Source organism: Pseudomonas sp. NFACC46-3, assembly GCF_900114515.1.
Taxonomy (GTDB): domain Bacteria; phylum Pseudomonadota; class Gammaproteobacteria; order Pseudomonadales; family Pseudomonadaceae; genus Aquipseudomonas; species Aquipseudomonas fluorescens_Q.
The window spans coordinates 57,672-115,038 of record NZ_FOTH01000005.1; the positions used below are offsets into that span (position 1 = coordinate 57,672).

Sequence of the window (57,367 nt, forward strand, 5' to 3'; positions counted from 1 at the left end):
GGAATGCGGTACTCCCGCCCTCCTGTGACGATGGGTGTGTCAGCGCGATAGAATCCGAAACCACCTTCTTCACCAAACAGTACGGCGGCGGTCTCCGTATCCGAGATGATCGCGTTTTGAGGGATGGCAACAATGACGCCATTATTAACGACAGCCGCAAGGTTCGGATCGAGCCGACTGGCCTGCGGGTTGCCGGAGGCTTCTCTCACCCATGGATAGGACAGATCACGCGGTGTCGGTGCAGCCTTCACATCCAGCTCAACCCGCCCCGACAACTCACTGATGTTCCCCGCCCGGTCTTCGACACGATATCGCGCATACCCCACACGATCGCCAAAGTCGAGAAACGCCTGCCCCTCATACACGCCCTCAAGAACGTTGGGTACCGGGTGCGGAACAGTCAATTCACCGACCTTTAGCTGATCTGGCTCTCCGGTTCCGTTTTTTTCGTTCAAATACAAGGTAATGATATCGCCGACCTTGGGGCCACCCCGCTGCTCATCATAACGGGGGATACCGACCTTCACTTGATTGTTGTTCTGCTCTAGATACTGGGCCGTTACCCCACCTGTCAGGACCGCTTCAGGAAACTGCGCAAGGTCGTCGGTCTGGTTGAGCAGCGGCTTGAGGGTATCGATGGTCAGGGTAAGATCAAAAGAGTCAGCCTCGGCCAGGTTGTACAGGTGTAGAAAATAATAAAGTGAATGTACACCATGGATGAGTAAATGGACGGGAACATAAAATACCCGATCCGCGTCGGGCACCTCGGCGGTCCAGGTCTTTGTTTCCAGATCATCGTCTCCCCAATACAGCGTGACCCACTCCGGCTCATGGGGCTTGGGACAGGAATTCAACCACTTGGGAATAGTGATGGGCAAGGGCGCTACCAGGGCGCTCTTATGCAGCAGATTGGTTTCGCCTCCGTCGATATTAGGCAACGCCACGACCGTAGGCGGATCGTAAATCGGGACTTGGTTTTTGCCGAACGTACTGGAGTTTTTCGAATTTGACATCATGGACCCTCCTATCAACACATGAGTAACCACGCCTCCAAAGCCACTACTGTCCAGAGAAGCCCATTAGATTCCAAAACCAAACCGTTGAGTACTAACAGAACTGCTCAGTTGACAGACTCCAAAAAAGAGTTCATGAAAAATGAAACAAGGACCGTTACGGTCCTTGCTCGTTTGACTAACCCTCATACCGTCTCGTGAAAACAATCCACGGAGCTGACCTTTTAAACAAAGCTGATCAGAACTTGTATTCCACGCCGAAGTTTACTCCCCATGGCTGATCAATCTTTTTGCCTTGGCTGTAATCGACGTCGGCGTGCACTTGCACTTTATCCGCGACTTTCATGGCAACGCCACCTCCCAACTCCAGGCGAGAACCGGAAAGGTCATTGTTGAAGCTTGTGCTATTGACCTTGACCTGATTGTCTTTGGCGAACTCGTTGACCAGCGCTGCCTTGACGTAAGGCTGAAGCATCTGCCCATTACCCAGGTCGATATCCCGACCGGCACTTGCACCCACTTTGCCCAGCAAGGAATAACTCCGGTTGCCATCGGCAGCCATGCCATTATCCAATTGGTAACGTTTGCCCTGAACCGCCAGCGCCGAGACTTGCCCAAAAGGCTCGATGAAATAACCGTCGTCCAACTTGATATGCCGACCAAACTCCAGCGTGGTGCCCAATCCATGTGTGTTGTACCGCCCCTTGGCCTGTGCCCCGTCACTGAGACTGACCTTGGACTCATTTTGGAAGCGGTTGAACTTGAGCACGCCGTCGAAGTAGTAACCGCTCTCGGCGTCCAGCCAAGTGGCGTAAGAACCGACATAAAAGCTGTTGACCGTGCCCGAGGTCCCGTGAATCAGGTCCAGGTCGGACCGGCTATAACCACCCATCAGGCCAAACACCCACTGTCCATCCCCAACTGACGGCACGGGGGTATCCACACCAAAAGCCAATCCCTGCTGGGTCTGCCTATAGGCCATTCCGGAGTCGGCGGAAACGTCGAAGCGGTTGCCATACGCCCGCATCCAGCCGCCAGACTGCCCCTGGTTCATCCGCACTTCGCCCATGCGCGAACGCAACGTGCTCAGTTCGCCATACCAGACCGTACGCGAGGCATCGAACAGCGCCAGAACCGACGCCGTACCAGGACTGATGGTTTTGCTCGCACCATCGAGATACCAGTCATTGGCGCCATCCTTGAGCAAATCATAAGAATAAGTACCCAAGTCTACCCGGCCATTGATCAACGAGAACGCAGCATCGCCGCTGGCTGCGTGGACGACATGGATGCGCTGGTTGGCCAGCGTCGGCTCCACACCGGTACTGGCCACGTCAAGCGTATGAGTACCGGTTGCTGTCCCCGTGATATTCAGAAAATCGGCTTGCCCGTTGGAAAAATCCGCATGCATGATGAAGTTGCCGTTACCGCTGAGATTCTCCACCGACAAGGTATAGAAACTGCCAGGCTGACCAAACTGAACCTCCCCCCCTGCCATCGACAGATTCTTTAGCTGACTGTCTTCGACCATGACCCATTTGCCCGAGCTGTTGACCGCCAGGGTATCGACGTTCTCCAGGCGCCCGGTCAAGGTGGCGAAGTTGCTCAAGGCCACCTTCGCGATACTGCCCGCTTCGGCCACCACATCACCGAGCAGAACGCTGTTATCGACATTCAGCGCCGCCATGCCATCGTTCGTAACTTGCAGCATCACACCATCGCTGCCCTTGAGGGTCGAGCCATTGCTCACGTCGATCACCGCTTCGCGATCAGGGAGTCCGGCAACGCTGCTCACGACGATGGCCGCACCATTCAGGCCTTCGACATGGCTGGCATCCAGCGTTAGCTGGTTTCCCTTTACCGAAGAGATGTCATTACGCAAGACAACACCGTTCTGACCGCCCGTGATTCGGGTGTTGTTGCTGGCCTGGACCGTGCCACCGAAACTGACGATACCCGTGCCCGTGGCACCCGTTGCAGTCACCGTGGCGTTGCTCAGCGTCAGCTCACTTGCAGCACTGAGGGAGGCGCCGCGGGTGCCGCCGATGAGCGAGCTGTCCGTGACCGTGGCTTTGGCCCCCAACACATTGCCCGTCAAGGCCAGCGCTATACCGTTGCTGGTCACGGTGCTGTTGGCGGCAATGTTTGCAGCACTATCGACCAACTGCACGCCGTTACTGGATCCACCTGTGACTGTCGTGCCATTTAGATTGACCGTGCCACCGATAGCCACCTGAATATCCTGGGTGGAGGCACCATTGGCGGTCAGGGTGGAGTTACCAAACAGCTGATAATTGTCGGGACGGCCCCCAGCGCCAATGGTCAGGTCTTCGTCCGTCAATGTACGGGCCTGAGTGAATTGACAGACCATGATAAACGGGGCAACGGAGGCCAGCGCAAGACACCGCGATATAGGGTTTAATGCAAACGTGCGATTGGAAAATATCATGCTTGATTCCCTGGAGAAGGAAAGTTAATTCCAAGTGTCATATCCAGGCTAGCAACTCGCCGGGCAACACTTAATACGGCCGGCGAGTCTATAGATTAGCCCTGTGGGCATATGTAGGACTTTTCTGATTCTCTACCGACAACTCCTTCTTTGATCACGCAAAAGTAAACAGACCTAACTCCAGCGGCAAAGGGGTCGCACCTTCACCGCCGGATACGTGATGATGATCAAGGGAGTGGGCACGAGCCGTTACCTAGGAACATGGTCACCCGCGCCTCGCTCTCCTCAGAAGTAATCGTCTCTCCATCTACAACATAGGAGTAGGTGATTCGCCCTCGCCCCTCACTGCCCCCCGGACCAAATGGGTCATACGTGGGCAGAAGGTGCTTTTCGTAGGGTTTTACCAGCCAGATGAAGCCTGTCACCGGCCAGGTTGTGTCATCCAGGGTGACCGGTTCATCCTTCTCGGCCCCATCGATCGGCGTTTCTCCAGCAGTACCCGCCAGCGCGACCCAGTGCAAGGTCACCACATCCCCGATGCCCAAGTTGTAAGGCGGGCCCGATAGATCAGGCACTTGCACACGAATGGCGTAGTCGGGACCATAGAGCGAATCGCAATTCAAGAACGGGCCACTTTTATCGGGAAAGGTCGGCGCAGCGGGCTTGAAGATGACCGCGTTCACCTCGACCGGCGTGTCGTCCGAACGTTGGCGGTTGGGAGAGTTGGGAGAATTGATCCAGTACCACACCGGCACCTCGTCGCCATTGCCGCCCCTGTGGATGTAGGGCCACGGAATGACTTGCGTTTTTTCATAGCCCTCTTTATCAGTGGGCAAGACCGTATAATCGGCTTCGACGACGTGCTCGCCGTTCCAGTAAATCTTTACGATTTCGTCCGCCTGCACATTCGGGTACAACTTAAATACAAAGTTGGCATTTTTATTATTGTGCGCTCGGGTCAAAACGTTAGGCGTTGTTGAATTCTCGCCAAAGACGTCACCCAATGGGATGTCACCATTGATCGGATCAGGCCAAGGATCGGTGGGCGTGGGCCCCGGTAGCCAAAAATTGGTCACGACCGTAATCCCTGTTTCAATGTCCGAACCATAAGGCTCCGTGCCTCGCAATACGCGATAACTTACTTGAATACTAATCGGCCCGGTCGCAGCGCCGTATTCGCTTCGCAGCACGTCGGGGTCGATGCGGATGCTCTTGGTTGGGGCCAAACCCATGGTTTCCAAAGGAAGCACTGTCGTTCCCCAGGTCACCTCAATGTAATCGGTCCCCTTTCGCCCCGTATAGGTTTTGACGACTGCATCCACGCCATCCAGAGCATCTTGAAAATCGAGGAACCCCTTGAATGTCGCTTGCGGTACTTCGACTCTTTGAAGATCAGGGGGCGGCCAAGTGCCCAAGGCCACGCCCAAGCGGGTTAGGTCAGACAGCGGAGTGCGATTCTGCGCTTTGTCGCGCAGTGCATACACCGCATAGCAGCCACCATCCCCCACCCTCTGAATGACGTCGACAGGTATCCGTAATGTCAGGTCATTCGGTACAAAACCTGTGACCGTAGGCGGGGTACCGGGCAGGTTATCCGGCAACGGGAGTGTTCCGTAATACAGAAAATATTCATCGCTTGCCGCGCGGTCGTCATATTCGTCAAGGATCGCCGGAACCCCAAGAGGATTAGCCGCCAAAACAGCATCGGTGATGGGAGACGTAATGGTTAACGGTTCGGGCTCCTTATGGTTATAGGGGGGCGTGCTATCGAAAATACGAGTGGTGGGTAGTGACTTGTCGTGGGCGAAGTTGTAACTATATAAACGCGCTCTGAATGTATAAACGCCATCGATGGCAAAGTGCTTGCGCTCAAGGGTCAGTTCAAACGGAAAAGCGGTTTGCGGGTCGACCGGATAAGAAAAGCTTCTTTCAGCAACGTCTTCATAGTCTGCTTCAGCAGGCGTCGCACCCGAAGCGAACTGCAAATACATGATCGACTCATCATTCGGAAGTGCCGGCAAGTCAGAGAAACCCAAGAATTTGACTTGCAGATCCCTATCCAGATCTTCGCCATGGAGCGTACCGTCTGTGCTATCAACCACCCTGGCCAGAAGCTCAGGAGGATCCAAAGCCTTGGGCCCTGAATGCTGTTCACGTCGCTGCGCGAGGTAGTCAATACGAGCCTGCGCCGCACTGGTTTTCTTGTCCACGCTTGCCATATCCGATTCTCCTGATATTCAGACCGTCGTGATTGGAGCTACCGCCGTAAAGCTCGGCACACAATGCCCATGGACATCTCGAAGCGTTTCACATCGACCAATAGGGCCTGCGACTGATTGAACGCCCTCTTTCATATCTTGGATACTGTCAGAGTTGACAGGTCGTCCTTTTACAGAGCCCGAGCAGCGACTGCCCGCCAGAAAAGCCGGGGGTTCAAACCAAGGGACTATTCGCCAAGCCCGGGCCGCATCCCGTGCCAGCACATTTAGTTAGCCTGCTTTCTTTTATCCTCACCTCGCGCCATGATGAGGCTCTCTTACCGCCGCCCGCGAACGAGCCCCATGCCCACGTCCTCCTCTGCTCCCAGTTCCCTATCGATCACCCTGCAGATCGTCTCCATCGTTTTCTACACCTTCATCGCCTTTCTCTGCATCGGCCTGCCGATTGCCGTGCTGCCCGGGTATGTGCACGAACAGCTGGGCTTCAGCGCGGTGGTGGCCGGGTTGACCATCGGTTCACAGTACTTGGCGACCCTGCTCAGCCGTCCCATGGCCGGGCGGCTGTCGGACAGCGTCGGCACCAAGCGCGCCATCGTCTACGGGCTGTCGGGGATTGTGCTCAGCGGCGTGCTGACGCTGCTCTCGACCTTGCTGCAAAGCTATCCCCTGCCCAGCCTGTTGATTCTGATTGTTGGGCGCCTGCTGCTTGGCGTGGCCCAAGGGCTGATTGGCGTGGGCACCATCAGTTGGTGCATGGGCCAGGTGGGTGTGGAGCACACGGCCCGCTCGATCTCCTGGAACGGCATCGCCTCGTACGGGGCCATCGCTATTGGCGCGCCGTTGGGGGTGGTGATGGTCAGTGAATTGGGTTTTGCCAGCCTGGGTATTGCATTGTCGCTGCTGGCCGGGGCGGCGCTGTTGATCATTCGCAACAAGCCGTCGGTGCCGGTCATTCGTGGCGAGCGCTTGCCTTTCTGGGCGGTGTTTGGGCGCATTGCGCCGTTCGGGGCGGGCCTGAGCCTCGCGTCGATCGGCTACGGCACGCTCACCACGTTCATCACATTGTTCTATATCAGTCGCGGCTGGACCGGCGCGGCGTGGTGCCTGACGGTATTCGGCGTCTGCTTCATCCTCGCGCGGTTGCTGTTCATTTCCAGCATTGCCCGTTTCGGCGGCTTCAACTCGGCCATTGCCTGCATGAGCATCGAAACCCTCGGGCTGGTATTGCTGTGGCTGGCGCCGTCCACCGCGTTCGCCCTGGTCGGTGCTGGGCTGGCCGGTTTCGGGCTATCGTTGGTATACCCGGCGCTGGGGGTGGAGGCCATCAAGCAAGTGCCGAACACCAGTCGCGGCGCCGGCTTGAGCGCCTATGCGGTGTTCTTTGACCTGGCGCTGGCGATTGCCGGTCCGCTGATGGGGGCGGTGGCGTTGAACCTGGGCTATTCGTCGATCTTCTTCTGCGCCGCCTTGTTGTCCGTCACTGGACTGGGATTGACTCTGCTGCTGCGTCGCCGAGCTATAAACACACCTTATTGATCGGCTGTCCTCATCCCCGCCCGGGTTGGCTTGCCCAAGGCCTCGCCGAAGAAGCGACTGGCCTCGGAAATCATGGTGCGGTGGATGTCCTTGCGGTCGACACCGTCAGCGTCCGTGCAGAGCGCGGGCATCGCGGCGATCTGCTCATCGGTGCAGGGTGCGAGGAAGACAAAATGGCCTGCGCCGGCCAAGGTCTTGAAATCCGGTGCGCTGGGCAGCTTGCGGGCCAGAGCGGCAGCATTCTTGTCGAAAGCCACGATTTTGTCGCCATCGCCGCTGTACAGCAACACCGGCACATGGACATCGGCCAACGTATGACGACCGAATTTGAGGCTCAACGGTGCCATCAGCAGCAGCGCCCGGACCCTGGGGTCGGCCACGGGTTGCAGGTCATCGCGGTCGGCAATCAGTTCGCCCTGAGTGTTGCAGGCGTCACGATCGTCCGGCCGTTCCACGCAGTAGCGGCGCAGGCGATTGAGGTCCGGCGTCGCACCGGACAGGATCAGCGCGGTTTCACCACCGGCCGAATAGCCGATCACCCCGACCTGCCCGGCGCTGACGAACGGCGACAGTATCGGGTCGTTGAGCGTGGCGGTGATGGCTTCGGAAATCTGGATCGGCCGGCCGTACAGGTTGCTCAGGGTGCCAAGCCGGCTGTGATCCTGGGCATTGTCGCCGGGATGAATCACCGCCACCACGACAAACCCCTTGCGTGCCAGGGAGGTGGCCAGGTCATGCAGGGCCAACGGCGTGCCGGTGTTGCCATGGGACAACATCAATAGCGGGAAGCGGCCGATGGCGATCTGGGCGTCCGGCGCGGCATCGATCTGGTAGCCACCCAGCAGGCTGGATTGTTCCCGGTCGGTGGACGGATAGAAGGCGATGGCGTGCATCGGTTGCTGATCCAGCGGATCGAGAAAACTCAGCTCATGGAAACCGGCGCTCCAATGCGGATGTGGGCCCGGTGCGGCCTGCACTGGACCGAGACTGGCAAACAAGCAAAGCAGCAGCGCCGCACCAAAACGTATCATCGAATCATCCACCTTCACCAGCGCACGGGAAGGCCCCGTCGCTCGCACGCTTGGCCGTGCATATCCTGCGCCAGAATCCTCGGCGCCGAATGCAGTAAAACCCTGCATCCCGACCATCCAATGACGACGAGAATACAGGGTTTTACGAAGGTTGCCCGAAGCGCTTGCTGCCTTTACGCAGGTTTTACGCAGCGGCGAACTGTTCGCCGATCTGCGCCTGGGCTTCGTTCATGCCCTTATTGCGCATGTCATCGCCCTTGGCCAGCCCTTCCGCACGGACGAATTCGATGTCGGTGATGCCCAGGAAACCGAACATCACCTTCAGGTATTCCTCGTGCCCCACGCTGCTTGGCTGGCCGGCATGCAAGCCACCCGCGGTGGAAACGATCACCAGCTTCTTGCCACCGCACAGGCCTTCGAAGCCAGCTTCGGTGTAGCGGAACGTCTGGCCGGCCACGGCAATGCGGTCGATCCAAGCCTTGAGTTGGGTCGGAATGCTGAAGTTGTACATTGGCGCGGCGATGACCAGCGCATCCGCCGCCTGGAACTCTGCCATTGTCTCGGTGCTAAGGTCGGCTTCGTACTTGAGCGCAGCGTCACGCAATTCGGCGCTGGTACCGGCGGCAACCAGCGTCTGGGCGGAAAAATGGCTGATGGCGTCGGCGGCCAGGTCACGGTAAGTAACGGTGATGCCTGGCTCGGCAACTTTCCAGGCTTCAACCACTTGACGGCTCAATTGGCGGGAAGCGGAGTTGTCACCGAGGATGCTCGAATCGATGTGCAGTAGTTTCATATCAATGCTCTCCAAATGAGGACCGCAACCGGGCGATCAATTGGCGACCATCCTACATATGAGACCAATTATCGATAAGTCAGCATAAATGCGATAGTTTGTCCCATTGACAGGACAATCGAGTTCAACATGCAAGACCTCAATGACTTGTATTACTTCGCCAAAGTCGTCGAAGCCGGCGGTTTCGCGGCGGCTGGGCGCGCGCTGGGCATTCCCAAGTCGCGGTTGTCGCGGCGTATCGCCGAGCTGGAAGAACGCCTCGGCGCCCGGTTGCTCCAGCGCACCACCCGCCAATTGAAATTGACCGCGGTCGGCGAACGTTATCTGCGCCATTGCCAGGCCATGTTGCTGGAGGCCGAGATGGCCGACGAGGCAGTGGCGAGCATGTCCAGCGAACCCCGCGGCCGACTGCGGGTGTCGAGTCCGGTGGGCTTGGCCCACCAGTTCCTGCCGGCGATAATCGAAACCTTCCTGGTGAAATACCCTTTGGTGCAACTGGATATGACCCTGCTCAACCGGCGGGTGGACTTGATCGGCGAAGGCATCGATGTGGCGTTGCGCGTGCGCGATCTGGGGGACGAGGATCCCTTGCTGATGACCCGGCGCCTGCGCCAGGCGCGACTGATGATGGTTGCCAGCCCGGCCTTTGTCGCAGGACGGCGGATCGAAACCCCGGACGATCTCAAGCAACTGCCGGTGCTGGGGGCATTGGAAGCCGATCGCCAGGTGCACCTGCGCCTGGTCAGCGCCGATGGGCAGCGGGTGGAACTGAGCCTGGAAGCCCGCCTGGGCATCGACGACTTCATTGTGCGCCGGGCCTGCACCCTCGCCGGCCTGGGCTTCACCTTATTGCCGAGCATGTATTGCGAGCAGGAATTGCAGGACGGCACACTGGTGGAACTCTTGCCTGGATGGTCATCGCCCGATGGCTGGCTCCAGGCGGTCTACCCGCATCGGCGTGGCGTGCTGCCAGCGGTGCGTGCATGGATCGATCATTTGGTGGAAGCCTTCGAGGGCTGTGGAGATAGAACGATATGAGGTTGAGCGAAGAGGATGTCGCGCAGTTTTGCCTGGGCCTGCCCGGCGCCAGGGAGGACTACAAATGGGGCGGCGTGCGGGTGTTTTCCATTGCCGGGAACAAGATGTTCGCCCTGCAGGGCCTGCGAGGCGACTCGCTGGCGTTCAAGGTCGACAAGGATCTGTTCCTGGGCCATTGCGACCGACCGGGCATTCACCCCGCGCCTTACCTGGCGCGGGCCCAGTGGGTCATCATGCAAGTGCCCTACCCGCTGGGGGCCGAAGAGTTGCGTGGCCTGCTGCAACGCTCACACCAATTGGTGGTCAGCAAATTGCCCAAGCGCACCCAGGTGGGCTTGTTGCTCTAGTCATTCAGAACAGATAGCTGCCCAGGAACAACTGGTCGATCCAGAACACCTGGTGCAACAGCACGATGAACCAGAACACGACCTGAAACGACACTTTGCGAGTCTTGTGGCGAAACAGCTGCTGGGCCAGCAAGGCTCCGGGCCAACCGCCGGCCAGCTCCACCGCATGCAGCACATTCTCCGGGGTGCGCCAGGTGTCGGCGCGCGCCTTGCGCTTGTCGCTCCAGTACAGCAGGAATGCCACCACGCTGACGCCGCCATAAGCCACCATCGGCACCCACGACACCGCCCGCAGCCCCAACAGGAGCGAACCGAACAACGGCAAGGCACAGAGCAGCGCAAACAGCATCAGTTTGAGCCGCAGGTGCTGCACGGTGCCTTCAGCATTGCGCCCGGCGTGTTTGCGGCTGCGTGATTGGTTCATGGCTTGGCAGCGGTCCAGTCCACCCAGCCGAACTGCCAGGTTGCCAGGATCAACAGGCCGAAGGCGATTCGATACCAGGCGAACACGGCGTAGCTGTGGCTGGCGATGAATCGCAGCAGGCCCTTGACCGCAATCATGGCGAAAATGAACGCGGTGACGAAGCCAATGGCGAACACCGGGAAATCCGCCGGGACGAACAGTTCACGGTATTTGTAGCCCGAGTAGACCGCCGCGCCAACCATGGTCGGCATCGCCAGGAAGAACGAAAACTCGGTAGCGGTTTTACGCGACAGCCCGAACAGCAGGCCACCAATGATGGTCGCGCCGGAACGGGAGGTGCCTGGGATCATCGCAATGCATTGGGCCAGGCCGACCTTCAGGGCATCTTTCCAGGAGATCTCGTCCACCGTTGCGGCGTGCACCTGGTGCTGGCGCTTCTCGGCCCAGAGCATCACCAGGCCGCCCACCACCAACGCGGTGGCCACCGTGACCGGGTTGAACAGGTAGTGGTGGATCCAGTCGGCGAACAGCACGCCCAAGACCACGGCGGGCAGGAAGGCGATCAGCAGGTTGGCGGTAAAGCGGCGGGCGCTGGGCTGCGTCGGCAGGCCCAGCACCACGTCAAAGATCTTGCGGCGAAACTCCCAGACCACCGCCAGGATCGCGCCGAGCTGGATGATAATGTTGAACGCCATCGCACGCTCACCGCCGAACTCGAGCAGGTCAGCGACAATGATCTGGTGTCCCGTGCTGGAAATCGGCAGAAACTCCGTCAAGCCTTCTACTACGCCAAGAATCAGTGCCGAAAAGGCGGTCCACAAATCCATTCATCCCCCAAAAAAGACGCTGTTCATGCAGGTCTTATCAATATTCAAGTGTCATGCAGGTCCCCCGCAGCGGGTGCACGATAACCGCGACCTTTCAAAAAAAACCAATGAAAAATGAGAACCGGCTCAGGTTTTGCGCTGCGGGGCCGAAATCCTATCAGACGAGCCCTGATAACGCTGCCGCGTTGTGACTCAGGTCAATGACCGATAGCGGCCGGGCGCTACAGTGCCGGCCGTCGATATGACAAGAATAAAAAAACCGGAGTGACAGCGTATGAATAGCTTGCGCAGTGTGTCGATCAGCCGACGCTTGTGGCTCATCCTGGTCGTGGCCATCGTGATGTTGTTCACGCTCGGCGCCTTGATGCTTAAACAGATCCACAGCGACCTCTACCAAGCCAAGGTGCAGAAAACCCAGCATGTGGTACAGACCGCCAGCGGCGTGCTGACTTACTACCAAGGCCTGGAAGCTGCCGGGACCCTTACCCGTGACGCCGCGCAAAAGCAGGCCCTCAGCGCCGTACGTGGCCTGCGCTATAACCAGGCTGATTATTTCTGGATCAACGACCTGACGCCGGTCATGATCATGCACCCGACCAACCCGAAGCTTGAAGGCCAGAATCTCTCGGCCATCCGTGACCCGAACGGCTATGCGCTGTTCAACGAGATGGTTGCCATCGCCAAGTCCAAGGGCGCCGGCATGATCAATTACCTCTGGCCGAAACCGGGCGCCGAGGCCCCGGTGGGCAAGACCTCCTACGTCCAACTGTTCGAGCCCTGGGGCTGGATCATCGGCTCAGGCGTGTACGTGGATGACGTCCAGGCCGAGTTTCAATCGCAGGTGATCAAGGCCTCGGTGGTTGGACTGGTCATCACCCTGCTCATGGGCCTGCTGTTGACCCTGATCGTGCGCAGCATCGTCGGCCCGTTGCAGGAAACGGTCAACGCCATGGCCAACATCGCCAGCGGCGAGAGTGACCTGACCCGCACCCTCGACACCCACGGCCAGGACGAAGTCACTCAACTGGCGCGGCATTTCAACGCCTTTACCGCCAAGTTGCGGCAAGTGGTGACCCAACTGCAAGCTTCGGCCAGTGCGCTGGGGCAATCCTCCAGTGAATTGGGCAACGACGCGGCGCAGGCCCAGGAACGCAGCCAGCAGCAGTCGCAACAAATGGAGCTGGTGGCGACCGCGATCAATGAAGTGACCTATGGCGTGCAGGACGTGGCCAAGAACGCCGAGCACGCGGCCAACGAGATGCGCGACGCCGAATCCCAGGCCCAGCAAGGCCAGGTCAACATCGATGGCAGCTTGCAGCAGATCGACCGCCTGTCCCAGACCATCGACCAGGCGGTGGAAGTGATCCGCACCCTGGCGAGTGAAAGCACCCAGATTGGCAGCGTGCTGGAGGTAATTCGCTCCATTGCCGAGCAGACCAACCTGCTGGCCCTCAACGCCGCAATCGAAGCCGCCCGCGCCGGCGAACAGGGCCGGGGCTTCGCGGTGGTCGCCGATGAAGTGCGGTTGCTGGCCCAGCGTACTCAGAAGTCCACTGCAGAGATCCAGGCGATGATCGAGCGCCTGCAAACCCATTCCGAAGCCGCCGTGAAAGTCATCGGCGACAGCAGCCGTGCTTCGCAACTGACCATCGAACAGGCCGGCCTGGCCGGTGCCAGCCTCAACGCCATCGGCCAGGCCCTGCGCAATCTCAACAACCTGAACGCCTCCATCGCCAGCGCCACGTTGCAACAAGCCCATGTGGTGGAAGACATCAACCAGAACGTCACCCAGGCCGCCGGCCTGTCCCACAGCACCGCCATGGCCGCCGAACAATCCAGCCAGGCAAGCACCCGCCTCAAGGCATTGAGTGAACAGTTGAACGGGTTGCTCACGCAGTTCCGGGTCTAAAGATCGGTAGCCCCCCTGTGGGAGCGGGCTTTGGATTAGATCGTTCCCACGCTCCGCGTGGGAATGCATCCCGTGACGCTCTGCGTCACCTCCAGAAGCGGAACGTGGAGCGTCCCTGGCGGCATTTCCACGCAGGAGCGTGGGAACGAACGTAATCCCTTGCTCGCGATAGCGACGGCACATTCAACATTGGTATTGGAGCTGCCCACGCCATAGCGTTTACAATCGCCGCCCTCTTCTATTCCCCAAGGAACCGCCATGTCCGGGCTTGAACTGTTTGCCGCAGCCCTCGGCGTGATCGCTGTCTGGTTGACCGTCAAGCAGAACCCCTGGTGCTGGCCGATAGGCCTGGTCATGGTGTTGCTGTACAGCTGGATTTTTTTCGAGGTGAAGTTGTACTCGGACATGCTGCTGCAGGTTGTCTACGCAGTGCTGCAACTCTACGGTTGGTGGCAATGGACCCGTGCCGGGCACAATCATGATGGACGCCAGGTCAGCAGTCTCGGTGGGGCGTCAGTGCTGTCCGGCCTGGCTATCGGTGCGGCAGGCAGCCTGCTGTTGGGCGCCGCCATGGCCCACTGGACCGATGCCGCCCAGCCCTGGCTCGATGCCGCGCTCACCGGTTTCAGCCTCGTGGCCCAGTGGTGGATGGCGCAGAAACGCGTGCAATGCTGGCCGCTGTGGATTGCCCTGGACGTGATCTTCGTCGGCCTGTTCATCTACAAAGGCTTGCACCTGACTGCCGCGCTCTATGCCCTGTTCACCCTGTTGGCCGTGCAAGGCTGGCGGGAATGGCGCGCCGACCCGGCCCTGCGCGCATGAAGGTGGTGGTGCTGACCGGCCCGGAATCCAGCGGCAAGAGTTGGCTGGCGGCGCAATTGCAGGAACATTTTGGTGGCGTGCGGGTGGATGAGTACGTACGCCATTTCATGGAGCAGACCCAACGCGACACCTGCCTGGCGGACATCACCGACATCGCCTCCAGCCAATTGGCCTGGGAAGATGAGGCGCGTGCCCGCCGGCCGGCGCTGTTGATCCTCGACACGCACCTGCTGAGCAACATCCTCTGGAGCCAGACCCTGTTCGGCGACTGCCCGGACTGGCTCGAGCCGGCCCTGCTGGCCCGCCATTATGACCTGCACTTGTTGCTGAGCCCCGAGCAAGTCGAATGGACCGGCGACGGTTTGCGCTGCCAACCCGAACTGGCAGAACGCATGGATTTCTTCGAGGCGATCGAGCGTTGGCTGGTTCGGCATCAACGGCATTTCCAAGTGATTGAAGGCGATTGGACGCAACGTCGGGACCAGGTGTTCGCCGCCGTGACCCGACTGCTCGAAATCTGACGTATCGCGAGGGATGTGTTGCGTTCTTGAAACACCTGCCCCCCCTCAAACCCTGCCCCAGCGCCCTTTCACACAATTGTCATCCTCACTGTTAGTTTCTTGAAACACTCCCCTCCCACAGCCTGGATCCATAGCCAAACGATAGCGCACGGCCATTAACCGCCACAGGGTTGTCTCACGGATGAAACAGATTCGACCGGCGGGTCATACAAAAAAACTCTAACCCTTTGAACTACAAGTCATTTCAAAACACGGCACAACACATGCTCTCCCACTTCGCAACGCTGACAAGGGCCAGCCCACCGAAGAAGGAATCGATGCCGTGGGGACTTTCAAGAAAAGTTTGACGTGCCTGCTGTTAACCGGCTGCGCCGCCAGCGCAACGCTCAGTCTGCCGGCGCAGGCCGAGGGCAACGGCGTCATTGTGCTCAACCGCGACGTGCAGCCCATCGCAATTGGTCGCAACGGTGGCAAAGACCCCTATCCAACCACCGTCAATGCCAACCCCTCCGAACGAATCCACCAGGCGACCGCCAGCACCGAACTGAGTGACGGCGAATTTGCCAGCGTGGCCAGCGGCTCGTCGATCCGCAACACCGTCAACCCGAATACTGGCGTGCAAGGTCTGAACGTCGTGACCAATCCCAACGGCATGCCGGGCATGAATGCCGGTCACGGTGGCGGTAGCGGCGGCGCGATCTCCGGCACCATCAACCGCTCGCTGAGTTCCGGCCTGGCCCCGCTGGGTCGGCTGGCGGGAGGTCAGTGATATGAAGCCCGTGCTGTTTCTGCTCGCCCTGTTCATGCTTTCCCTGCTCAGTTCTTTCACCGTATTTGCCGATCCAGGTGTTGCGGTGGTCAGTAACGCCAACCTGCAGGATTCCGGCAGCCATTACACCGGCAACTTCAACGTCAACCAAGCCGCCGGCGACCAGATCCAGCAAACCAACACCCGGGCCATCGCCATTGGCAGCCACGCCCAGGCCAGCACCCGCGTGCAGCAACGCGTCGACACGCAGGCAGCCCCTTCCATGACCGCCACCGCCCGTATCGGCGGCCACTCCTTCACCAACGGCAACGGTGTGCTGGGCGTCAACCAGTCCGCCGGGGCCAACAACCAGATGGCCAATGTCATGCGGGTGGGCATCAGTGCCCATCCGCAGAGCATTGACGACAGCGCCCTGTCTCAACAGAACGTGGCGTTGCCACCGAACTCAGGAGCAACTGGCGCCCCAACCGGCAGTCGCCAGGTCGTTACCAGCGACCAGGCCTTCACCGGCAGCCGAGGGGTAATCCAGGTGAACCAGAGCGCAGGGGTGGGAAACCGCATGGCTAACACCCTGAGCATCCGAGTCGCGGATTGACCCGGAGGCTACATAAGAAAGTACTGACACTTAACCAACGACACGCAAGGAGAAACACCATGAAACCTACAATGGCACTCAAACCATTGGTTTTCGCTCTCGCCGCGGTCATGACAATGGCGGCACAGGCTGGAGGAAACGACAACAATAATGGCCATGGCAATGGTCACGGTCACGGCAATGGCCATCAGCAAGGGCCGACGCTGGATCAATTGCTCTCCATCAATGCCGGCGCTGGGGCTACGGTGCTGGATGAGCAGAACAGCGACGGTAACGTGGTGACCAACCAGGCCACCAGAAACACCGCTGAAGCCACTGACTCGCTCAATGGCAGCAACGGCAATATGGGCGCCAACATTGCCGGCGGCGACGGCAACCAGCAGGACAACGCCGCCGCCCTGGCCACCGCCGACGAAAGCTTTATCTTCGGCTCGGCTGTCGCCGCCTCCAGCGCCACGCAGGTCAATAACAACAACTACGTCAAGAACAACTCGACGCAAAACAACGCCTCGCTCACCAATGCAGGCAACAGTGGCTCCGGCAACATCGGCATCAACGTGACCGCCGGGAACTTCAACCAACAGAAAAACAACCTGGCCATCGCTGTATCCGGGGGCCGTGTCGCACAGGCCTCTGCCGCGGCTGACCAGTCCTCCACCGGCCTAGTGGTCGACAACAAAGGCGTGCGGACCTACAAGACCGACACCCTCACCAGCACCTACAGCGCCTCCGGCACGTTCAAGGCCAAAGGTACCGGTACGGCCGAAGACAACGATCACGGCGGCTGGGACAACAGAGGCGGCGGCTATGGCGGCGGTCACGATGACGACAAGTTCAAGTTCTCCGCCGTGGGGACCTTCGAGCTGGCCGGCAGCAACACCCAGCAGGTGCTGACCCGTGACGGTTGGAAAAACCCTGTGATCAACAACGCCACCATGACCAACTCCATGAACGGCTTCTCCGGTAACGGCGGCGCCAACGTGTCGGCAGGCGTGGGCAACCAGCAGAGCAACTCGCTGTCCATCGCTGCCGGCTGCAAAGCCTGCATGTAAGCGCGCATGAAACGAAGCCCCGGCAACGGTAATGCTGTCCACTCAGGACGTGAGTGAATCTTGTGGCGAGGGAGCTTGCTCCCGCTGGGCTGCGAAGCAGACCCACTGGTTATGAGTGCTTCGCACTCAAGCGGGAGCAAGCTCCCTCGCCACGGACTCAGTTCAACGCTTTGAAATGAACGACATGACACGCAAAGGGGCTTTTTTTCCCTGGATGTTCATTAGGCGTATTGATCATGCGTGTCACTGCCGTTTCCCTGCTGCTCTGCCTGGCCTGCGTGGCCGAAGCAGCGCAGATGCCGGTCGCCGCCCTGCCTGGCGGCATGCTGGTCTACAAACCGGTGCAAAGCATACGCGAACGCAAATTCAGCGACATCGTCGAGCAGAAAACCGATTTCAGTTGCGGCGCCGCCGCGCTGGCCACGGTGCTGCGCCAGGCCTACTGGCTTGACGTCGATGAAGAGCACGTCATCAAAGGCATGCTGGTCAATGCCGACCAGAACCTGGTTCGCACCCAAGGGTTTTCCATGCTGGACATGAAGCGCTACGTGGAAACCATCGGCATGCGCGCCCGAGGCTACCGGATACCGCCTGAGAAACTCGAAGCGGTGACGATCCCGGTGGTGGTCCTGATGGAGATACGCGGCTACAAGCACTTCGTGGTGTTGCAGCGGGCCGACAAGCAATGGGTCTACATCGGCGACCCGGTGCTGGGGCACAAGCGCTACGCCCACGATGAGTTCGTCAAAGGCTGGAACGGCATCGTCTTTGCGATCGTCGGCCCGGGCTATGACAAGACCAATGCACTACGCAGCCCTCCTCAACCCCTGACAGCCCGTAACAAGCTGGACGGTTTCAACCCGGTCAGGGATGCGGAACTGATGGACTTCGGTTTCATACAGAGCGACTTTTTCTAATCGCCGATTACTGCCAACAATAAGTACAAAAAGGAGCAGGACGCTCCGGGAGCAGCACATGAAAACCTCACACTGGCTGTCGCTGGCCTGCCTGCTCGCGACTGCCTCGGGCTTTGCCCATGCCGGCTTCAAACCCATCGAAGTCAAGGACCAGGAGCTTGCCGAGCTGCGCGGTCGTTATGTCATGCCTGGCCGAGTCATCAGCTTCGGCATCGTCATGAGCAGTACCTGGCGCAACGCCAGCGGCGACTTGATCGGCGCCACCAGCACCATGCAGATCCAGGCCGCCACCGTCAAACCCGAATTCTACGTCTCGACCATCAAGCAGACCGGTAACGGCAGCGCTCCGGAACAGGGCAGCGGCAACATTACCGGTGGTGCTGGCCTTGGCACGAGCCAGGGCGTGACCCAGAGCGTGCGTGCCGCCGGCGACGGCAACACGGCCTACAACAACGTCAACATCAATGTGAAAGAGAGCAACCAGGCGCCTGCGCTCGTCCCCTCCCAAGGCCAACTGCTGACCAAGGGCCAGACCATCAGCGGCAGCAACGCCGCCGGCAGCGTCGCGGTCACCGCCACCGGCAATGGCGTGCAAATGGCGATCCAGGCCAGCCACAACCAGGGCGGCACCCTGCAGCAAGTGGCCCAGGGCGGCTTGCTGCAAAACACTCGCCTGCTGGGCAATAGCAACCTGGTCAACAACATGACGCAGCTCAACGTGGTGCTGAACAACAACGGCCCCAGTGCCGGGGCATTGGACTGCAATCTGACCCAACTGCGCGGCCTCCGTAACCTCGGTTATTGAACTACGCTGTTTTCCGATCATTGGGCAAATAGGGACGGCATATTTCATGTATCGATCCGTATCGTTGCGCGCTGTGATGTGTTTAAGCACGTTGTTCCCGGCGGCCGTGTTGCACGCGGCCCCGGATGCAGACATCGAGGCGCTGAAACAGGAACTTCTTGAGCTCAAGCAACGATACGAGGTCCAGCAGAAAGCCCTGGCGGTGCTCGAACAGCGGGTTCGCCAGGTGGAGGATCAACCCGCCACGCCACAGCCCAAGCGCTTGGCCAAATCCCCGGCCGACATGAAAGGCAACCAGACCGTGGCCGGCGGCGCGACAACGACCGGCGGCAGCGGCTATGGGCAATCCCTGGCCGATGATTCCCAACCGGCCCAGAGTGTCTCCAACCTCTATGACGAGGCCAGCGGCTTCTTTGGCGGCGGCAAGTTCAGTTTCGAGACCGGCGTGACCTATTCACGCTACGACACGCGGCAACTGATCCTCAACGGCTTCCTGGCCCTGGATTCGATTTTCCTGGGCAACATCAACCTCGACCGGATCAAGGCCGACACCTGGACGCTGGACCTCACCGGCCGCTATAACTTCGATAATCGCTGGCAGTTCGACCTCAACGTGCCGGTGGTCTATCGCGAATCCACGTATCAGTCAGGCGGCGCGAACAACGGCGCGGCCGGGGTCACCAGCGAAGAAACCGTGACCCGCGACCCGACCATCGGCGACGTCAACTTCGGCATCGCCTACAAGTTCATGGATGAGTCGATCAACGCTCCGGACGCGGTGGTCACCCTGCGGGTCAAGGCCCCCACCGGCAAGGACCCGTTTGGCATCAAGCTGCGTCAATCCCAGGCCAACACCAACCTGTTCGTGCCTGACGACCTGCCCACCGGCAACGGCGTGTGGTCGATCACGCCCGGGCTTTCGCTGGTCAAGACCTTCGATCCGGCGGTGCTGTTCGGCACCCTCTCCTACACCCATAACTTCGAAGAATCGTTCGATGACATCAGTTCCACAGTCAACCAGAAGGTCCCAGGCAAGGTGCGGATCGGCGACAGCTTCCAGCTCGGCGCGGGCATCGCCTTTGCCTTGAACGAGAAGATGAGCATGTCGTTCTCGGTCTCTGACCTGATCCAAAAGAAAAGCAAGCTCAAACAGGACGGTGGCGACTGGGAGTCGGTGACCTCCAGCGACGCCAACGCCGGCTACTTCAACATCGGCATGACCGTCGCCGCGTCCGACAACCTGACCATCGTACCCAACCTGTCCATCGGGCTGACCGACGACGCACCGGATTTCACCTTTAGCCTGAAATTCCCGTACTACTTCTAATGCCCTCAGGGATATGTGACGGGCACATATCCCAAGGGCAATGCCCCCCCCTGTGGGAGCGGGCTTGAGTCAGCGGATCTGATGCTTGTGCAGCAGGCGATAGAATGTCGGCCGGGACACGCCCAGCACTCTGGCGGCCACGCTCAGGTTGTCGCTGTGACGGTTGAGCACATCGCTCAAGGCCTGGCGCTCGGCGCGGGTCTTGTAGTCCTCCAGCGTACCCATCGGCGCCGCGACGCCCTGGTGGCTGGCCAGGCCGAGGTCCCGGGCTTCGATTTGACGCCCTTCGGCCAACACCAGACCGCGACGGACGCGGTTGGCCAGCTCGCGCACATTGCCGGGCCAGTCATGCATGCCCATCGCCACCAGCGCGTCGTCGCTGAAACTGCGAGGACGGCGACCGGTTTCCTGGCTGTAGAAATGGGAAAAGTGGCTGGCCAGCATCGCCAGGTCACCATGACGCTCGCGCAGCGGCGCCATCACCACTTGCAACACGTTCAAGCGGTAATACAGGTCCTCGCGAAACCGCTTGTGCTCGATGGCCGCCTCAAGGTCCACATGGGTGGCCGCCAAGACCCGCACATCGACCGCGATCGGCTGGCTGCCACCGACCCGCTCAATGTGTTTTTCCTGCAGGAAACGCAGCAGATTGGCCTGTAGCTCCAACGGCAGGTCGCCGATTTCATCGAGAAACAACGTCCCGCCGTGGGCCGCCTCGATCCGCCCGATCTTGCGTTGGTGAGCCCCGGTGAACGCGCCCTTCTCATGCCCGAACAACTCGGACTGGATCAGGTGCTCGGGGATGGCACCGCAGTTGATGGCGATGAACGGCTTGTTGCGCCGGTGAGACTGACAATGCAGGGTACGCGCCACCAGTTCCTTGCCGGTACCGCTCTCCCCCCGAATCAAGACCGGCGACTCGGCGGGCGCCAGCTTGCTCAACAATTTGCGCAGCTCGCGAATCGGCTTGCTGTCGCCCAGCAGTTGATGTTCGGGTTGATCAATGTGGATCGAGCCCTGCCCCCGCAGGCGCGCCATGCCAAACGCCCGGCCCAGTGTCACCTGGACCCTGGACACGTCGAAGGGCAAGGTATGGAAGTCGAAAAACCATTCGCAGACAAAATCACCGACGTTTTTCAGGCGCAACACTTCCTGATTGAGCACGGCGATCCATTCGGTGCCGCTACGGCTGATCAACTCCTTGACCGCTTCCGGGCGCTCCAGATGAAAAGGCTGCAACCGCAAAAGGCCGACGTCGCACGTCCGATCGCTGGCGTGTTCGAGGGAGCAACTGTCCACATCCCAACCAATGGTGCGCAGACCTGGCAACAGGCGATGACAATCATCGCAGGGATCAACCACGAGCAGACGACGTGACGTACTGGCTTCGATCATGACTGATCCTTGGCGTCAAAATAAGGAAATATGATTAGAAACAGTCGTTTGGCAAACCTGCATGTAACAGTAGCAAGAAGTTGACGCCCCCTTGTATCAATTGATTATCGAGGTCGCTTCAAACTGGTTATAAGCAGGCGGTTGGTTAGTTATCTCAAGTCTGTTTGTTTCAGGGTGCTTTCAAACAAAAGCCCAAAAGCCTGGTCTGAAAGAAAATCGAAATTTATTTAAATAATGTGTGACCCGCCTGCGGGTTCGGGACATCAGTACAAGTAACCAGCCGCACGGTACGCCCAACCGACGGCACATCATTTGTTTGGGCACACTTAAGAGAAAACGCCATGAACGCCCCGCTCCGTATCAACGAAGCTCTTTTGATTGCCGACCGCGCATTCCGTCCTTTCCAATGCGTGGCCTGGGCTCCACAAGACGGTAACGGTGAACTTAGCCTGACCGTCATCGACCGCACCAATACCCATATTGGCCGCACCCAAATTCCAAGCAGCGCCTATACCGACCCGGTCCAACTGGCCGATCTGTTGAAACAGGCCCGTGCCGAACTGAGCCAGGAAGGCTATACATTGCAATCCTGGTCGATGCCTGAATAACCACCGGTAAAGCCTGTTATCCATTGCAGGCTTGGCTCTGGGTTGTAAAGCCATCGTTATGGCACGAATTGCCGCTGTATCCGTAGAACATGACAGTTGTGCATTGTCACATTCAGGGATTGAATGTTGCCCTCATGCAGTCGTCGCCCTTTCGGGCTGCTCGACACGCAAGGAGAGGCAGGCATGCTCGATCAGTTCGCGTTTGTGTCCCCCAGGGCCATGGCCCACGCCGGACAACTCGACCCAGGCTTTGCCACCAACGGCAAAGCCTGGGTTCATTTCGAAGACAGTACCTCGAGCCTGACCACCGGATTGACGCTCGATCATGCCGGACAAATCCTGGTGGCAGCCAGGATCGAGACGGCCCACGGCAGTCGGTTCGGGCTGGCGCGACTCAGCCACGACGGTGAGATTGACCCGGACTTCGGCACCCGCGGCTACGTGATCGGCGCGTTTGAACACGGTTTCGAAGCGACGGCGGGCAAGGTGATCGTGTTGCCCAATGGGCATATCCTGCTGTCCGGCCTGCACTATGAAAGCAACGACCACACCCTTCCCGCCCTGGCGCTGTTCGACCAGCAAGGTTGCGCCGTTCAAAGCTTCGGCAATGCCGGCCGGCACATCATCAGGCTTTGCGGCAATCTCTCCCAAGGGCTGCGCGACCCCTGGCTACCGCCCGGCGTGCCGGGACTTGAGGCTTGCGACATGCAAGTGCAGGCCGATGGCCGGATCCTTGTGCTCGCCAATCACCACTATCAACTCTCCGACCATGTCGGCGTACTGATCCGGCTCTTGCCCGACGGGGCATTGGACTCCTCATTCAACGGTCGCGGTTTCGTGATGGTCCGACGCTTGTTGAAAAATACCTGGCTCGGCTGCCTGGTGCTCCAGGCTGACGGCCATATTGTCGTCGGCGGCGCCATCGACTTGCCCCAGCATGGCCTGATTGCCCGTTATGACAGCAGCGGCCAACTCGATGACAGCTTTGGCGAAAACGGCTTCCTGTCCATCCTGGCCCAGGGGCACAGCGTGATGGTCAGCCAAATCGTTCAGGATGCGGCCGGTGATCTGCAGGTGTTCGGCAGCAGCCGTGATCCGATGCATAGCCTGTCCCTGAAAGTGCGCCCCGACGGCAAGCCGGATCGTCATTGCAACCAGGGTCAGTGCCAACTCATGGCGATCGGGCGCACTGCCAGTCAGTGGACCGCCGCCCAGCTTCAAGCGGACGGAAAACTGGTGACCGCCGGCGCCACGATCGGCGGTATCGAGGCCGACTTCGTACTTGCCCGACATCTGCCGGATGCCAGCCTCGACCCGGATTTCGGCCAGGGCAAGGGCTGGGTTCGCACTCGGCTCGGCTACAGCCTGGACACGGCCACCACCCTGGCGGTGCAGGCTGACGGCAAAATCCTGGTGGGAGGTTATTCACTCCACGGGCACTATCGAGCAGTGATTGCGCGGTATTGGTCGTAGTCAGATTGTCGTGGGTGAACTTAGCCTGAGTGTCATCGACTGTACCAATATCCAAATCAGCTGCACCAAATGCCAAGCAGCGCCCAAACCGAGCCGGCTCAACTGGCCGATCCGATAGACCCGAGCCCCTGAACAGTTTCGTCATATTCAGCAACGAATGCGACAACGCTGGACCTTGCGGCGTGCTCGTTGTGTAGAATAGCGCCGAGGGTGTCACCGCAAGCCGCGGCAGGACAGGTTAAATCTAGCGAAGGTCGGGCCGCCATCGCGGAGTAGTCGTGCCTATGAGTGCAGAACCGTCGCGCGTGAACAAAAACCAAAACAATCGCGAGTCAGCGTCCGCCCGAGCTTTCCTATCCCGATTTTTCGCCGCAGAATCGGCCGGCGGCCTGGTCCTGATGGGAGCAGCTCTGGCCGCAATCGCGGTCGCGAATTCTCCGTGGTCAGCCGATTATTTTTCGCTGCTGAAAATCGATGCCCTAGGGCTGTCGATCGAGCATTGGATCAACGACGGCCTTATGGCGGTGTTTTTCCTGCTGGTTGGCCTTGAGATCAAGCGCGAAATGTTGATGGGCCAACTTTCAAGCTGGAGCCAGCGCTCTCTTCCTGGATTCGCAGCGCTGGGTGGGATGCTGGTGCCTGCCTTGATCTATAGCGTGGTCAATTGGGGCAACGCGCAAACCATGAGCGGATGGGCCATTCCGGCTGCCACCGATATCGCGTTTGCCCTAGGCGTATTATCTCTGCTCGGCAAGCGCGCCCCTGTATCCCTGAAAGTTTTCCTTTCCGCCCTGGCGATTCTCGATGATCTTGGGGCTGTGCTCATCATCGCGCTTTTTTATGCCAGCGATCTGTCCTTCAACATGTTGTTAGCTTCTCTGGGGACGACTGCCTTGCTGGTAGTGCTCAATCGCTGCGGAGTGAGAAGACTGCCCCCCTATTTGATTGTCGGCGCACTGCTGTGGTTCTTCATGCTCAAGTCCGGTATCCACGCGACGTTGGCCGGCGTCATTCTTGCTTTTTTTATACCGCTGGGTAATCCCGTCGATGAACGTAAGTCACCGCTTCTCTACCTTGAGGAAAAAATGCATCCCTGGGTAGCTTTTGCGATTGTACCCATCTTTGGTTTCGCCAACGCAGGCGTATCGCTCGCTGGGATTTCACCGAGCAATCTGATCGATCCGGTTCCGCTAGGGGTTGCTCTGGGACTGTTGCTTGGCAAACAGCTTGGGGTGTTCGGCCTGGCAACACTGATCATACGTTGCGGCTTGGCCAGGCTACCTGAAGGAGCCAGCTGGCTTCAGCTTTATGGGGTGGCCCTGCTCTGTGGCATCGGTTTTACCATGAGTCTGTTCATAGGGGCGCTAGCCTTCCCAGGCGCGCCGCATCTGGTAGATGAAGTTAAAGTCGGGGTGCTCTTGGGGTCTACCCTCGCAGCCATTCTGGGGATCATCGTTTTGATGAATGCCAACTCTCGAGCACTACGAGTCTGAGCCATCAGTCTAGAAAATGTCCGGGTGCGACCAACCCTGTGCGCACCCGGATGGAACTGGATACGACAGCAAACCCTCATTTCAGCGCGGCAGGATGTACCGCTCGATCGCCACGGCCGCGCCGTCTTCGGTCACGGCGCCAGTCACAACATCCGCCTGACGCCTGATCGCCTCCTCCGCCTGCCCCATGGCAATCGACAAGCCCGCGCGGTGGAACATCGCCGGGTCGTTGCCACCGTCCCCCATGGCCGCTGTCTGCTCCAGTGGCACATCCAGGAACTTCGCCAGGGTCAAGAGTGCTTCGCCCTTGTTGGCCTGCATCGCCGTCACGTCCAGGTAGATCGGTTGCGAACGCGACACCTGGGCCTGGCCCTTGAGCAGCGGGTGCAAGCGAGCCTCCAGCTCAACCAGCAGATCCGTATTGGCGCTGGTGGCGACGATCTTGTCGATCCGCTCCAGGTAGGGTTCGAAGCTGTCGACCTGCACCGGCGGATAACCCAGGCCACGGGTTTCCACTGGCACCATCGGTCCGTTGGCGTCACGCACCAGCCAGTCGCCGTCGGCGAATACCCAGACCTCGATACCGGGTTGATCAGCGTACAACGCCAGCGTGGTCAGCGCGGCCTCAGGCGGCAGGTAATGCACGGCGAGGAAACTGCCGTCCGGATGCACCAGCGTACCGCCATTGAATGCCGCCGTGGGCAGGTCGACGCCCAGGGCCTCGATCTGCTGCAACATGGCCCGGGGCGGTCGTCCGGTGGCCAGGCTGAACAGCACGCCAGCTTCACGCAATGAACGAACGGCTTCGATGGTGCGCTGGTTGAGGCTATGGTCGGGCAGCAACAACGTGCCGTCCATGTCACTGAGCAAAAAGCGGATGGGATGCTTCAACTGATCACTCATCCGAGGCCATGCCAGACGCGGCTGTCGCGAGTAAGCAATTCATCGGCGGCCGCCGGGCCATCTTCACCGGCCTTGTAGGGCTGGAATGCCGCGTCCTGCTGCCAGGCATCGAGGAACGGCTGCACGGCGCGCCAGCCGTTTTCGATGTTGTCAGCGCGCTGGAACAGCGTCTGGTCACCGGTCAGGCAATCGTAGATCAGGGTTTCGTAACCCGTGGATGGCTGCATTTCGAAGAAATCCTTGTAGGCAAATCCCAATTCGATATTGGCCATGTCGAGTGCCGGCCCCGGCCGCTTGGCCAACAGGTCGAACCACATGCCTTCATTGGGCTGGATCTGGATTCTCAGGTACGTAGGTTGCAGTTCGTCGACTTCAGTGTCGCGAAACTGCGCGTATGGCGCGGGCTTGAAGCAGATGACGATCTCGGTGTCCCGCACGCTCATGCGCTTGCCGGTGCGCAGGTAAAACGGCACGCCGACCCAGCGCCAGTTATCGATCATGACCTTGAGGGCGACGTAGGTCTCGGTGCTGCTGTCGGGCGCCACGTTGGCCTCCTGGCGATAACCGTTGACCGCCTTGCCGCCGACTTCACCGGCTGTGTACTGGCCGCGAACCGAGTTGGCCCGGGCCTGCTCCACCGACCAGGGCCGGATCGCGCCGACGACCTTGGCCTTTTCGCCACGCACGGCGTCGGCACCAAACGCCGCTGGCGGCTCCATGGCCACCATCGCCAGCAGTTGGAAAAGATGATTGGGCACCATGTCCCGCAGGGCGCCGGTGTGTTCATAAAAACTGCCACGGGTTTCCACGCCGACCGTTTCGGCGGCGGTGATTTGTACGTGGTCGATGTAGTGGTTGTTCCAGAACGCCTCGAACAGGCTGTTGGAGAAACGGCTGACCAGAATGTTCTGCACCGTTTCCTTGCCCAGGTAATGGTCGATGCGATAGATCTGCTTCTCGCTCATGACCTTGAGCAGGCAAGCGTTCAGCGCTTCGGCGGTGTGCAGGTCGGAGCCGAACGGCTTTTCGATCACCACGCGACGGAAGGCCCCTTCCTGCTCCTGAAGCAGCCCTGCCGCACCGAGGCGGCTGACCACTTCACTGAAAAAACGCGGCGCGGTCGCCAGATAGAAAACCGCGTTGCCGGTGCCGCTGGCGGCGATTTTCGCCGCCAGCGCCTGGTAGGTGCTCTCATCAAGGAAATCACCCTGGACGTAGCTGATGCCCTTGGCCAGCTTGGCCCACAGCACCGGATCGAGCGCCCGGTCGGCATCGCCGCCCTTGCTCGCCGCTTCGTTACGGATGAAGTCCTCGAGTTTCTTGGCAAAATCCACATCGCTGATGGCGTTGTGGTCAACCCCGATGATGCGCAGCCCATCGCCCAGCAGACCGTCGCGACTGAGGTGGTAAAGCGCCGGCATCAGCAGACGCTTGACCAGATCGCCATGGGCGCCGAACAGAAACAACGTGGTCGGCGGCGCGGGTTCTGCCTTGGATTTGCTGCCGATCGAGGTCATTTTTTCGGCGTCTCCACGTGGCCGCCAAAGCCGAAGCGCATGGCCGAGAGCATTTTGTCACCGTACGTGCTTTGCTGGCGCGAGCGGAAACGGGCAAACAACGAACTGGACAGGACCGGAACCGGCACCGCTTGCTCGATGGCAGCCTCGATGGTCCAGCGCCCTTCACCACTGTCGGCGACTTCACCGGAAAAGCCGTCCAGTTTCGGATCGCTGGCCAGCGCATCGGCGGTCAAGTCCAGCAACCAGGACGACACCACGCTGCCGCGCCGCCAGACTTCGGCGATATCGGCCAGGTTCAGGTCGAAGCGCTGCTCCGCTGGCAGGCTTTCGCTGGATTTGGTCTTGAGGATGTCAAAGCCCTCGGCGAAGGCCTGCATCATTCCGTATTCGATGCCGTTGTGGATCATCTTCACGAAATGCCCCGAACCGGCCGGGCCCGCGTGGATGTAGCCACGTTCGGCGCGGTCATCGTCGGATTTGCGGTCACGGGTGCGCGGGATGTCGCCCATGCCCGGGGCCAGGCTGTCGAACAATGGGTCCAGGCGCTTCACCACTTCGGCATCGCCGCCAATCATCATGCAGTAACCGCGCTCCAGGCCCCACACGCCGCCGGAGGTGCCAACATCGATGTAGCTCAGGCCTTTTTCCGACAGGGCCTGGGCGCGACGGATGTCGTCTTTGTAGTACGTGTTACCGCCGTCAATGATTACATCGCCCGGCTCCAACAGCTCGCTGAGGACGTTGATGGTGTCTTCGGTGGGCGCGCCGGCCGGCAGCATGACCCAGACCGCCCGTGGTTTCTCCAGCCCGGCGACCAGTGCCGGCAGGTCCGCGACGCCCGTGGCGCCATCCTGGCGCAGGTTTTCGACAAAAGCGGCATTGCGGTCATAGACAACGGTGGTGTGCCCATTGAGCATCAGGCGCCGCGCAATATTGCCGCCCATGCGGCCCAGTCCAATGATCCCGAGTTGCATGTGCTGATGCTCCCTACTACAAATAAAGGTAAGTCAAAGGTTTAGCTCGTACGACACGTGGAGGTTAGTCCAGAGCATTGCTGCATAGTTTCCGGGTAATTCGAGCGATCACAAGGGATAACGCTCAAGATCCGGCCGAAGACACAGCGACCATGAAAAATAAAAAAGTTCCAATCACAAGCAAAAGAAATCAGAATCGGCGCCGATAGTAGAGGTGTCGACCAAATACTGGCGACATCTCTATAGTTGATGTACGCCATTTGCGAGGTGAGCAATGGGCCCTGTCGTTACCGCACGTCCTCCCCAAACCCTTTATGTGACCATTCGTCGCGATGAATTGCGCCTACTCAAGGAAGAACGCGATCTACTGCTTGATGAAGTGACGCAGTTGCGCATGCAGTTGCAATACGCACAGCTGCCCCACCAGAGCCAGTCCCTGGCTCGGTAACCGTCCCCGGAGGCACGGTTGAAGAAGTGACGCTGGTCAAACAGTGTCACTTCCATGTAGTCCTGCCGTGCCCACTTACGGCGAGAATTCTATCTGTGGGAGCAAGGCTTGCCCGCGATGAACGATAACGCGGTTCAGCGGTACGACCGCGGCGCGGCTATCGCGGGCAAGCCTTGCTCCCACAGGTCCCGCCCCTAGAGACAAATCCCCTTGCCACAGGTGCATTCGCACCTCACGTGCGTTTTGTATCCGAAAAACTCACAAAGTTTTCACAACCGACTCGTAATACTCTCCGCCTTTAAGGTTGCTCGGCGTATGCCTGCGGTCACCAATCCGGTGCCGACAGCTTCGTCGACAAAGGCTGGAGCGCTTGATGAGTTTGTTCAAACGCAGCAAAACGACTGCGAAAGGTTTCGACTGGGCCGGGCTTGGCTGGCTGTTTCTGTTCTTCTGGTACTTCTCTGGCATCACCCAACTGCTCATTCTGTTGAGCGACACCTCCGGCTTCACCGGCTTTCGCCAAGCGTTCGTGATGAGCGCGGTGTGGTTGGCGCCCCTGCTGCTCTTCCCCGCCCGCACGCGCGTGCTCGCCGCCCTGATCGGCGTGGTGCTGTGGGCCTGCTCCATGGCCAGCCTGGGCTACTTCTTCATTTACCAGCAAGAGTTTTCCCAGAGCGTCATCTTCATCATGTTCGAATCGAACGTGTCTGAAGCCGGCGAATACCTGACACAGTATTTTGCCTGGTGGATGGTGGCGGCGTTCCTGGCCCACACCGCCGTCGGCTGTTGGCTCTGGACCCGCCTGCGCCCGGTGTACCTGCCCCGGGGCCAGGCCATGGTCGCCGCAGCCGTCATCGTGCTCGCCGTGGCCGGTTATCCGCTGGTCAAGCAAACCCTGCGCACCGGCAGTTTCGCCGGTGGCTTGGAGAAATTCGAGAATCGCATCGAGCCGGCCGTCCCGTGGCAGATGCTGGTGGCCTATCGTCGCTACGGTGAACAGTTGGAGAACATGCAAGGCATGCTCCACAGCGCCAGCAAGATCGCGCCACTGCGCAACCTCAAGGACGCCATGGCCGACCAACCGGCCACTCTGGTGCTGGTGATCGGTGAATCCACCAACCGCCAGCGCATGAGCCTCTACGGTTACCCGCGCGAAACCACGCCTGAGCTGGACAAGCTCAAGGACCAGCTGTCGGTGTTCGATAACGTCATCACCCCACGCCCCTACACCATCGAAGCGCTGCAACAGGTGCTGACGTTCGCCGACGAACAGAACCCGGACCTGTACCTGAGCACCCCGTCGCTGGTGAGCATGATGAAACAGGCCGGCTACAAGACCTTCTGGATCACCAACCAGCAGACCATGACCAAGCGCAACACCATGCTCACGACGTTTTCCCAGCAGGCCGACGAGCAGGTGTACCTGAACAACAACCGCAATCAGAATGCCGCGCAGTACGATGGCGACGTGATCGAGCCGTTCAACAAAGCCCTGGCCGACAGCGCTCCGCGCAAGCTGATCGTGGTGCATCTGCTCGGCACCCATATGAGCTACCAGTACCGATATCCACCGACCTTCAACAAGTTCACCGATCGCCAAGGCGTACCGGCAGGCGTGCGTGATGATCAGGTCCCGACCTACAACAGCTACGATAACGCGGTGCTGTACAACGACTTCGTCGTGTCCAGCCTGATCAAGGACTACGCCAAGACCGACCCCAACGGCTTCCTGCTGTACCTGTCCGACCATGGTGAAGACGTGTTCGACTCCGCCGGCCACGACACACTGGGCCGTAACGAAGGCAAGCCGACCGCGCCGATGTACACCATCCCCTTCATGGCCTGGGCCTCGCCCAAGTGGCGCGAAAGCCATGACTGGAACTTTGCCGGCGACCTGTCGCGTCCCTACAGCAGCTCGCACCTGATTCACACCTGGGCAGACCTGGCAGGCTTGAGTTTTGACGAGCTGGACCGCAGCAAGAGCCTGGTCAGCGATGACTTCAAGGCCCGGCCGCTGCTGATCGGCGACCCCTATCAAACCCCACGCAAGGCCCTGATCGACTTCAGCCTGATGCAGCCCAAGGCACCGACGACCGCAGTCGTGCAGAAATAACCGAAACCCATCAGAAGCCCGCTTTTACAGGGGCTTGATCCAGAATTCCATAGGCCCGTGGGCCGGGTCGAACATGCCGGCGGCAAAGCCGAACTTGGCATAGCTGGCCTGGGCCACGGCATTGCCCTCCAGCACTTCCAGGGTAATCTTGCAGCAACCACGCTGGCGGGCGATGTCCTCAACCTTCTGCAACATCTTCTGGCTCAACCCGAGGCCGCGAAAATCCTTCATGACCGCCACGTCGTGGATGTTCACCAGTGGCCGGCAGGCAAAGGTTGAAAAACCTTCGAAACAATTGACCAGCCCCGCCGGTTCGCCGTTGACGAAAGCCAACACGCTGAAGGCATGAGGGCGCTTGGCCAGTTCCTCAGGCAGGTGCAACAGCACCTCGGCCGGCAAGGGATGTCCCCCGCCCATCGGGTCCTGCGCATAGCCATTGAGCACATGACAGATCGCTTCAGCGTGGACCGGGTTGGTGTAGCTGGCTTGCAGTACAAGGATGTCCTTGGCTTCTTCCATGACCTTCCATCTCACTTCGTTAGTGCCGCTGGCTCGACGCCGTCGGCGGGATACAGGTCAGGCTTGCTGACCAAAACGTTGCATTTGCATTTCCTGGAGGCGGCTGAGGGTACGGCGAAACGGGAATTGCAGATAGCCCTCGGTGTACAACTCATCCATCGGCACCGCAGCCGAAAGGCACAACGGCACCTTGCGGTCATAACATTCGTCGACCAGGGCGATGAAGCGCCGTACGCCATCGTCATGGATCGACAACTGCGGCAATTCGCGATCACCGGCCTCGACCCTTTCGACGCCGTCTTCGGTGCCACGGGCAATGCGCCCTTCACGCTGCTCGGCGCTCAGGCACGGCACGTCACTGAGCAGGATGACGCTGAAGCGGTCGCACAGCGCCATGAAATCCAGCGCCGAGAACGGTTGCTCGCACAGGTCGGGGTAACGGCTCCAGAGCACGCTGTCGCTGGCCTGGACCGGTTCAAGTAGGCGATGACCGACCTCGATCGGCGCACTGCTCGACGCTTGCCCGCAGGTCAACTGGTTGAAGACGTCACCCAGCGGATCAGGTTGCCCGGGATCGCGCAGCCAATAACGCTGCTGTAATTGGCCTGGGTGCTGGCGATGGTCTTGCCAGCCGTTCACCGGCACGACCTGCATATATCGATTGATCGCGGTGATGGTCGGCAGGAAACGCTCACGGTTGTGGCCGTTGGCATAGAGCTCCTCCGGCGGCAGGTTGGAGGTACTGACCATTACCATCCCCAACTCGAACATCACCTGGAACAGGCGTCCGAGGATGATTGCATCGCCAATGTCGTTGACGAACAGTTCGTCGAAACACAGCACCCGTACTTCAGCGCTCAATTCCCGAGCCAGGGCCTGCAAAGGATCCGGCGTCCCTGTGAGCTGGAACGAACGCTGATGCACCCACGCCATGAAATGGTGGAAGTGTTGTCGACGGGCCGGCACCTTGAGGCTTTCATAAAAGCGGTCCATCAGCCAGGTCTTGCCACGTCCCACCGGGCCCCAGAGATAAACGCCCTTGATCGCCTTGCGACCTTCGTGCAACGCCTTGTGGCATTGCTCCAGTGTCATGATGGCCAGTTCCTGGGCCTCGTCCTGGACGAAGCCGTGGTGTTCGATGGCATGCTGCCAGGCACTCAAGGGGGAGTCGAAAGTCATACGGCCCGGGTCCGGAAAACGAAGGTGGGGAGTATGCCATGCGAAACGCTCAGAAGAACCGTGCAGACTGTGGCGAGGGGATTTATCCCCGCTCGGCTGCGAAGCAGACGCCAGGCCTCAAACCGTATGGGCCTGCTTCGCAGTCCAGCGGGGATAAATCCCCTCGCCACAATAGTGTTCACATAACAGGGTGCAGACTGCTAAATCGAGATATCCAACCGGCTGATCTTGCCCTGCTCATCGAGCCGGAAGGTGTAGCGCAACTCCAGCGGGCTGCCGGGGAATGTCCCGGAGATCAGGTTCTGCACCAACACCTTGCCAGTGCGTTGCTGCACATTGAGGACTTCCACACGCGGCTGGAAGCGCCGGGCAGTGTCTTCCATCCATTGGGCGATGGCCTGGGTGCCAACACGGTGCTGGCCTTCATCGAATACGTTGGCATCCTCGGCGAAGAAACGCGTCACCGCCGAACTGTCACGGGCATTGGCCGCCGCAATGTAGCCGGCGATGGCCGGGGCCAGGGAAGAGACGGGATTGGACATGGTACGGCTCCTTGTTTTATCGATCTGGCACCATGCTAGAACAGCGTTGTGTCAGTTTTTGTCAGGAGTGAACCGTCCGCTTTCGTCCAGCTTCATCAGCGCGAACCAGTCGCGCAGCAAGTCGCTGCGGCGGCCCGGATAGCGCTCGCCCTGCTCGGTGGCAGAGGCAATCCGGTCAGTGCGAAAAGTCCGATAGGCGCCGCGCAATTCGCACCAGGCCACCACCACCCGCGCCTCATTGAAAAAGCCCAGGGCCAGCGGCCAGATCAAGCGTTGGCTCGGGGTCTTGTTCACGTCGGCGTAATCGATGTGCAGCTTGGCCTGGGCGCGAATGGCCTGGCGGTACACATTCAGTTCCACCGTGTTCTGCGGATAGCCATAACCCGGTGGGCCGGGCAGCACCGTGGGGTTGCGCAAAGCGTCTCGCACATCGGGGGCCAGCACTGCAGCGACCTTCGCCAGGGCGTCGGCGGCTGCCTTGCCCAACACCTCGTCGGCGCGCTGATCGACGTAGCGCAAGCCCAGCACAATGGCCTCGATTTCATCGGCGGTGAACATCAGTGGCGGCAGAAACAGTCCGCTGCGCAAGACATAACCGATGCCCGCCTCGCCCTGGATCGGCGCACCAAGGGCAGTGAGCTCGGCGATGTCGCGGTACAAGGTGCGCTCGGAAACGTTCAGTTCTCCCGCCAATGTCGCAGCGGTAACCGGGCAACGCTTGCCCCGCAAGACTTGCAGCAAAGTGAGCAACCGAGAGGTACGCGACACGATGGACTATCCAGAAGAAAAAAGTCGACGCAGATTAGCAGAGGCTGGTGTCAGAAACTGTCAGGAGCCACACGCCGACGCTCGCCCGGCAACCTACTGGAACCGGACATTGTGGCGAGGGGATTTATCCCCGCTGGGGCGCGAAGCGGCCCCCAGAAGAGATGATTCAATCCGATCCGACTGTTTTGGGATTCAGGTTTTTGGGACTGCTTCGCAGTCCAGCGGGGATAAATCCCCTCGCCACAAGCACCTGTGGGGTATCGTGCTCAATCGCTTCCGGTTTTTTTCATTCGTTGAGAGTCAATCCATGCGCAGAATCCTCGGCCTTTCCGTTTTCCTGATACTGCTCAGCCTGAGTGCCTGCGCCCTCTTCCCGCACCGGGACCCGCTGAACATCAACGTGGTCGGCATCGAACCCTTGCCCAACCAGGGCCTGGAGGTGCGTTTCGCCGTGAAACTGCGCGTGCAGAACCCCAACGAAACCGCGATCGACTACAACGGCGTGGCGCTGGACCTGGAGGTCAACGGCCGTACGCTGGCAACGGGGGTCAGTGACCAGAGCGGTTCGATCCCGCGCTTTTCCGAGGCGATCCTCAGTGTCCCGGTGAGCATTTCGGCGTTTTCGGTGTTGCGCCAGACCTTGGGCCTGAGCCAGACCCAAAGCCTGGACAACCTGCCCTATGTGCTCAAGGGCAAGCTCGCCGGCGGCGTATTCGGCACCCTGCGCTTCGTTGACCGCGGAACCCTCGACCTGCCGGGCTCCGCCGCCAACTGGTGAATCACGCCGTGAAACGCACGCCGGGCTTGGCACGCTCATCCACCACCAACTCGAACACATCTGGCCTGGCGTAATGCCCCACCACGTCATAGTCGTAACGCGCCCGCACCAGCTCATCGGTGTCGATTTCGGCAATCAGTAGCCCCGCCGTGTCCTTCAGCGGCCCCGCGAGTACATCGCCCATGGGGCCGACAATCACACTGCCCCCGGCAATCAGCGGCCGCTCGGCCGGCCAGTGCGCGACCTCGATACCCAGGGCCTGCGGCGAGGCCTGGACCTGGCAGGCACTGACCACAAAACAGCGACCTTCGTGGGCGATATGACGCATGGTCACCTGCCACATCTCCCGCTCATCCACCGTCGGCGCACACCAGACGTCCACCCCTTTGGCGTACATCGCGGTGCGCAGCAGCGGCATCATGTTTTCCCAGCACACCGCCGCGCCGACCCGACCGACCTGGCTGTCGATCACGGGCAAGGTCGAGCCGTCGCCCTTGCCCCAGATCAGCCGCTCGGTGCCGGTGGGCATCAACTTGCGGTGCCGGGCCACCAGGCCCGCATCGGGTTCGAAATACAGCGCGGTGCAGTACAAGGTGCTGCCGACACGCTCGATGACGCCCAGCACCAGGCTCGCCCCGGTACGCGCTGAAAGCCCGGCCAGCGCTTCGGTTTCAACGCCGGGCACGTCAATGGCATTGGCAAAATAGCGGGCAAACGCCTCGCGTCCCTCCGGCAACCGGTAACCCAGTTGAGTCCCGAACGCTTCGCCCTTGGGATAGCCACCCAGCAGCGCTTCTGGCATCACCACCAGGCGCGCGCCAGCCTCGCGAATGGCTTCTTCGTAGGAAAGGATCTGTGCCAGGGTCTCGCCCTTGCCGCCAGGCAACGAGCCGATCTGCAGGGCAGCCACAATGGATTTGGGCATGGTTTTTCAACTCCTTGATCATCAGGTGTTGCCGATTCTCAAGCAGCGGCCGATCATGAATAAAGCCCAGAACGCTGCTAAATGATATGAACCTTATGAATATCGCCGACATCGACCTCAATCTGCTCAAGACCTTCGAAGCCCTGCATGACGAATCCAGCGCCAGCCGCGCCGCCGTACGCCTGGGCGTGACCCAGTCGGCCATCAGCGCAGCGCTGCGCAGGCTTCGCGGTTTGTATGACGATCAATTATTCGTGCGTACCGGCCGGGGCCTGGCGCCGACGCTGCGGGCCAACCAGCTCAAGCCGGTGATCAGCGAAGCACTGGATAAATGCCGCCAGAGCCTGGCGATGGTCGACCCGGATGCCAGCCATTACGAAGGCCGCTCGGTCATCGTCGGCCTGTCGGATGATTTCGAGATTGCCCATGGGCGACGCTTGATCGAAGAAGTGGCCGACCGAGCGCCGGGCCTGCGCTTGATTTTCCGCCAGACCCACAGCCAGATCGTCGGCCGGGCCCTGATGGAGCGCGAACTTGACCTGGCGATCACGGCGGGCGGTTTCGCCCAGCGGTTGCTCAGCCGCCAGGTGTTGGGCGAAGGCGATTACGCCTGCCTCCTGGACCCGGCGAGCCTGGCGCAGGGCCAACAATCCCTCAGCCTGGAGGCGTTCGTGGCCCGTGAACATCTGCTGGTGTCTTCAGGTGGTTTCATCGGTATCACCGACGAAGGGCTGGCCGGGCTTGGCCTGAGCCGGCGAGTCTGTGCCTCGACCACCCACTTTGCCGCGTTGCCGTTCCTGCTCAAGGGCAGCCAAGCCGTGGCGACGATTCCGGCCCATGCCGCCCGGGCCATCGCCGACCTCAGCGGCCTGGCCTTGCTGCCCTGCCCCCTGGCCTTGCCCCGCTACCCTATCGAACTGGGATGGCGAACCCACACGCAAATGGAGCCGGCAGTGCTCAAGGTTCGCGAGGCCATTACGGCAACATTCACCTAAGGCTTACTTGTTGGCAGCCATCAGTCGATTGACTTCACTGCGTACCATGTTGGCGTACTCCGGCGGCGACATGCCGTCCAGTTCGGCACGCACCCACTCGGCCCACTTGCCCTTGCGTTTGGAGCGCTCGCCGAACAAGCGGGCAGCATCGCCCTTGGCTTTGCCCAGGTTGTTTTGCCACAGTTCAAAAAGTCGGGATTTTTCGTCTTCCAGCGCGGCGCGCTCGGCCAGGGGCTTGTCAGCCAGATTGAAGCTCATGGGAATTACCTGTTGCGTAAATAGGCGCCATCTTACACCTTGCAGGGAAACGTCTTAACCACGATTTGTGATGGGCTGCGCCGACAAGGCCAAACGTTGCAACTTTTGCACAAGCGCAGCACTCCATTGATCAATGCCATCATCAGCAAGGAGTACTTCAATGGCCCGTAAAAGCACCGTGCAAGCGAATGGAGAGCAAATCAAGGATCAAGCCTTCAGCGAACTGAAGGCGTTGATCGAAGAATCGGAGAAGCTGCTCAAAAGCAGTGCCTCGCTGGTGGGCGAAGATGCTGAAAACCTGCGCGACCAGATCTCCCAGAAACTGCAACAAGCGCTTGATTCGGTTGCCAGCGCACGGGAGCGCACCCGCCCCATGGTCGACGCCACTGAAGTCTATATTGGCGGCCACCCCTGGCAGACCGTGGCGATTTCCGCCGGTTTCGGGCTGGTGGTGGGTTTGTTGCTAGGACGGCGTTAACCATCACAAACCAGCCCCCGAACCTCATGGAGGAGCGGCGAGCTTGCTCGCGATGACGGTGTGTCAGAGAACCTCTCTGCTACTAAGCCACCGCTATCGCGAGCAAGCTCGCTCCCACAGGAGTTTGTGGATGAGTCCGCCATTTATGCACATCCACAAGGTCTCGCTTTAAGCCACAGGTCCCGCCCGCAAAATCGACGCATCCTCCCCGCGATACAACGCCTCCACCTTCCCCGCCCGCCACTGCAACACCGCCCGTTGATTGATCGAGCCCTTGTCAGTGATTTCACCGCGGTCGATGGACGCCGGTTCATCGAGCAAGGCGATCCATTCCACGCGACTGGCGTTGCCGCTGGCTTCACGGTTCAGGCGTCGCAGCCAGTCGGCGAACCATTGGCGCACCGTCGGGCTGGCAAGAACCTGGGCGTCACTGGCATCCCCGCCCAGGCCTGACAAGCGCCGGCATTCAGCAAGCCGTGGGAACACCAGCGCCCCCAGGCACTCGCGATCCGGTGCGGTAATCACCAGGTCCTGGACGTAGGGCGTGCCCTCCAGCACCGCCCGATTGCGCAACGGCCCGACACTGACGAAGACACCGGAAGACAATTTGAAATCCTCGGCGATCCGCCCATCGAACATCAGCCCCAGTTGCGGATTGCTGGCGTCGGCCAGCTTGATCGCATCTCCCGAACAGTAGAAACCATCCTCGTCGAATACCTCGGCAGTTTGCTGCGGCGAGCGCCAGTAGCCGGGCATGATGTGCGGCCCGCGAAAACGCCCTTCGAACTTGCCGTCCACCGGCACCAGGCGCACCTCGCAGCCAGGCGCTGGAAGGCCGATGTAGCCAGCCATGGACAACGGCCCGGTGGTGAAGGTGCAGGACGGCGCCGCCTCGGTCATGCCCAGGCCCGCCATCATGCGGATACGTTCGCCGCAATGCTGTTCGGCGACCTTGTCGAGCCGGTCCCAGGTGCTTTGGGACAAGCCCGCCGCCGCAAAGAAGAACAGGCTGATGCGTTTGAAGAATCGCTCGCGCAATTCATCGTCCTGCTCCAGGGCGTTGACCAGTTCCTCCCAGCCCTTGGGCACGGTCAGGTAGGCGGTAGGCGAGATTTCCTTGAGGTTGCGCAGGGTTTCGGCGAAGCCCTGGGCGGTGGGTTTGCCGTCGTCCAGGTAGAACGTGCCGCCGTTGTACAACACGATGCCAACGTTGTGGCTGCCACCGAACGTGTGGTTCCACGGCAACCAGTCCACCAGCACCGGCGGCGCCTCGCCGAACACCGGAAAGGTCTGCAGCAGCATCTGCTGATTGGCGCAAAGCATACGCTGGGTGGTGATCACCGCCTTGGGCAGCTTGGTGGAGCCTGAGGTAAACAGGAACTTGGCGATGCTGTCCGGGCCGGTGGCAGCGAACGCCTGCTCGGCCTCGGCGCCGCCGGGTTGGACCAGCAGGCTGGCGAAGCTTGTCCTCGACCGGCCGGCTATCTCGCCACGCACTGTGATCAAGGGCACGTCCGCCGGCAATACGGCAGTGATTGCGCGCTCGAACGGTGCGGCTTCACTGACAAACACCAGCCCTGGCTGCAACAGATCGCAGACGTGACGCAGCTTGGCGAAATCCTGGGACAGCAATGAATAGGCCGGCGAAACCGGGCAATAGGGAATACCGGCGTACATCGCGCCGAGGGCCATTTGCAGGTGCTCGATGTCGTTGCCGGAAAGCAGCGCCAAGGGTTTTTCCGCTGACAAACCGTAACCGAGCAGGCTTTGGGCGATGGCTCGGACACTGTCGAGCATTTGGGCATAACTGACTCGACGCCAGTCACCGCCGGCTTCACGGGCAGCGATAAACGTCTGCTCCGGGCGCACCTTGGCCCAGTGCACCAGGCGCTCGAGCAACCGCGCTGGCAGCGGGGCCAAGGGCTCCAGGGAGCGCATGTGCAAGATGCCACGCTCTTCCCGGACTTCCACGGCAGGATGACCAATCGATACCTGGCGATACCGCCCGGCCTCGGGTCGGGAGGACGATCTGGACTCGGAACTCACGTACATTTCCTCCACCAAGGCACACTCGGGTCGCGATGCGAGCGGAGCGTGGCAGCACCAGGCTGCGGCCTTGTCATTATTATTCTGGCCTGCATCGGGGCGACGGCGTTCAAGGCTCGACCGCCCGCGATGCGACGGGTTTCAGATCGGGTAATGCCGGGGACCGTTCTGCAAAGTCACCCAACGCAGCTGGGTGAAATGCTCGATGGACGCCTTGCCGCCAAAGCTGCCGTAACCGCTGGACTTGACCCCACCGAAAGGCATCTGCGCCTCGTCGTGCACGGTCGGCCCGTTGATGTGGCAAATGCCCGACTCGACCCGCTGGGCCAAGGCCAGCGCACGGGTGGTATCGCGGCTGAAAATGGCGGCCGACAGGCCGAACTCGGAATCGTTGGCCAGGCGCAGCAGCTCTTCATCGCCGTCACCGCGCAGCAACACGGCCACCGGCCCGAAGGACTCTTCGCGGTACAGGCGCATCTGCGCAGTGACGCCGTCGAGCAACGTCGGCTGCAGGATGCTGCCTTCCAACTGCCCCCCCGTGACCAGCGTTGCGCCTTTGGCCAGGGCATCGTCGATCAGCCCCTTGATGCGTTGGCCGGCACTGACGTCGACCAACGAGCCCAGTACCGAATCGCCGGCCGCCGGATCACCAGCGCGCAGGGTGGCGATCTTGGCGGCCAAGCGGGCGATGAACTCATCCGCCACACGGGCATCGACGATCAGTCGCTCGGTGGACATGCAGATCTGGCCTTGGTTGAAGTAAGCGCCAAAGGCCGCCGCTTGCACCGCGGCGTCCAGGTCGGCGTCGTCCAGCACCAGCAGCGGCGCCTTGCCACCCAGTTCCAGCAAGGCCGGCTTGAGGTGGCGCGCCGACAGTTCGCCGACGATGCGTCCGACATGGGTCGAACCGGTGAAATTGACCCGACGCACCGCCGGGTTGGCAATCAATCGCTCGACAATGGCCGGCGCATCCGCAGGTGCGTTACAGATCACGTTGACCACGCCGTCACCCAGCCCTGCGTCCTGCAACACCTGGCCGATCAGCCGGTGCACTGCCGGGCTTATTTCAGACGCCTTGAGCACCACGGTGTTACCGCAAGCCAGGGGCATGGCGATGGCGCGGGTGGCGAGAATCACCGGAGCGTTCCAAGGGGCGATGCCCAGCACCACGCCGCAAGGCTGACGCAGGGCCATGGCGAAACTGCCAGGCACGTCCGAAGGAATGATTTCGCCATTGATCTGGGTCGTCATGGAAGCGGCTTCGCGCAGCATGTTCGCCGCCAGGTGCACGTTGAAACCGTACCAATTGGCCATGGCACCGGTCTCGCCGGCAGCAGCGACGAATTCACTGCTGCGGGCCTGCAACTGCTCGGCCGCACGCAACAGCCGCGTCCGGCGTTCGTTAGGCGCCAATGCGGCCCAGGCGGGAAACGCCGCTTGGGCAGCAGCTACCGCGGCGTCGGCATCTTCCAGAGTGGCGGCGGCCACGCGAGACACCACCTCACCCGTCACCGGGTTGCAGCGTTCGAAGGTCCGGCCGTCACGGGCAGGGCACGACTGGCCGCCAATCAACAGGGGCACGTCCAGCATGGTGATTCCTCTTTATTGTCTTTATCGGGAATACATCGCAGCGGTGTAACAGTAGCGCCAAGGCGGCGCAGCGAACAGCGGGATGCGGCCCGCCATTCGCCAGTCGATTCAGCGCTTATAGGTTTGCAAGCCAGGCTTGATGCTCTTGTCGTCCAGAAACTGCTTCATGCCCTGCTCGCGGCCACCTTCGGTGTCGAGCAGGCGCGACTGATCGAGCTTGGCGTACAGGTAATCCTCGTTCTGCTCCCAGGTCAGCTCGCGGCAGCGCTTGAAACCATGCTTGGCGGCCCGCAGCACCACCGGGTTCTTCTCCAGCAGGTTGCGCGCCAGCGCCACGGTGACTTCACGCAGCTGCGCCAGGGGCACGCTTTCGTTGACCAGGCCCATTTCGGCGGCTTTTTGCCCGCCGAATGTCTTGCCGGTCATGATGTAGTACAGCGACTGGCGATGGCCCACGGTATCGGCCATGGCCTTGCTGACGAGGTTGCCCGGCGGGATGCCCCAGTTGATTTCCGAGAGGCCGAAGGTCGCTTCGTCGGCGCAGATCGCCAGGTCGCACGCCACCAGCGGACTGAAACCGCCACCAAAGCACCAGCCGTTGACCATGGCGATGGTTGGCTTGGCGTACATGCGCAGCAGTTTCCATTGCCATTGCGACGCTTCGCGACGGATTTTTTCCTGGAGGATTTCCGGCCCCGCATCCACTTCGCGGAAATATTCCTTGAGGTCCATGCCAGCGGTCCAGGCGTCACCGGCCCCGGTCAGCACCAATACGCCAGCGGCCGGATCCTGCTCCAAGGTCTCGAGCACGTCGATCATCTCGCGGTTGAGGGTCGGGCTCATGGCGTTGCGCTTTTCCGGGCGATTGAGGGTGACCCAGGCGATGCCCTCCTCGATATCGACCTTGACTGTTTTCCAGCGACCTTCGTAATTGCTCATGATGCGTGCTCTCTTGTTCTTGGCTGAAGATGATCAAAAACTAAACCGGAAAAATAGTTATGTCAATTAACTATTAATCGATTTATCTGTCTTTTCCCGGACCTGGATCGAAGGTTACAAATCTCGAATCTGCGCAAGCCCATAGCCAGGGCGTCGCAACCCCGGCAAACTGGATAGCCTTGTTAACCACTTACCTTGAGGAAGTTCACTTCGATGGCCAAGTCTTCCAAGCTTGCCGAACCCGCCGAGCCCCTGGCTGCCGGTACCGACGCGCAAGCGCCGCTGGACTCCGCACTGGATGACCTGATCGGTTACGCCCTGCGCCGCGCCCAGTTGAAACTGTTCCAGAACCTGATTGGCCGGCTCGCCGTCCACGATCTGCGCCCTGCCCAGTTCTCGGCCCTGGCAATCATCGACCAGAATCCCGGCCTGATGCAGGCTGACCTGGCCAAGGCCCTGACGATCGAGCCACCGCAAGTGGTGCCGCTGCTGAACAAGTTGGAAAGCCGGGCCCTGGCCGTGCGCGTGCGGTGCAAGCCGGATAAACGCTCCTACGGGATCTTCCTGAGCAAGACTGGCGAAACCTTGCTCAAGGAACTCAAGCAAATCGCCGCGCAGAGTGACCTGGATTCCACGGCGACCCTTTCAGGGGCTGAGCGTGAGGAGTTGCTGCGGTTGTTGAAGAAGGTTTACCAATAAAGGACACCGCTCCCCTGTGGCGAGGGAGCTTGCTCCCGCTGGGGTGCGCAGCGGCCCTGAAAAGTCTGCAACAACACCGACAATCAGGGTGGCGCGCGAAGGGGGCTGCTTCGCAGCCCAGCGGGAGCAAGCTCCCTCGCCACAAAAGCACTGCATGGCTCGTCAAGGCATCACCAGATCGGCACGCTGTACGTCACCAGGAACCGGGTCTGGTTCTCGTCGCGAAACGCCGCCGTACCCGGGAAGTTGTTGCGATAGATCGATTTGCGTGCCAGCAGCCCGACGTTTTAAGGACACCGCTCCCCTGTGGCGAGGGAGCTTGCTCCCGCTGGGGCGCGCAGCGGCCCTGAAAAGTCTGCAACAACACCGATAATCAGGGTGGCGCGCGAAGGGGGCTGCTTCGCAGCCCAGCGGGAGCAAGCTCCCTCGCCACAAAAGCACTGCATGGCTCGTCAAGGCATCACCAGATCGGCACGCTGTACGTCACCAGGAACCGGGTCTGGTTCTCGTCGCGAAACGCCGCCGTACCCGGGAAGTTGTTGCGATAGATCGATTTGCGTGCCAGCAGCCCGACGTTTTTCAGCGGGCCGCCCTGGATCACGTATCCCAGCTCCATCTGGAACTCACGCTCCTTGCGATCCTCGGCATTGAGAGCCGCCAATTCGATGTGATCACCACGCACATAACGCAGTCGACTGCGCAGGCCCGGCACGCCCACGGCGGCAAAGTCGTAGTCATGGATCGCCTGCCAGGTGCGTTCCTTGGCATTGAGGAAATCCGAGCTCATGGTCATTTCGCTCAAGCCCATCAGCTCGGTGCCGGACACATAAGGCGTGGCCGTATCACCACTGGAATGCATGTAGCCCAGGCTCACGCGATGGCCGCCCAGGCGATAGCCGACCAGCGCCGAAACGTTGCGGTTATCCACTTTGCCAGCCTTGGCCGCGCCGTCTTCGTCGCTGAAAAAACTGCGCAGGTCAGTGGTCAGGACGCCATCGCCCAAGGGCAGGTTATGCAATAACGCCAAGGTGTTCTGTTGATACAAATCCGCCACTTCGGCGTGGTAAGCCCGCAGGCTGAGGTCTTTGTTGACCTGGTAGTCGCCGCCCCCATAAGCCATATGGGACGAAGTCGCCGCACCGTTGAAACGACGGTTGGGCGAGGCGATGCTCATCGGTTGGTAGTCGGTGGAATCGCGCCGGGCGATGCGATCGATATAGCCGGTGTTCAACGTCAAGCCGTCGATGTCCTTGGAACTGAGGGTCGTCCCGCGAAAAGTCTGCGGCAGCAGCCGCGATGGGCTGGCAAAGGCAAACGGCAGGAAGATCGACACATCGCCGGTCTTCACCGTGGTTTGTGCGAAACGCAGCTTACCGGTCACACCCAGGCGCGAATACTCATCCGCCGCACGCTTGTCGCTGCTCGATACCGGTAACAGTTCGGTGCCGCTTCGGTCAGGCGATGAGTCGAGCTTGATGCCCAGCAACCCCCTCACATCGAGGCCGAACCCAACCGTCCCGGGGGTAAACCCCGACTCGACGTTCATGAACACACCTTGAGCCCACTCCCTGGCCGCGGTCTTGGCGCCGCCGTCCTTGTAGTCGCGGTCCATGTAGTAATTGCGCAGGGTCAGGGTACCGTGGCTGTCGTCGATGAAGCCCTCCGCCCGCAAGGCAGGAGAACCCAGGCTCAGCCCGAGGCAGGCCAGCAGACTGGCGAACGAGAAAACAGGGCGCGCCATCGAGGCGTCCCGGGCAAGGTTTGGCATGTTCGATATCCACTTATTGTTGTTGTTTTGATCGGCCCAGCCTTGGTGATAGGGGCCGTGGGAACCAAGAATGGAAACCGCGAGGGCCCTTCGTCAATCAACACTGACCGATAATCGAACATTAATATCATTAACTAATTTACCAACTGACTTGAATATTCGTACCAAGCCCCTGATTTTCATAATGATCTGGCCCGTTTATGACTCCTCCTTGGCATCCTTCATTTTTTAGTTAGCTTTGTTAATCTTAAATGCGCCTGCCGGTTATCCTCCGAGCCGGTGTCCCTCACAAAAACAATAAGAGGATTTGCCATGAACCGTCCGGCGCGTCGTGCGACGCTGACTATCGCCCTGTGTTTCATCGTCGCGTTGATCGAGGGTTTCGACCTTCAGTCAGCCGGTACCGCAGCCGCAGGGCTGCGACAGACGTTTGCCCTCGACCCGAAAATGATGGGTTGGGTATTCAGTGCCGGGATCATCGGGCTGTTGCCTGGTGCGTTCTTTGGCGGCTGGATCGCTGATCGCATCGGTCGCAAGAAAATTCTCATCGCCGCTGTCTTGCTGTTCGGCGTGTTTTCCCTCAGCACCGCTTATGTCGAACACTTCTCCAGCCTCTTGCTGGTGCGTTTCATGACCGGCCTGGGCTTGGGCGCCGCCCTGCCCAACCTCATCGCCCTGTGCGCCGAAGCCGTGGGCGAGCAGCGCCGGGGCACGGCCATCAGCGTGATGTACGCCGGCGTTCCGTTGGGAGGTGCGTTGGCGGCAGTGGTCGCCATGTTGTTTGGCGAACACTGGCAGATGACGTTTTTCATCGGCGGGTTGGCGCCCCTGTTGGTGGTCCCGCTGATGCTCTTGTGGCTCCCCGAATCCAGCGCCTTTCGCCAGGCGCTGGATGGCGGCACAGCGCGCGGCTCCACCACTCAGGCGCTGTTTGGTGAAGGTCGCGGCCGTACCACCTTGGCGCTGTGGCTGAGTTATTTCTTCACCCTGACGGTGATGTACATGTTGCTCAACTGGCTGCCGTCGTTGCTGCTGGAACAGGGCTTCAGCAAACCCCAGGCCGGCCTGGTGCAAATGCTGTTCAACATCGGCGGAGCGCTGGGCTCGTTGCTCGGTGGCCTGTTGCTGGACCGTTGCAATGGCATCAAGGTGGTGCTGTTCGTCTATGCCGGACTGCTGAGCGCCCTGGCCGGGGTTGGGTTTTCGGTCGGTATCGTGCCGATGGCCATTGCCGGGTTCGCCGCTGGGTTGTTTGTCATGGCTGCGCAATTGGTCCTCTATGCCTTGGCGCCGCCCTCCTACCCTACCTCCGTACGTGCGACGGGGGTTGGTGCAGCGGTGGCCATCGGACGCCTGGGGTCGGTGGCCGGGCCGCTGGCTGCCGGACAGATCCTGGCGGCAGGGGGTGGGACCACGGCCGTATTGCTGGCGACGTCTCCTGGGTTGGTGGTTGCGACGTTGGCGGTTCTTAGTGTGATTCGTTATTCGGCCGGGCCGCGATTGGGTGCTTCTGAGCCGGTCGCTGGGAACTCCTGACTTGGTGTGTATATCCGTTATTTAGGTAACGGCGGCTTAGGGTTCCACCCTTAGCACAGCCAACACTATCACCAGCTGACCCTCCGCTATCGCGAGCAAGCTCACTCCCACAAGGGATTGTGGGGCCGAGGCCCTGACATTGATCGGCCTAGACCTTGAACCGCGCCACCGTCTCATGCAGTGACCCGGCCATCTGCGCCAGGTCCTGGCCCGCCGTATCGGTATGCCGCGCGCCCAGCATGACCTGTTCGGACAGGTTGCGAATGTCCACCAGGTTACGATCCACCTCTCGCGCCACCAGCGCCTGCTGTTCCGTGGCACTGGCGATCATCAGGTTGCGCTCGTTGATCTGCGAGATCGAATGGGCGATTTCATCCAGGGCCTCGCCGGAGCGCTGGGCCACCAGCAGCGTGGCTTGCACCAGTTCGCTGTTGTTCTGCATGGAGCTCACCGCATGCCCGCTGTCCAGGCGGATATTACCGATCATGCCCTCGATTTCCCGAGTCGAATCCTGGGTCCGATGAGCCAGCGCCCGGACTTCATCGGCCACCACCGCAAAACCACGCCCGGCATCACCGGCGCGGGCGGCCTCGATGGCGGCGTTCAGTGCCAGGAGATTGGTCTGCTCGGCAATGCTGCGGATCACATCCAGCACCGAGCTGATGTCCTGTACCCGCCCGGCCAATTGCTGGATTCGGCCGGAACTGTCCGTCACACCTTCGGCCAGCGCGGTAATGGAAGCCACCGTTTCCTGGACCTGTTCACGACCACGCTGGGCCGTTTGCTCGGACACCCGCGAGGCTTCGCTGGTGCTCACCGCATTGCGCGCCACTTCGTCCACCGCGGCGGTCATCTGGTTCACGGCCGCGGCCGCCTGTTCGATTTCATGCCCCTGCAACTGCAAGGTGCTGCTGGTCTGGCTGCTCACCGCGCTCAGTTCTTCGGAGGAACTGGCCACTCGATCCACCGAGGCCGCAATGTGCCGGACCATGCTGTTGAGACTCTGCTGCATGTCGTGCATGTTACTCATCACGCTGTCATTGGCACCGACACCCACGGGCACGCGGATCGTCAGGTCGCCCTGGGCGATGAGGTTAAGCACCCGCGCCGCGTCATTGGGTTCACCACCCAGGGGACGGGTCACACTGCGGGTCACCAGGATCGCCACGGTCGTCACCAGGGCCAGGCAGGCCAGCACCAACGCCAGCATGTTGCGCCGCGCATCGTTGTAACGTGCCTGGGCCAAGTGCTCACGTTCGACAAAGACCTTGCCCTGCATCGCCATCATCCCTTCGAGGCTTTTGTACACCTCAAGCTCCGCCGGAATCACGCCCTGCTTGAGCTGCGTCATCGCCTCGTCCGTCGCGCCCTGGCGGATCAACGCCTGCACCTGGACGAACGCCGCCACATAGGCCTCGCGCCGTTTCTTCAACTCGGCATACGCGGCCTTGCCTTCAGGCTGATCGAACAGCGGCTCCAGCGTGGCGAAGGCCTGGGTAATCCGTTGTCGGGTGGCGTCGATGGATTGCTGGACTTGCGCATTGTTCTTGTCGATCAACAAATCCCGGGTATTCCTGGCGTTATCGCGCACGCCCGTGGCGATCACCATGATCGGGTCGATCTTCGGCCAATCCTGCCTGACGATCTGCTCGGCCTGGTCGCGCAGCATCGCCAGGTCGCTCAAGGCGTAAAGCGCCAGGGCAATCAAGGCCAGTGGCGCGATGGCAAAGCCGATCACGATGCGTTGGGCGGTGGTGAGTCTGGTCATATCAAATGCTCCCTGTTCAACTACCTGCCGGTTGGCAGCGCATTTGAAAACCTAAAAAAGTGTGGCCCGGTCATCCCGGGCCGCTGTCGGTCGTTCATCCCGGCGCTCGCTCAACTGCGTAAGACGAACGAGGGGAACAACTCGCGCATGGCGGCCCACAGCTCAGGCTGCAAGGCTTGTGCCGAAACGCTGGAAAGGTGGGGATCGAGCATCCGCGCAGTGCGCACCAGTTGCACCGCGAACCGCGTGACGCCGCGTTCGCTCAAGCGTCGGGCCAGGTTCAGCAACCGCTCGGGGTCGAACAGATGCCAGTGCACCGTTGTGCGACATTCATAGTCCACGCCACTGGCCAGCAGGTGGTCAAGGCTGCGCCAGTTGGCGGCGCCGCTGCCTTCGACACGGGTCACGTCCAGGGCATCTTCGGGCAAGGCCTTGACGTCGAAACCGACCCAGTCGGCAAGACCGACCACTTTGGCGAAGGCCGCCGGTTTGATGCCGGCGCTGTGCAGGCCGATGCGAAAGCCCATCTGCCGCACTTCCTCCATGGCCGGCGCCAGGCCGTCCTGCAAGGTTGGCTCACCGCCACTGAACACCACGGCGTCGAGCAGATCCTGACGGCGCTGCAGGAACGCCAACACCCGGCACCAATCCACCTCCTCGCTACCGCGCGGCGGGATCAGTTGCGGGTTATGGCAATAACGACAACGCCAGGCACAGCCTTGGCAAAACAGTACGCACGCCAGTTGGCCCGGATAATCGAGGGTGGTCAGGGGCACCATGCCCCCGACCCGTAGCACTCGACTCATGGACGCCCGGCCGCGCGTTCGGTGAAATGCACCCGCTCGCGATGCTCGGACTGCTTACCTGGGTTGAAGGCCGCCACCGGACGGTGATAACCCATCACTCGGGTCCAGACTTCGCAACGTTGACGCTGTGCTTGAGGAAGGCTTTGCGATGCATTCATGGGTGAAGCTCCTTGCGGTCGATGGATCGGATCAGTGAACGCTGCCCTGGCGCTGTTGTTGCAGCAGCAAGGCCTCGTCGCATTTCGGGCAAAACTCATGTTCGCCGGCCAGGTAACCGTGCACCGGACAGATGGAAAAGGTCGGCGTGATGGTCAGGTACGGCAGGCGGAAACGTCCCAGTGCCTTGCGCACCAGTTGCTTGCAGGCCTGTGTGGAGGAAATCTGTTCTGCCATGTACAGGTGCAACACGGTGCCGCCGGTGTATTTGCATTGCAGTTCGTCTTGTAGCTCCAGGGCTTCGAACGGATCCTCGGTGAAGCCCACCGGCAGTTGCGACGAGTTGGTGTAGTACGGTGCGACCGGGCTGCCGGCCTGCAAGATATCCGGATAGCGCTTGAGGTCTTCCTTGGCGAAGCGGTAGGTGGTGCCCTCGGCGGGCGTGGCTTCGAGGTTGTAGAGGTGGCCGGTTTCTTCCTGGAATCGCAGCAGCGTGGCCCGCACGTGATCCAACAGTTTCAGGGCGAATGCCCGGCCTTGCTCGGTGTGCAGGCCTTGTTGGTCATCGGTGAAATTGCGCAGCATTTCGTGCAGGCCATTCACGCCGATGGTGGAGAAGTGATTGCGCAGGGTGCCCAGGTAGCGCTTGGTGTAAGGATACAAACCGGCATCCATGTGATGCTGGATGACCTTGCGCTTGACCTCCAGGCTCTCCATCGCCAGTTCCATCAGGGCATCGAGGCGTTGCAGCAACGCGCTGGTGTCGCCCTTGTACAGATAACCCAGGCGGGCGCAGTTGATCGTCACCACGCCCAGGGAGCCGGTCTGCTCCGCCGAGCCGAACAAGCCACCGCCGCGCTTGAGCAGTTCGCGCACGTCCAGTTGCAGGCGGCAGCACATCGACCGCACCTGGTTGGGTTGCATGTCCGAGTTGAGGAAGTTCTGGAAATACGGCAAACCGTAACGGGCGGTCATTTCGAACAGCCGGTCGGCGTTCTCGCTGTCCCACGGGAAGTCGTGGGTGATGTTGTAGGTCGGGATCGGGAAGGTGAACACCCGCCCTTTCGCATCGCCGGCCTGCATCACCTCGATGTAGGCGCGGTTGATCAGTTCCATTTCCGCTTGCAGGTCACCGTAGGCGAACGGCATCTCTTCGCCACCGATGATCGGGATCTGTTCACGCAAGTCCTGTGGGCAGACCCAATCGAACGTCAGGTTGGTGAACGGGGTTTGCGTGCCCCAGCGCGACGGTACGTTGAGGTTGTAGATGAACTCCTGCAACGACTGCCGGACCTCGTCGTAGCTGAGCTGGTCCTTGCGCACATAGGGTGCCAGGTACGTGTCGAACGAGCTGAACGCCTGGGCGCCGGCCCATTCGTTCTGCAGGGTGCCGAGGAAATTCACCATCTGTCCCAGGGCACTGCTCAGATGCTTGGGCGGCCCGGCCTCGACCCGCCCTGGCACGCCATTGAGACCTTCGTGCAACAGGGTGCGCAACGACCAGCCGGCACAATAGCCGGCGAGCATGTCCAGGTCGTGGATATGCAGGTCCGCCTCGCGATGCGCCTGGCCGATGGCCTGGCTGTAGACTTCGTCGAGCCAATAGTTGGCGGTGACCTTGCCCGATACGTTGAGGATCAGCCCGCCGAGGGAATAGCCCTGGTTGGCGTTGGCCTGTACGCGCCAGTCTTCGCGGTCCAGGTATTCGTTCATCGACGTGGCGACTTCCACCAGCGTACGGCGATCCCGACGCAGGCGTCCGTGTTGCTCGCGATAGACGATGTAGGCACGCATGGAGAGAAAGAAACCGGCATCCATCAACACCCGCTCGACACGGTCCTGGATCTGCTCGACGTTCAACCGCGTCTGCCCTTCCAACCGCGCCAACACCGCCTCCAGCAACGCCTCGGCCTCGGCTTCGGCGTATTCGCCAGTGGCCTTGCCAGCGGCGATCAGCGCCTGGCGGATCTTGTCCGCATCAAAGGCGACCACACTGCCATCGCGCTTGTGCAAGCGGTTACACCCTACTGAGATCAACGTGCTCTGCATTTTGGCTCCAGACACTACATATAGGCTTTTTGATTCGCATAAACACAATATGCAGTGGAGAGTACGGCCAAACGATCGAGTTGCAATTGATCGATATCAAGATTCGGGAGCGACGGCCAACCCGCTTGGAAGGGGGGGCAATGCGCCTCGTCCAATGGGATCGGGGTGCGACCGGAAGAAATAGGCCGGCTGGCAGGCCGCCTTCGCGAGCAAGCCCGCTCCCACAGTTGGATCGGGGTATGGCCGCAGAGCCAGGCCGGCTATAAGGCCGCCTCGCGGTGGACGTTGATTTCGGCGCCCCGTTAACCACGCTGGCCGAACGCAGGCATTGCGCAGTGGGCATCCCGGCATGGATGCCGGGATAGCCGCGCTGGGCCATGGATGGCCCTTCGCGGCGGCCCACGGAGCAATGCCTGCGTTCGGGCATGCCGAGCCTAGGCGAGGCACCGAGTGGTGGGGCAAAAGCGTTTTGCTTACTTTTGCGCTTCTCAAAAGTGAGCCGCCGTCAGGGCGGAACCCTAAGTGGCCGTTACCGCAGCAACGGATATGCCCCCAATCAACAAATCCCAGCGCTCAGAACAGTACGGGGCTGCTGCGCACCCCAGCGGGAGCAAGCTCCCTCGCCACGGGGTCTGCGTAAGCCCTTAACCCCCACTCATATTCATGAACCGCACAATCTGCACCTCCCCACCAGGATTGAAGTCATGGCGCAAAGGCTTCCCACGCAACGCCTTCTGCACCGCCTGAATAACCGGCTGGTCATCCAACGGATAACGCCGCAACAAGCCACGCAGATCGAGAGAATCCTCCTGCCCCAGGCACAACAGCAAGCGCCCTTCAACGGTCATGCGCACGCGATTGCAACTGGCGCAGAAGTTGTGAGTGTTGGGGGAAATGAAACCGATCCGGGTATCCGGATGCTGTTCCAAACGTACATAACGCGCCGGGCCACCACTGTTCTCCGTACTGTCGAGCAACCGGTGATGAGCGGCGATCACAGCCCGGACCTCATCGCTGGAACAGAACGACTCGCCCCGGGAACGCCCCACCTCCCCCAACGGCATCTCCTCGATAAAACTGATGTCGATGCGTTGATCGATGGCGTACTGCACCAGCGCCGGGACCTCATCGAAGTTGCGTCCTTTCATCACCACGCAGTTCAACTTGACCCGCTCGAACCCAGCGACCTGCGCCGCTTCAATCCCGGCCAGCACCTGGTCCAGGTTGCCGTTGCGGGTAATCGCCCGAAAACGTTCGCCGTCCAGGCTATCGAGGCTGATGTTCATGCGCTTGACGCCAGCATCGACCAGCGGCTGGGCCAATCGCCCCAACTGCGAGCCGTTGCTGGTCATCACCAGTTCCCGCAGGCCGGGCAATGCCGCGATCTCGCGACACAACCCGACGATGCCCGGACGGATCAGCGGCTCGCCACCGGTCAGGCGGATTTTCTTCACCCCCAGGCCGACGAACAGCCGCGCCAGACGCTGCAACTCCTCCAAGGTCAACACCTGCTGACGCGGCAGGAACGTCATGTTTTTCGCCATGCAATACACACAACGAAAATCACAACGATCGGTCACCGACATCCGCAAATAATCGATCTGGCGCCCAAATCCGTCCTGCAACACCGCATTCATGAAGACCTCCTGATTGAGCCCGTACTCACTGCACCAGCGGCGAGTCGGCACCCTGAAGATGAATGCCGCGAATGTCCGCCGCACCGATCAGGGTTTGCAGGTACTGCACCAGCGCTTTTTGCCACACGCCCTGCTGCAACTGGGTACGAATCGCCGTCGCCACCGCCTCGTACGGCAATGGCTGGCCATCGATGCGCTGGTCGATGCTGATCACGTGCCAGCCATAGCGACTTTCCAGCGGTTTACCGGCCAGGCCCGCCGGCAGGGTGAATAACTGGCGCTCCAGCTCAGGCACAGTCTGGCCCTTGCTGATCTGCCCCAGCGAGCCGCCCTGCTCCTTGGATGGACACGCCGAATGCTTGAGCGCCAACTCGGCAAAACTGCCCGGGAACTGATCCAGCCGCTCCAGCAGCAGCTCGGCCTGGACATGGGCCAGGCTGCGCGCCTCGGCATCGTCCGGCGCGCATTCGAGCAGGATGTGCCGCACCGCCAGCAACGGTGCGCTGTGAAACCGCGCTCGGTTGCTTTCGTAATAACGCAGGCAGGTGGCCTCGTCGCACTGCGGCACCTGCACCTCACGTTCGAGCAATAGCCGCGTGGCCGCTTCCTCTTCGTTTTCGCCGGCGCCGACCTGTAACGCCAGGCCCAGTTCGGCGATGCGTTGCTGGAGCAATTCACGAATCACCAAGGCCCGTGCCGCCTGATAAACCGCCTCCTCGCGGCTTTCCGCCGGGTGGTATTGCAGCTCCTGGGCCATCGCCTGCGGGGTGATCGACACCCCGTTGACGCTGATGATCGGCCACTCCTGTTCACTGCTGGCAATCAACTGTGGCGCTTCATCCTCCGCCACCGGCCCGGCCTGGGCCGGCTCGAACTGCACCGCCCCCGCCGGTTCGGCATCGGCCACCGGCGCGATCACCGGTGCCGCTTTTGCCGAAGAACCGCAGCCGCCGCTGCCGCCACCACTACCGCCACATCCGCATCCACTCGCCATGATCTTCTCCTCAAAACTTCTGCCGAACGATTTGATAACGACGTCCCAGGTACCAGACCGGCGCACTGACGATATGGACCAGACGGGTGAACGGGAACAGCACGAACAGGGTCAGGCCCAGCACCACGTGGAGCTTGTAGACCAGGCCTACTGGCGCTATCGAGGTAGCGGCTTCAACCGGACGCAACAGCACGGTGTTCTGGGCCCAATCGGCCAGCATCACCATTACCGAGCCGTCCATATGGGCGGTAGAGGCCACGATGGTCATCAGCCCCAGTACCAGTTGCACCAACAGCACCACCAGCACGAGGATGTCCGACGCATTGGAGGTGGCGCGAACCCGAGGGTCGGTCAGGCGACGGTTGAGCAGCATCACCAGGCCGATCAGGCCCAGTACGCCGAAGAAACCGCCGGAGACCATCGCCAGCAATTGCTTGTTTTCGGTGCTCAACACATGGTGATAGATCGCCGAGGGTGTCAGCAGGCCGACGAAGTGGCCGGCCAGCACGAACAGCACGCCGATGTGAAACAGGTTGCTGGCCACGCGCATGCCGCGCTTGTTCAGCATCTGGCTGGAACCGGCCTTCCAGGTGTACTGGGACAGATCAAAGCGTGCCCAACTGCCAAGCAGGCAAATCGCCAAGGCGACGTAGGGGTAGACCCCGAACAACAACAGATCCCATTTAGACATTACCCACCTCCCCGGCTGGCGCTGCGGCCAGCCCTTCATGCTGAAAATCCACCCAGTGCAGCGGCACCGCACTTTCGTCTCGCGCCTTGCCCGGCGCGCTGGGCATCGAGCTGCAACGGTCCTGCTGTTCGGCCTTCATGAAATCCACCGCCTCTTCTTCCCAGACCTTGTCCAGGGCCTCGAGGGAGTCATCCCGTGGCTCGGCCTTCACTTGCTCGCGCAACTCGGCCACGGCCACCTGAGGCTCGGCCCCGGCGATTTGTAGCAAGGCCCGGAAGCAACTGGCGTAGGCACTTTCACGTTCGTCCAGGCGCGCCGCGAGCAAGGCCAGCAGGTGCGCCACATCGGCCAGGCCCTCGCGGGCCTCGAGGTCTTCGCGGGTGGAAAGAAACTCCAGGTACAGCGGGATGTAGTCAGGTAGTTCCTTGACGCCGATGGCAAAACCGGCCTCTTCGTACTGGGCCATCATGTCGACCATGGCCTGGCCACGGTCGCGGGATTCACCATGGACATGTTCGAACAGCAGCAGCGACAGCGAACGACCGCGGCCAAACAGCGCACCGTAGTGCTCCTGGCCATCCATCAGGTCCTTGCCGCAGATCACCTCCAGCAATTCAAACAGCCCGGCGCGCTGGTTCGGACTGATTTCCCGTGCCTGGAGAATCGCTTGTTCCAGCTCATCCCGACCGGCCACCAGGGTCTCGGTCGGGTAGTCGAGCAGCAACGAAATCACCTTGAGAATGCGCATGCTCATTCCTCCCACAACTGCACGGTTTTGATCACGTCGCGGCGGTTGGCCTTCTTGCCACCGAACATGTTGGTGTCGGAGCTGCCACTGCAACCGCTGCCAAAGCTGAAGCCGCAACCGGAGCGCTCGGCGAACGCGTCGCTCATGGCGTCTTCGCGGTGGGCGCTTGGTACGACGAAGCGATCTTCGTAGTTGGCGATGGCCAGGTAGCGGTACATCTCTTCCACCTGGTTCACGCTCAAGCCGACGTCGGCCAGCACTTGCAGATCCTGCACGCCGTCGACCTGCTCGGAACGTTTGTAGGCACGCATCGCCAGCAAGCGTTTGAGCGCAAGCTTGACCGGTTTTTCATCACCGGCGGTGAGCATGTTCGCCAGGTAGCGCAGCGGGATGCGCAGGCTGTCGACGTCCGGGATCACCCCGTTCATGCCCACGGTGCCAGCCGTGGCAGCGTTCTGGATCGGCGACAGTGGCGGCACGTACCAGACCATTGGCAAGGTGCGGTATTCCGGGTGCAGCGGCAGTGCGAGTTTCCAATCCACGGCCATTTTGTAGACCGGCGAGCGTTGCGCCGAATCGATCACCGACTGCGGCACGCCATCGGCCAGGGCTTGGCGAATCACTGCCGGGTCGTTGGGGTCGAGGAAAATCTCCAGTTGCTTCTCGTACAGGTCCTTCTCATCGGCGGTGCTTGCCACTTCGCTGATACGGTCGGCGTCGTACAGCAACACGCCGAGGTAACGGATCCGTCCAACGCAGGTTTCAGCGCAGACAGTCGGCATCCCGGCTTCGATGCGCGGGTAGCAGAAGATGCATTTTTCCGACTTGCCGCTCTTCCAGTTGAAGTAAATCTTCTTGTAAGGGCAGCCACTGATGCACATGCGCCAGCCGCGGCACTTCTCCTGGTCGATCAGGACGATGCCGTCCTCTTCGCGCTTGTAGATCGCGCCACTCGGGCACGACGCCGCGCACGCCGGGTTCAGGCAGTGCTCGCACAGGCGCGGCAAGTACATCATGAAAGTGTTTTCGTACTCGCCATAGATGTCCGCCTGGATCTTGTCGAAATTCTTGTCCTTGCGCCGCTTGGCGAATTCAGTGCCGAGGATTTCCTCCCAGTTCGGGCCCCACTCGATCTTCTGCATGCGCTTGCCGGACACCACCGAGCGTGGTCGCGCGGTGGGCTGGTGCTCGCCCAGCGGTGCGGTGTGCAAGTGCTGGTAGTCGAAGTCGAACGGTTCGTAGTAATCGTCCAGGCTCGGCAGGTCCGGGTTGGCGAAGATATTCGCCAGTACGCGGAATTTGCCGCCGATGCGCGGGTTGATCGAACCGTCTGCGTTGCGGATCCAGCCGCCCTTCCACTTGTCCTGGTTTTCCCATTCCTTGGGATAGCCGATGCCCGGCTTGGATTCGACGTTGTTGAACCAGGCGTACTCCATGCCTTCGCGGCTGGTCCAGACGTTCTTGCAGGTGATCGAGCAGGTGTGGCAGCCGATGCATTTGTCCAGGTTCAGGACCATGCCGATTTGTGAGCGAATCTTCATCTCAGTTCTCCTCGATATCAGTCGGCAGTGGACGCGGCAAATCATCGCCACTGGAACCGTCGAGCCAATCGACCTTGACCATCTTGCGCACCACGACGAATTCGTCGCGGTTGCAACCGACCGTGCCGTAATAGTTGAAGCCGTAGGCCTGCTGGGCGTAGCCACCGATCATGTGGGTGGGCTTGAGCACCACGCGGGTCACCGAGTTGTGGTGACCGCCACGGGTCTTGGTGGTTTCGGAACCTGGCACGTTCACGATCCGTTCCTGGGCGTGATACATCATCACCATGCCTTCCTTGACCCGTTGGCTGACCACCGCACGGGCGGTCAGCGCGCCGTTGACGTTGAAGCATTCGATCCAGTCGTTGTCCTCGATACCGGCGCGCTTGGCGTCGATTTCCGAGAGCCAGACAATCGGTCCGCCACGGCTCAGGGTCAGCATCAGCAGGTTGTCGCTGTAGGTGCTGTGGATGCCCCACTTCTGGTGCGGGGTGATCCAGTTCAAGACGATCTCGGTCTCGCCATTGCTGCGCTTGCCCTTCACGCCGGCGATGGTGCGGGTGTTGACCGGTGGCCGATAGCTCATCAGTTGCTCGCCGAACGCCTGCATCCACGGGTGATCCTGGTAGAACTGCT

At 60.6% G+C, this 57,367-nt stretch carries 53 protein-coding genes (2 of these 53 only partly in view); 22 read left to right on the forward strand and 31 right to left on the reverse strand.

Translation table 11 applies throughout. From position 1 onward, the window contains the following. From BM300_RS08085 to BM300_RS08095, 3 genes are all read right to left on the reverse strand, one after another. Window positions 1-1,013 carry the 5' portion of a hypothetical protein gene (locus BM300_RS08085; protein ID WP_139197727.1) on the reverse strand. 478 nt of this gene lie to the left of the window's left edge, so only the first 1,013 of its 1,491 coding nucleotides appear in the window; it begins with the start codon at window positions 1,011-1,013; the stop codon falls past the left edge of the window. Window positions 1,014-1,251: 238 nt separating this feature from the next. Beyond that, on the reverse strand, window positions 1,252-3,462 hold the full coding sequence (locus BM300_RS08090) for an autotransporter outer membrane beta-barrel domain-containing protein (protein WP_256572292.1): 2,211 nt from the start codon (window positions 3,460-3,462) through the stop codon (window positions 1,252-1,254). Window positions 3,463-3,689: 227 nt separating this feature from the next. Further along, window positions 3,690-5,681, reverse strand: coding sequence for a hypothetical protein (locus BM300_RS08095; RefSeq protein WP_092348627.1), 1,992 nt, complete (start codon window positions 5,679-5,681; stop codon window positions 3,690-3,692). Between the two features lie 342 nt (window positions 5,682-6,023). On the opposite strand from BM300_RS08095, the gene BM300_RS08100 reads away from it, so the two are divergent. Continuing rightward, a complete protein-coding gene (locus BM300_RS08100; protein ID WP_170862033.1) occupies window positions 6,024-7,217 on the forward strand; it encodes an MFS transporter in 1,194 nt (397 codons plus the stop codon). On the opposite strand, the gene BM300_RS08105 is transcribed toward BM300_RS08100, so the two are convergent. Continuing rightward, complete coding sequence (locus BM300_RS08105; RefSeq protein ID WP_092348633.1) at window positions 7,211-8,248, reverse strand: alpha/beta hydrolase family protein; 1,038 nt, start codon at window positions 8,246-8,248, stop codon at window positions 7,211-7,213. The two genes, BM300_RS08100 and BM300_RS08105, sit on opposite strands and share 7 nt — an antisense overlap. A 184-nt stretch (window positions 8,249-8,432) precedes the next feature. Continuing rightward, a complete protein-coding gene (locus BM300_RS08110; protein WP_092142838.1) occupies window positions 8,433-9,041 on the reverse strand; it encodes an FMN-dependent NADH-azoreductase in 609 nt (202 codons plus the stop codon). Window positions 9,042-9,170: 129 nt separating this feature from the next. On the opposite strand from BM300_RS08110, the gene BM300_RS08115 reads away from it, so the two are divergent. Together BM300_RS08115 and BM300_RS08120 are read left to right on the forward strand one after the other, a co-directional pair. Then, entirely contained in the window at window positions 9,171-10,079 is a 909-nt protein-coding gene (locus tag BM300_RS08115) for a LysR substrate-binding domain-containing protein (protein WP_072348841.1), read from the forward strand. Next, entirely contained in the window at window positions 10,076-10,426 is a 351-nt protein-coding gene (locus tag BM300_RS08120) for an MmcQ/YjbR family DNA-binding protein (protein WP_013693486.1), read from the forward strand. The genes BM300_RS08115 and BM300_RS08120 overlap by 4 nt, the downstream gene beginning before the upstream one ends. A 4-nt stretch (window positions 10,427-10,430) precedes the next feature. Here the strand turns inward: BM300_RS08120 and BM300_RS08125 are convergent, their stop codons facing one another. Next, the gene (locus BM300_RS08125; protein WP_092348636.1) at window positions 10,431-10,850 is read right to left on the reverse strand and encodes a DUF1294 domain-containing protein; all 420 of its coding nucleotides are present in this window, start codon (window positions 10,848-10,850) and stop codon (window positions 10,431-10,433) included. After that, window positions 10,847-11,677, reverse strand: coding sequence for an undecaprenyl-diphosphate phosphatase (locus tag BM300_RS08130; protein WP_063320894.1), 831 nt, complete (start codon window positions 11,675-11,677; stop codon window positions 10,847-10,849). Before BM300_RS08130 ends, BM300_RS08125 begins: the two co-directional genes overlap by 4 nt. Before the next feature lie 274 nt (window positions 11,678-11,951). Between BM300_RS08130 and BM300_RS08135 the strand changes: the two genes are divergently transcribed. The 9 genes from BM300_RS08135 to BM300_RS08175 all read left to right on the forward strand — a co-directional run bounded on the left by BM300_RS08135 (window position 11,952) and on the right by BM300_RS08175 (window position 20,394). Continuing rightward, window positions 11,952-13,586, forward strand: a complete 1,635-nt coding sequence (locus BM300_RS08135; protein WP_092142829.1) for a methyl-accepting chemotaxis protein — start codon at window positions 11,952-11,954, stop codon at window positions 13,584-13,586. Window positions 13,587-13,844: 258 nt separating this feature from the next. Then, on the forward strand, window positions 13,845-14,408 hold the full coding sequence (pnuC, locus tag BM300_RS08140; protein ID WP_092142826.1) for a nicotinamide riboside transporter PnuC: 564 nt from the start codon (window positions 13,845-13,847) through the stop codon (window positions 14,406-14,408). Next, window positions 14,405-14,929, forward strand: a complete 525-nt coding sequence (locus BM300_RS08145) for an AAA family ATPase (RefSeq protein WP_092462566.1) — start codon at window positions 14,405-14,407, stop codon at window positions 14,927-14,929. Before pnuC ends, BM300_RS08145 begins: the two co-directional genes overlap by 4 nt. Window positions 14,930-15,251: 322 nt before the next feature. Further along, window positions 15,252-15,698, forward strand: a complete 447-nt coding sequence (locus tag BM300_RS08150; RefSeq protein WP_092462497.1) for a hypothetical protein — start codon at window positions 15,252-15,254, stop codon at window positions 15,696-15,698. A 1-nt stretch (window position 15,699) separates the two neighbouring features. Next, on the forward strand, window positions 15,700-16,293 hold the full coding sequence (locus BM300_RS08155; RefSeq protein ID WP_092462499.1) for an adhesin: 594 nt from the start codon (window positions 15,700-15,702) through the stop codon (window positions 16,291-16,293). A 59-nt stretch (window positions 16,294-16,352) separates the two neighbouring features. Then, entirely contained in the window at window positions 16,353-17,345 is a 993-nt protein-coding gene (locus BM300_RS08160; protein WP_063320889.1) for a hypothetical protein, read from the forward strand. A gap of 236 nt (window positions 17,346-17,581) precedes the next feature. Next, on the forward strand, window positions 17,582-18,262 hold the full coding sequence (locus tag BM300_RS08165; protein ID WP_092142817.1) for a C39 family peptidase: 681 nt from the start codon (window positions 17,582-17,584) through the stop codon (window positions 18,260-18,262). Between the two features lie 58 nt (window positions 18,263-18,320). Beyond that, window positions 18,321-19,067 carry a hypothetical protein gene (locus BM300_RS08170; protein WP_063320887.1) on the forward strand — a complete coding sequence of 249 codons (747 nt, stop codon included), beginning with the start codon at window positions 18,321-18,323 and terminating at the stop codon, window positions 19,065-19,067. Window positions 19,068-19,113: 46 nt separating this feature from the next. Continuing rightward, window positions 19,114-20,394 (forward strand): transporter, encoded by a 1,281-nt coding sequence (locus tag BM300_RS08175; protein WP_092142814.1) that lies wholly within the window; start codon window positions 19,114-19,116, stop codon window positions 20,392-20,394. Window positions 20,395-20,463: 69 nt separating this feature from the next. On the opposite strand, the gene BM300_RS08180 is transcribed toward BM300_RS08175, so the two are convergent. Then, on the reverse strand, window positions 20,464-21,789 hold the full coding sequence (locus BM300_RS08180) for a sigma-54 dependent transcriptional regulator (RefSeq protein WP_063320885.1): 1,326 nt from the start codon (window positions 21,787-21,789) through the stop codon (window positions 20,464-20,466). 341 nt (window positions 21,790-22,130) lie between these two features. Here BM300_RS08180 and BM300_RS08185 point away from each other — a divergent pair, with 341 nt between their 5' ends. From BM300_RS08185 to nhaA, 3 genes are all read left to right on the forward strand, one after another. Next, window positions 22,131-22,397, forward strand: coding sequence for a hypothetical protein (locus BM300_RS08185; RefSeq protein WP_013693488.1), 267 nt, complete (start codon window positions 22,131-22,133; stop codon window positions 22,395-22,397). Window positions 22,398-22,580: 183 nt separating this feature from the next. Beyond that, the gene (locus BM300_RS08190; RefSeq protein WP_092348645.1) at window positions 22,581-23,870 is read left to right on the forward strand and encodes a hypothetical protein; all 1,290 of its coding nucleotides are present in this window, start codon (window positions 22,581-22,583) and stop codon (window positions 23,868-23,870) included. A gap of 284 nt (window positions 23,871-24,154) precedes the next feature. After that, window positions 24,155-25,363 carry a Na+/H+ antiporter NhaA gene (nhaA, locus tag BM300_RS08195; protein WP_092348648.1) on the forward strand — a complete coding sequence of 403 codons (1,209 nt, stop codon included), beginning with the start codon at window positions 24,155-24,157 and terminating at the stop codon, window positions 25,361-25,363. Between the two features lie 81 nt (window positions 25,364-25,444). Here nhaA and BM300_RS08200 read toward each other — a convergent pair whose 3' ends face one another. The 3 genes from BM300_RS08200 to gnd are packed head-to-tail and all read right to left on the reverse strand — an operon-like array spanning window position 25,445 to window position 28,784. Continuing rightward, window positions 25,445-26,266, reverse strand: coding sequence for an HAD family hydrolase (locus tag BM300_RS08200; RefSeq protein WP_092348651.1), 822 nt, complete (start codon window positions 26,264-26,266; stop codon window positions 25,445-25,447). Beyond that, complete coding sequence (zwf, locus tag BM300_RS08205; protein WP_092142803.1) at window positions 26,263-27,783, reverse strand: glucose-6-phosphate dehydrogenase; 1,521 nt, start codon at window positions 27,781-27,783, stop codon at window positions 26,263-26,265. Before zwf ends, BM300_RS08200 begins: the two co-directional genes overlap by 4 nt. Beyond that, on the reverse strand, window positions 27,780-28,784 hold the full coding sequence (gene gnd, locus BM300_RS08210) for a phosphogluconate dehydrogenase (NAD(+)-dependent, decarboxylating) (RefSeq protein ID WP_256572296.1): 1,005 nt from the start codon (window positions 28,782-28,784) through the stop codon (window positions 27,780-27,782). The genes zwf and gnd overlap by 4 nt, the downstream gene beginning before the upstream one ends. Window positions 28,785-29,034: 250 nt before the next feature. Between gnd and BM300_RS31030 the strand changes: the two genes are divergently transcribed. Both BM300_RS31030 and BM300_RS08215 read left to right on the forward strand, forming a co-directional pair. After that, window positions 29,035-29,208, forward strand: coding sequence for a DUF6026 family protein (locus BM300_RS31030; RefSeq protein WP_170845969.1), 174 nt, complete (start codon window positions 29,035-29,037; stop codon window positions 29,206-29,208). A gap of 373 nt (window positions 29,209-29,581) precedes the next feature. Beyond that, window positions 29,582-31,321, forward strand: coding sequence for a phosphoethanolamine transferase CptA (locus BM300_RS08215; RefSeq protein WP_092462501.1), 1,740 nt, complete (start codon window positions 29,582-29,584; stop codon window positions 31,319-31,321). A gap of 24 nt (window positions 31,322-31,345) precedes the next feature. On the opposite strand, the gene BM300_RS08220 is transcribed toward BM300_RS08215, so the two are convergent. From BM300_RS08220 to BM300_RS08235, 4 genes are all read right to left on the reverse strand, one after another. Beyond that, window positions 31,346-31,840 (reverse strand): GNAT family N-acetyltransferase, encoded by a 495-nt coding sequence (locus BM300_RS08220; RefSeq protein WP_072348553.1) that lies wholly within the window; start codon window positions 31,838-31,840, stop codon window positions 31,346-31,348. A gap of 57 nt (window positions 31,841-31,897) precedes the next feature. Further along, window positions 31,898-33,019, reverse strand: coding sequence for a cell division protein ZapE (zapE, locus tag BM300_RS08225; protein ID WP_092142797.1), 1,122 nt, complete (start codon window positions 33,017-33,019; stop codon window positions 31,898-31,900). 200 nt (window positions 33,020-33,219) lie between these two features. Then, the gene (locus tag BM300_RS08230) at window positions 33,220-33,561 is read right to left on the reverse strand and encodes a nuclear transport factor 2 family protein (RefSeq protein WP_072348557.1); all 342 of its coding nucleotides are present in this window, start codon (window positions 33,559-33,561) and stop codon (window positions 33,220-33,222) included. 51 nt (window positions 33,562-33,612) lie between these two features. Then, window positions 33,613-34,329 (reverse strand): helix-turn-helix transcriptional regulator, encoded by a 717-nt coding sequence (locus BM300_RS08235; RefSeq protein ID WP_072348558.1) that lies wholly within the window; start codon window positions 34,327-34,329, stop codon window positions 33,613-33,615. A gap of 307 nt (window positions 34,330-34,636) precedes the next feature. On the opposite strand from BM300_RS08235, the gene BM300_RS08240 reads away from it, so the two are divergent. Next, complete coding sequence (locus BM300_RS08240) at window positions 34,637-35,107, forward strand: LEA/WHy family protein (RefSeq protein ID WP_014338133.1); 471 nt, start codon at window positions 34,637-34,639, stop codon at window positions 35,105-35,107. Window position 35,108: 1 nt separating this feature from the next. On the opposite strand, the gene BM300_RS08245 is transcribed toward BM300_RS08240, so the two are convergent. Next, entirely contained in the window at window positions 35,109-36,032 is a 924-nt protein-coding gene (locus BM300_RS08245; protein ID WP_092348660.1) for a carbon-nitrogen hydrolase family protein, read from the reverse strand. 86 nt (window positions 36,033-36,118) lie between these two features. On the opposite strand from BM300_RS08245, the gene BM300_RS08250 reads away from it, so the two are divergent. Further along, window positions 36,119-37,027: a LysR family transcriptional regulator gene (locus tag BM300_RS08250; protein WP_092348663.1), complete on the forward strand. Its 909-nt coding sequence runs from the start codon at window positions 36,119-36,121 to the stop codon at window positions 37,025-37,027. Between the two features lie 3 nt (window positions 37,028-37,030). On the opposite strand, the gene BM300_RS08255 is transcribed toward BM300_RS08250, so the two are convergent. Next, entirely contained in the window at window positions 37,031-37,285 is a 255-nt protein-coding gene (locus BM300_RS08255) for a hypothetical protein (protein ID WP_003181187.1), read from the reverse strand. Window positions 37,286-37,445: 160 nt separating this feature from the next. Between BM300_RS08255 and BM300_RS08260 the strand changes: the two genes are divergently transcribed. Beyond that, on the forward strand, window positions 37,446-37,763 hold the full coding sequence (locus BM300_RS08260) for an ElaB/YgaM/YqjD family protein (RefSeq protein ID WP_092142788.1): 318 nt from the start codon (window positions 37,446-37,448) through the stop codon (window positions 37,761-37,763). A 168-nt stretch (window positions 37,764-37,931) separates the two neighbouring features. Here the strand turns inward: BM300_RS08260 and BM300_RS08265 are convergent, their stop codons facing one another. The 3 genes from BM300_RS08265 to BM300_RS08275 all read right to left on the reverse strand — a co-directional run bounded on the left by BM300_RS08265 (window position 37,932) and on the right by BM300_RS08275 (window position 42,338). Then, complete coding sequence (locus BM300_RS08265; protein WP_063325054.1) at window positions 37,932-39,809, reverse strand: feruloyl-CoA synthase; 1,878 nt, start codon at window positions 39,807-39,809, stop codon at window positions 37,932-37,934. 141 nt (window positions 39,810-39,950) lie between these two features. Next, on the reverse strand, window positions 39,951-41,399 hold the full coding sequence (locus BM300_RS08270) for an aldehyde dehydrogenase (RefSeq protein ID WP_092348666.1): 1,449 nt from the start codon (window positions 41,397-41,399) through the stop codon (window positions 39,951-39,953). 108 nt (window positions 41,400-41,507) lie between these two features. Next, window positions 41,508-42,338 (reverse strand): p-hydroxycinnamoyl CoA hydratase/lyase, encoded by an 831-nt coding sequence (locus BM300_RS08275; RefSeq protein ID WP_063320869.1) that lies wholly within the window; start codon window positions 42,336-42,338, stop codon window positions 41,508-41,510. A 213-nt stretch (window positions 42,339-42,551) separates the two neighbouring features. Between BM300_RS08275 and BM300_RS08280 the strand changes: the two genes are divergently transcribed. Then, window positions 42,552-43,037 carry a MarR family winged helix-turn-helix transcriptional regulator gene (locus BM300_RS08280; protein ID WP_014338127.1) on the forward strand — a complete coding sequence of 162 codons (486 nt, stop codon included), beginning with the start codon at window positions 42,552-42,554 and terminating at the stop codon, window positions 43,035-43,037. Between the two features lie 460 nt (window positions 43,038-43,497). Here the strand turns inward: BM300_RS08280 and BM300_RS08290 are convergent, their stop codons facing one another. After that, entirely contained in the window at window positions 43,498-44,805 is a 1,308-nt protein-coding gene (locus tag BM300_RS08290) for an OprD family porin (protein WP_092145732.1), read from the reverse strand. Between the two features lie 312 nt (window positions 44,806-45,117). Here BM300_RS08290 and mhpT point away from each other — a divergent pair, with 312 nt between their 5' ends. Further along, the gene (gene mhpT, locus BM300_RS08295) at window positions 45,118-46,341 is read left to right on the forward strand and encodes a 3-(3-hydroxy-phenyl)propionate transporter MhpT (protein ID WP_092145734.1); all 1,224 of its coding nucleotides are present in this window, start codon (window positions 45,118-45,120) and stop codon (window positions 46,339-46,341) included. A gap of 148 nt (window positions 46,342-46,489) precedes the next feature. Here mhpT and BM300_RS08300 read toward each other — a convergent pair whose 3' ends face one another. From BM300_RS08300 to BM300_RS08350, 10 genes are all read right to left on the reverse strand, one after another. Beyond that, entirely contained in the window at window positions 46,490-48,109 is a 1,620-nt protein-coding gene (locus BM300_RS08300; RefSeq protein ID WP_092145737.1) for a methyl-accepting chemotaxis protein, read from the reverse strand. A 110-nt stretch (window positions 48,110-48,219) separates the two neighbouring features. Beyond that, window positions 48,220-48,915 (reverse strand): anaerobic ribonucleoside-triphosphate reductase activating protein, encoded by a 696-nt coding sequence (locus BM300_RS08305; RefSeq protein WP_063320864.1) that lies wholly within the window; start codon window positions 48,913-48,915, stop codon window positions 48,220-48,222. Then, complete coding sequence (nrdD, locus tag BM300_RS08310; RefSeq protein ID WP_003202433.1) at window positions 48,912-49,073, reverse strand: anaerobic ribonucleoside-triphosphate reductase; 162 nt, start codon at window positions 49,071-49,073, stop codon at window positions 48,912-48,914. Before nrdD ends, BM300_RS08305 begins: the two co-directional genes overlap by 4 nt. Before the next feature lie 31 nt (window positions 49,074-49,104). After that, on the reverse strand, window positions 49,105-51,120 hold the full coding sequence (locus BM300_RS08315; RefSeq protein WP_092145740.1) for a ribonucleoside triphosphate reductase: 2,016 nt from the start codon (window positions 51,118-51,120) through the stop codon (window positions 49,105-49,107). A gap of 644 nt (window positions 51,121-51,764) precedes the next feature. Continuing rightward, entirely contained in the window at window positions 51,765-52,757 is a 993-nt protein-coding gene (gene moaA, locus BM300_RS08325; RefSeq protein WP_092145742.1) for a GTP 3',8-cyclase MoaA, read from the reverse strand. A gap of 25 nt (window positions 52,758-52,782) precedes the next feature. Next, window positions 52,783-53,751 (reverse strand): peptidylprolyl isomerase, encoded by a 969-nt coding sequence (locus tag BM300_RS08330; RefSeq protein WP_063320861.1) that lies wholly within the window; start codon window positions 53,749-53,751, stop codon window positions 52,783-52,785. 10 nt (window positions 53,752-53,761) lie between these two features. Continuing rightward, the gene (gene narI / locus BM300_RS08335; RefSeq protein WP_063320860.1) at window positions 53,762-54,442 is read right to left on the reverse strand and encodes a respiratory nitrate reductase subunit gamma; all 681 of its coding nucleotides are present in this window, start codon (window positions 54,440-54,442) and stop codon (window positions 53,762-53,764) included. Further along, on the reverse strand, window positions 54,435-55,190 hold the full coding sequence (gene narJ / locus BM300_RS08340) for a nitrate reductase molybdenum cofactor assembly chaperone (RefSeq protein WP_092145744.1): 756 nt from the start codon (window positions 55,188-55,190) through the stop codon (window positions 54,435-54,437). Before narJ ends, narI begins: the two co-directional genes overlap by 8 nt. Before the next feature lie 2 nt (window positions 55,191-55,192). Continuing rightward, on the reverse strand, window positions 55,193-56,731 hold the full coding sequence (narH, locus tag BM300_RS08345; protein WP_063320858.1) for a nitrate reductase subunit beta: 1,539 nt from the start codon (window positions 56,729-56,731) through the stop codon (window positions 55,193-55,195). Window position 56,732: 1 nt separating this feature from the next. Beyond that, a protein-coding gene (locus BM300_RS08350) for a nitrate reductase subunit alpha (RefSeq protein ID WP_092462505.1) crosses the window boundary here: on the reverse strand, window positions 56,733-57,367 show its final stretch. The gene runs 3,139 nt beyond the window's last position; 635 of the gene's 3,774 nt are visible here — the last part of the coding sequence; the start codon falls outside the window, past its right edge; the stop codon is at window positions 56,733-56,735.

Coding starts and splice junctions, on each gene's coding strand:
- BM300_RS08305 (WP_063320864.1), bottom strand. CDS start 48,915: ATGAGTCGAGTGCTACGGGTCGGGGGCATGGTGCCCCTGACCACCCTC.
- BM300_RS08095 (WP_092348627.1), bottom strand. CDS start 5,681: ATGGCAAGCGTGGACAAGAAAACCAGTGCGGCGCAGGCTCGTATTGAC.
- BM300_RS08135 (WP_092142829.1), top strand. CDS start 11,952: ATGAATAGCTTGCGCAGTGTGTCGATCAGCCGACGCTTGTGGCTCATC.
- BM300_RS08245 (WP_092348660.1), bottom strand. CDS start 36,032: ATGCCCAAATCCATTGTGGCTGCCCTGCAGATCGGCTCGTTGCCTGGC.
- BM300_RS08270 (WP_092348666.1), bottom strand. CDS start 41,399: ATGCTGGACGTGCCCCTGTTGATTGGCGGCCAGTCGTGCCCTGCCCGT.
- BM300_RS08190 (WP_092348645.1), top strand. CDS start 22,581: ATGCTCGATCAGTTCGCGTTTGTGTCCCCCAGGGCCATGGCCCACGCC.
- BM300_RS08330 (WP_063320861.1), bottom strand. CDS start 53,751: ATGGCGAGTGGATGCGGATGTGGCGGTAGTGGTGGCGGCAGCGGCGGC.
- BM300_RS08230 (WP_072348557.1), bottom strand. CDS start 33,561: ATGTCCAATCCCGTCTCTTCCCTGGCCCCGGCCATCGCCGGCTACATT.
- nrdD (WP_003202433.1), bottom strand. CDS start 49,073: ATGAATGCATCGCAAAGCCTTCCTCAAGCACAGCGTCAACGTTGCGAA.
- moaA (WP_092145742.1), bottom strand. CDS start 52,757: ATGAATGCGGTGTTGCAGGACGGATTTGGGCGCCAGATCGATTATTTG.
- BM300_RS31030 (WP_170845969.1), top strand. CDS start 29,035: ATGGGCCCTGTCGTTACCGCACGTCCTCCCCAAACCCTTTATGTGACC.
- BM300_RS08220 (WP_072348553.1), bottom strand. CDS start 31,840: ATGGAAGAAGCCAAGGACATCCTTGTACTGCAAGCCAGCTACACCAAC.
- BM300_RS08115 (WP_072348841.1), top strand. CDS start 9,171: ATGCAAGACCTCAATGACTTGTATTACTTCGCCAAAGTCGTCGAAGCC.
- BM300_RS08125 (WP_092348636.1), bottom strand. CDS start 10,850: ATGAACCAATCACGCAGCCGCAAACACGCCGGGCGCAATGCTGAAGGC.
- narI (WP_063320860.1), bottom strand. CDS start 54,442: ATGTCTAAATGGGATCTGTTGTTGTTCGGGGTCTACCCCTACGTCGCC.
- BM300_RS08275 (WP_063320869.1), bottom strand. CDS start 42,338: ATGAGCAATTACGAAGGTCGCTGGAAAACAGTCAAGGTCGATATCGAG.
- BM300_RS08090 (WP_256572292.1), bottom strand. CDS start 3,462: ATGATATTTTCCAATCGCACGTTTGCATTAAACCCTATATCGCGGTGT.
- BM300_RS08105 (WP_092348633.1), bottom strand. CDS start 8,248: ATGATACGTTTTGGTGCGGCGCTGCTGCTTTGCTTGTTTGCCAGTCTC.
- BM300_RS08100 (WP_170862033.1), top strand. CDS start 6,024: ATGCCCACGTCCTCCTCTGCTCCCAGTTCCCTATCGATCACCCTGCAG.
- BM300_RS08300 (WP_092145737.1), bottom strand. CDS start 48,109: ATGACCAGACTCACCACCGCCCAACGCATCGTGATCGGCTTTGCCATC.
- BM300_RS08155 (WP_092462499.1), top strand. CDS start 15,700: ATGAAGCCCGTGCTGTTTCTGCTCGCCCTGTTCATGCTTTCCCTGCTC.
- BM300_RS08200 (WP_092348651.1), bottom strand. CDS start 26,266: ATGAGTGATCAGTTGAAGCATCCCATCCGCTTTTTGCTCAGTGACATG.
- BM300_RS08160 (WP_063320889.1), top strand. CDS start 16,353: ATGAAACCTACAATGGCACTCAAACCATTGGTTTTCGCTCTCGCCGCG.
- BM300_RS08280 (WP_014338127.1), top strand. CDS start 42,552: ATGGCCAAGTCTTCCAAGCTTGCCGAACCCGCCGAGCCCCTGGCTGCC.
- mhpT (WP_092145734.1), top strand. CDS start 45,118: ATGAACCGTCCGGCGCGTCGTGCGACGCTGACTATCGCCCTGTGTTTC.
- BM300_RS08170 (WP_063320887.1), top strand. CDS start 18,321: ATGAAAACCTCACACTGGCTGTCGCTGGCCTGCCTGCTCGCGACTGCC.
- BM300_RS08165 (WP_092142817.1), top strand. CDS start 17,582: ATGCGTGTCACTGCCGTTTCCCTGCTGCTCTGCCTGGCCTGCGTGGCC.
- BM300_RS08260 (WP_092142788.1), top strand. CDS start 37,446: ATGGCCCGTAAAAGCACCGTGCAAGCGAATGGAGAGCAAATCAAGGAT.
- BM300_RS08120 (WP_013693486.1), top strand. CDS start 10,076: ATGAGGTTGAGCGAAGAGGATGTCGCGCAGTTTTGCCTGGGCCTGCCC.
- BM300_RS08290 (WP_092145732.1), bottom strand. CDS start 44,805: ATGCCAAACCTTGCCCGGGACGCCTCGATGGCGCGCCCTGTTTTCTCG.
- narH (WP_063320858.1), bottom strand. CDS start 56,731: ATGAAGATTCGCTCACAAATCGGCATGGTCCTGAACCTGGACAAATGC.
- narJ (WP_092145744.1), bottom strand. CDS start 55,190: ATGCGCATTCTCAAGGTGATTTCGTTGCTGCTCGACTACCCGACCGAG.
- zwf (WP_092142803.1), bottom strand. CDS start 27,783: ATGACCTCGATCGGCAGCAAATCCAAGGCAGAACCCGCGCCGCCGACC.
- BM300_RS08240 (WP_014338133.1), top strand. CDS start 34,637: ATGCGCAGAATCCTCGGCCTTTCCGTTTTCCTGATACTGCTCAGCCTG.
- zapE (WP_092142797.1), bottom strand. CDS start 33,019: ATGACTTTCGACTCCCCCTTGAGTGCCTGGCAGCATGCCATCGAACAC.
- BM300_RS08215 (WP_092462501.1), top strand. CDS start 29,582: ATGAGTTTGTTCAAACGCAGCAAAACGACTGCGAAAGGTTTCGACTGG.
- BM300_RS08145 (WP_092462566.1), top strand. CDS start 14,405: ATGAAGGTGGTGGTGCTGACCGGCCCGGAATCCAGCGGCAAGAGTTGG.
- BM300_RS08130 (WP_063320894.1), bottom strand. CDS start 11,677: ATGGATTTGTGGACCGCCTTTTCGGCACTGATTCTTGGCGTAGTAGAA.
- BM300_RS08175 (WP_092142814.1), top strand. CDS start 19,114: ATGTATCGATCCGTATCGTTGCGCGCTGTGATGTGTTTAAGCACGTTG.
- nhaA (WP_092348648.1), top strand. CDS start 24,155: ATGAGTGCAGAACCGTCGCGCGTGAACAAAAACCAAAACAATCGCGAG.
- pnuC (WP_092142826.1), top strand. CDS start 13,845: ATGTCCGGGCTTGAACTGTTTGCCGCAGCCCTCGGCGTGATCGCTGTC.
- BM300_RS08180 (WP_063320885.1), bottom strand. CDS start 21,789: ATGATCGAAGCCAGTACGTCACGTCGTCTGCTCGTGGTTGATCCCTGC.
- BM300_RS08250 (WP_092348663.1), top strand. CDS start 36,119: ATGAACCTTATGAATATCGCCGACATCGACCTCAATCTGCTCAAGACC.
- BM300_RS08110 (WP_092142838.1), bottom strand. CDS start 9,041: ATGAAACTACTGCACATCGATTCGAGCATCCTCGGTGACAACTCCGCT.
- BM300_RS08185 (WP_013693488.1), top strand. CDS start 22,131: ATGAACGCCCCGCTCCGTATCAACGAAGCTCTTTTGATTGCCGACCGC.
- BM300_RS08255 (WP_003181187.1), bottom strand. CDS start 37,285: ATGAGCTTCAATCTGGCTGACAAGCCCCTGGCCGAGCGCGCCGCGCTG.
- BM300_RS08315 (WP_092145740.1), bottom strand. CDS start 51,120: ATGCAGAGCACGTTGATCTCAGTAGGGTGTAACCGCTTGCACAAGCGC.